At 63.6% G+C, this 55,271-nt stretch carries 67 protein-coding genes, 4 tRNA genes and 1 pseudogene (2 of these 72 cut by a window edge); 1 reads left to right on the top strand and 71 read right to left on the bottom strand.

Annotation, left to right across the window (positions count from 1 at the left end):
* The 71 genes and pseudogenes from U1E26_10570 to U1E26_10220 all read right to left on the bottom strand — a co-directional run.
* A protein-coding gene (locus U1E26_10570; protein MDZ4170075.1) for a V-type ATP synthase subunit B crosses the window boundary here: on the bottom strand, positions 1–1,255 show its 5' portion. 188 nt of this gene lie to the left of the window's left edge; 1,255 of the gene's 1,443 nt are visible here — the first part of the coding sequence; its start codon is at positions 1,253–1,255; the stop codon falls past the left edge of the window.
* Positions 1,256–3,013 (bottom strand): V-type ATP synthase subunit A, encoded by a 1,758-nt coding sequence (locus tag U1E26_10565; protein ID MDZ4170074.1) that lies wholly within the window; start codon positions 3,011–3,013, stop codon positions 1,256–1,258.
* On the bottom strand, positions 3,014–3,346 hold the full coding sequence (locus U1E26_10560; protein MDZ4170073.1) for a V-type ATP synthase subunit F: 333 nt from the start codon (positions 3,344–3,346) through the stop codon (positions 3,014–3,016).
* A complete protein-coding gene (locus U1E26_10555) occupies positions 3,339–4,436 on the bottom strand; it encodes a V-type ATPase subunit (protein MDZ4170072.1) in 1,098 nt (365 codons plus the stop codon). The genes U1E26_10560 and U1E26_10555 overlap by 8 nt, the downstream gene beginning before the upstream one ends.
* A complete protein-coding gene (locus U1E26_10550; protein MDZ4170071.1) occupies positions 4,433–5,011 on the bottom strand; it encodes a V-type ATP synthase subunit E in 579 nt (192 codons plus the stop codon). Before U1E26_10550 ends, U1E26_10555 begins: the two co-directional genes overlap by 4 nt.
* Before the next feature lie 50 nt (positions 5,012–5,061).
* A complete protein-coding gene (locus U1E26_10545) occupies positions 5,062–5,391 on the bottom strand; it encodes a hypothetical protein (GenBank protein ID MDZ4170070.1) in 330 nt (109 codons plus the stop codon).
* The gene (locus tag U1E26_10540; GenBank protein ID MDZ4170069.1) at positions 5,388–7,373 is read right to left on the bottom strand and encodes a V-type ATPase 116kDa subunit family protein; all 1,986 of its coding nucleotides are present in this window, start codon (positions 7,371–7,373) and stop codon (positions 5,388–5,390) included. Before U1E26_10540 ends, U1E26_10545 begins: the two co-directional genes overlap by 4 nt.
* 45 nt (positions 7,374–7,418) lie before the next feature.
* Positions 7,419–7,787 (bottom strand): V-type ATPase subunit subunit G family protein, encoded by a 369-nt coding sequence (locus U1E26_10535; GenBank protein MDZ4170068.1) that lies wholly within the window; start codon positions 7,785–7,787, stop codon positions 7,419–7,421.
* A gap of 113 nt (positions 7,788–7,900) precedes the next feature.
* The gene (alr, locus tag U1E26_10530; protein MDZ4170067.1) at positions 7,901–9,019 is read right to left on the bottom strand and encodes an alanine racemase; all 1,119 of its coding nucleotides are present in this window, start codon (positions 9,017–9,019) and stop codon (positions 7,901–7,903) included.
* Positions 9,020–9,487: a CBS domain-containing protein gene (locus U1E26_10525; protein ID MDZ4170066.1), complete on the bottom strand. Its 468-nt coding sequence runs from the start codon at positions 9,485–9,487 to the stop codon at positions 9,020–9,022.
* The gene (locus tag U1E26_10520; protein ID MDZ4170065.1) at positions 9,475–11,055 is read right to left on the bottom strand and encodes an NAD(P)H-hydrate dehydratase; all 1,581 of its coding nucleotides are present in this window, start codon (positions 11,053–11,055) and stop codon (positions 9,475–9,477) included. The genes U1E26_10525 and U1E26_10520 overlap by 13 nt, the downstream gene beginning before the upstream one ends.
* Positions 11,056–11,104: 49 nt before the next feature.
* On the bottom strand, positions 11,105–11,569 hold the full coding sequence (locus U1E26_10515) for a holo-ACP synthase (protein ID MDZ4170064.1): 465 nt from the start codon (positions 11,567–11,569) through the stop codon (positions 11,105–11,107).
* A gap of 7 nt (positions 11,570–11,576) precedes the next feature.
* Entirely contained in the window at positions 11,577–13,400 is a 1,824-nt protein-coding gene (glmS, locus tag U1E26_10510; GenBank protein MDZ4170063.1) for a glutamine--fructose-6-phosphate transaminase (isomerizing), read from the bottom strand.
* Between the two features lie 387 nt (positions 13,401–13,787).
* Positions 13,788–15,233, bottom strand: a complete 1,446-nt coding sequence (locus U1E26_10505) for an aminotransferase class V-fold PLP-dependent enzyme (GenBank protein MDZ4170062.1) — start codon at positions 15,231–15,233, stop codon at positions 13,788–13,790.
* Entirely contained in the window at positions 15,230–16,579 is a 1,350-nt protein-coding gene (gene glmM / locus U1E26_10500; GenBank protein ID MDZ4170061.1) for a phosphoglucosamine mutase, read from the bottom strand. The genes U1E26_10505 and glmM overlap by 4 nt, the downstream gene beginning before the upstream one ends.
* 82 nt (positions 16,580–16,661) lie before the next feature.
* The gene (gene rpsI / locus U1E26_10495) at positions 16,662–17,060 is read right to left on the bottom strand and encodes a 30S ribosomal protein S9 (protein MDZ4170060.1); all 399 of its coding nucleotides are present in this window, start codon (positions 17,058–17,060) and stop codon (positions 16,662–16,664) included.
* Between the two features lie 3 nt (positions 17,061–17,063).
* Positions 17,064–17,498: a 50S ribosomal protein L13 gene (gene rplM, locus U1E26_10490; protein MDZ4170059.1), complete on the bottom strand. Its 435-nt coding sequence runs from the start codon at positions 17,496–17,498 to the stop codon at positions 17,064–17,066.
* 171 nt (positions 17,499–17,669) lie between these two features.
* Entirely contained in the window at positions 17,670–18,464 is a 795-nt protein-coding gene (gene truA, locus U1E26_10485; GenBank protein ID MDZ4170058.1) for a tRNA pseudouridine(38-40) synthase TruA, read from the bottom strand.
* A gap of 13 nt (positions 18,465–18,477) precedes the next feature.
* Positions 18,478–19,269, bottom strand: a complete 792-nt coding sequence (locus U1E26_10480) for an energy-coupling factor transporter transmembrane component T (GenBank protein ID MDZ4170057.1) — start codon at positions 19,267–19,269, stop codon at positions 18,478–18,480.
* Positions 19,266–20,099: an ATP-binding cassette domain-containing protein gene (locus U1E26_10475; GenBank protein ID MDZ4170056.1), complete on the bottom strand. Its 834-nt coding sequence runs from the start codon at positions 20,097–20,099 to the stop codon at positions 19,266–19,268. The genes U1E26_10480 and U1E26_10475 overlap by 4 nt, the downstream gene beginning before the upstream one ends.
* Positions 20,090–20,905, bottom strand: a complete 816-nt coding sequence (locus tag U1E26_10470; GenBank protein MDZ4170055.1) for an ATP-binding cassette domain-containing protein — start codon at positions 20,903–20,905, stop codon at positions 20,090–20,092. The genes U1E26_10475 and U1E26_10470 overlap by 10 nt, the downstream gene beginning before the upstream one ends.
* A gap of 104 nt (positions 20,906–21,009) precedes the next feature.
* Positions 21,010–21,354: pseudogene (gene rplQ / locus U1E26_10465) on the bottom strand (50S ribosomal protein L17).
* A gap of 12 nt (positions 21,355–21,366) precedes the next feature.
* A complete protein-coding gene (locus tag U1E26_10460; GenBank protein MDZ4170054.1) occupies positions 21,367–22,305 on the bottom strand; it encodes a DNA-directed RNA polymerase subunit alpha in 939 nt (312 codons plus the stop codon).
* Between the two features lie 31 nt (positions 22,306–22,336).
* Entirely contained in the window at positions 22,337–22,963 is a 627-nt protein-coding gene (rpsD, locus tag U1E26_10455; protein MDZ4170053.1) for a 30S ribosomal protein S4, read from the bottom strand.
* 26 nt (positions 22,964–22,989) lie between these two features.
* Positions 22,990–23,391 (bottom strand): 30S ribosomal protein S11, encoded by a 402-nt coding sequence (rpsK, locus tag U1E26_10450; GenBank protein ID MDZ4170052.1) that lies wholly within the window; start codon positions 23,389–23,391, stop codon positions 22,990–22,992.
* Between the two features lie 4 nt (positions 23,392–23,395).
* Positions 23,396–23,770 carry a 30S ribosomal protein S13 gene (rpsM, locus tag U1E26_10445; protein MDZ4170051.1) on the bottom strand — a complete coding sequence of 125 codons (375 nt, stop codon included), beginning with the start codon at positions 23,768–23,770 and terminating at the stop codon, positions 23,396–23,398.
* 12 nt (positions 23,771–23,782) lie between these two features.
* Positions 23,783–23,896: a 50S ribosomal protein L36 gene (gene rpmJ / locus U1E26_10440; protein ID MDZ4170050.1), complete on the bottom strand. Its 114-nt coding sequence runs from the start codon at positions 23,894–23,896 to the stop codon at positions 23,783–23,785.
* A gap of 108 nt (positions 23,897–24,004) precedes the next feature.
* On the bottom strand, positions 24,005–24,226 hold the full coding sequence (gene infA / locus U1E26_10435; GenBank protein MDZ4170049.1) for a translation initiation factor IF-1: 222 nt from the start codon (positions 24,224–24,226) through the stop codon (positions 24,005–24,007).
* 93 nt (positions 24,227–24,319) lie between these two features.
* The gene (gene map / locus U1E26_10430; protein MDZ4170048.1) at positions 24,320–25,069 is read right to left on the bottom strand and encodes a type I methionyl aminopeptidase; all 750 of its coding nucleotides are present in this window, start codon (positions 25,067–25,069) and stop codon (positions 24,320–24,322) included.
* An 8-nt stretch (positions 25,070–25,077) separates the two neighbouring features.
* Positions 25,078–25,707: an adenylate kinase gene (locus U1E26_10425; protein ID MDZ4170047.1), complete on the bottom strand. Its 630-nt coding sequence runs from the start codon at positions 25,705–25,707 to the stop codon at positions 25,078–25,080.
* A gap of 22 nt (positions 25,708–25,729) precedes the next feature.
* Positions 25,730–26,995, bottom strand: a complete 1,266-nt coding sequence (gene secY / locus U1E26_10420; protein MDZ4170046.1) for a preprotein translocase subunit SecY — start codon at positions 26,993–26,995, stop codon at positions 25,730–25,732.
* Entirely contained in the window at positions 26,989–27,438 is a 450-nt protein-coding gene (gene rplO / locus U1E26_10415) for a 50S ribosomal protein L15 (GenBank protein ID MDZ4170045.1), read from the bottom strand. Before rplO ends, secY begins: the two co-directional genes overlap by 7 nt.
* A 141-nt stretch (positions 27,439–27,579) precedes the next feature.
* Positions 27,580–27,786, bottom strand: coding sequence for a 50S ribosomal protein L30 (rpmD, locus tag U1E26_10410; GenBank protein ID MDZ4170044.1), 207 nt, complete (start codon positions 27,784–27,786; stop codon positions 27,580–27,582).
* Positions 27,786–28,301, bottom strand: coding sequence for a 30S ribosomal protein S5 (gene rpsE / locus U1E26_10405; protein MDZ4170043.1), 516 nt, complete (start codon positions 28,299–28,301; stop codon positions 27,786–27,788). The genes rpmD and rpsE overlap by 1 nt, the downstream gene beginning before the upstream one ends.
* Positions 28,302–28,314: 13 nt before the next feature.
* The gene (rplR, locus tag U1E26_10400) at positions 28,315–28,683 is read right to left on the bottom strand and encodes a 50S ribosomal protein L18 (protein ID MDZ4170042.1); all 369 of its coding nucleotides are present in this window, start codon (positions 28,681–28,683) and stop codon (positions 28,315–28,317) included.
* Between the two features lie 59 nt (positions 28,684–28,742).
* Complete coding sequence (rplF, locus tag U1E26_10395; protein MDZ4170041.1) at positions 28,743–29,279, bottom strand: 50S ribosomal protein L6; 537 nt, start codon at positions 29,277–29,279, stop codon at positions 28,743–28,745.
* 33 nt (positions 29,280–29,312) lie between these two features.
* On the bottom strand, positions 29,313–29,711 hold the full coding sequence (gene rpsH / locus U1E26_10390) for a 30S ribosomal protein S8 (protein ID MDZ4170040.1): 399 nt from the start codon (positions 29,709–29,711) through the stop codon (positions 29,313–29,315).
* 106 nt (positions 29,712–29,817) lie between these two features.
* Complete coding sequence (locus tag U1E26_10385; GenBank protein MDZ4170039.1) at positions 29,818–30,003, bottom strand: type Z 30S ribosomal protein S14; 186 nt, start codon at positions 30,001–30,003, stop codon at positions 29,818–29,820.
* A gap of 69 nt (positions 30,004–30,072) precedes the next feature.
* Positions 30,073–30,633, bottom strand: a complete 561-nt coding sequence (gene rplE, locus U1E26_10380) for a 50S ribosomal protein L5 (GenBank protein MDZ4170038.1) — start codon at positions 30,631–30,633, stop codon at positions 30,073–30,075.
* 76 nt (positions 30,634–30,709) lie between these two features.
* Entirely contained in the window at positions 30,710–31,030 is a 321-nt protein-coding gene (rplX, locus tag U1E26_10375) for a 50S ribosomal protein L24 (GenBank protein ID MDZ4170037.1), read from the bottom strand.
* Positions 31,031–31,047: 17 nt separating this feature from the next.
* Complete coding sequence (gene rplN, locus U1E26_10370; GenBank protein MDZ4170036.1) at positions 31,048–31,416, bottom strand: 50S ribosomal protein L14; 369 nt, start codon at positions 31,414–31,416, stop codon at positions 31,048–31,050.
* Between the two features lie 81 nt (positions 31,417–31,497).
* Positions 31,498–31,758 carry a 30S ribosomal protein S17 gene (rpsQ, locus tag U1E26_10365; protein ID MDZ4170035.1) on the bottom strand — a complete coding sequence of 87 codons (261 nt, stop codon included), beginning with the start codon at positions 31,756–31,758 and terminating at the stop codon, positions 31,498–31,500.
* A gap of 18 nt (positions 31,759–31,776) precedes the next feature.
* Positions 31,777–31,992: a 50S ribosomal protein L29 gene (gene rpmC, locus U1E26_10360; protein ID MDZ4170034.1), complete on the bottom strand. Its 216-nt coding sequence runs from the start codon at positions 31,990–31,992 to the stop codon at positions 31,777–31,779.
* Positions 31,993–32,418 carry a 50S ribosomal protein L16 gene (gene rplP, locus U1E26_10355; protein ID MDZ4170033.1) on the bottom strand — a complete coding sequence of 142 codons (426 nt, stop codon included), beginning with the start codon at positions 32,416–32,418 and terminating at the stop codon, positions 31,993–31,995.
* Positions 32,419–33,144, bottom strand: a complete 726-nt coding sequence (rpsC, locus tag U1E26_10350) for a 30S ribosomal protein S3 (protein MDZ4170032.1) — start codon at positions 33,142–33,144, stop codon at positions 32,419–32,421.
* A gap of 6 nt (positions 33,145–33,150) precedes the next feature.
* The gene (gene rplV / locus U1E26_10345; GenBank protein MDZ4170031.1) at positions 33,151–33,492 is read right to left on the bottom strand and encodes a 50S ribosomal protein L22; all 342 of its coding nucleotides are present in this window, start codon (positions 33,490–33,492) and stop codon (positions 33,151–33,153) included.
* 3 nt (positions 33,493–33,495) lie between these two features.
* Positions 33,496–33,774, bottom strand: a complete 279-nt coding sequence (gene rpsS / locus U1E26_10340) for a 30S ribosomal protein S19 (protein MDZ4170030.1) — start codon at positions 33,772–33,774, stop codon at positions 33,496–33,498.
* 18 nt (positions 33,775–33,792) lie between these two features.
* Positions 33,793–34,623: a 50S ribosomal protein L2 gene (gene rplB / locus U1E26_10335; GenBank protein ID MDZ4170029.1), complete on the bottom strand. Its 831-nt coding sequence runs from the start codon at positions 34,621–34,623 to the stop codon at positions 33,793–33,795.
* A 139-nt stretch (positions 34,624–34,762) separates the two neighbouring features.
* Complete coding sequence (rplW, locus tag U1E26_10330) at positions 34,763–35,050, bottom strand: 50S ribosomal protein L23 (GenBank protein MDZ4170028.1); 288 nt, start codon at positions 35,048–35,050, stop codon at positions 34,763–34,765.
* Complete coding sequence (gene rplD, locus U1E26_10325) at positions 35,050–35,673, bottom strand: 50S ribosomal protein L4 (protein ID MDZ4170027.1); 624 nt, start codon at positions 35,671–35,673, stop codon at positions 35,050–35,052. The genes rplW and rplD overlap by 1 nt, the downstream gene beginning before the upstream one ends.
* A gap of 38 nt (positions 35,674–35,711) precedes the next feature.
* Positions 35,712–36,332 carry a 50S ribosomal protein L3 gene (rplC, locus tag U1E26_10320; protein ID MDZ4170026.1) on the bottom strand — a complete coding sequence of 207 codons (621 nt, stop codon included), beginning with the start codon at positions 36,330–36,332 and terminating at the stop codon, positions 35,712–35,714.
* Between the two features lie 119 nt (positions 36,333–36,451).
* Positions 36,452–36,760, bottom strand: a complete 309-nt coding sequence (rpsJ, locus tag U1E26_10315; protein MDZ4170025.1) for a 30S ribosomal protein S10 — start codon at positions 36,758–36,760, stop codon at positions 36,452–36,454.
* A gap of 69 nt (positions 36,761–36,829) precedes the next feature.
* Positions 36,830–38,920, bottom strand: coding sequence for an elongation factor G (gene fusA / locus U1E26_10310; protein MDZ4170024.1), 2,091 nt, complete (start codon positions 38,918–38,920; stop codon positions 36,830–36,832).
* Between the two features lie 44 nt (positions 38,921–38,964).
* Positions 38,965–39,435, bottom strand: a complete 471-nt coding sequence (rpsG, locus tag U1E26_10305) for a 30S ribosomal protein S7 (GenBank protein ID MDZ4170023.1) — start codon at positions 39,433–39,435, stop codon at positions 38,965–38,967.
* A gap of 66 nt (positions 39,436–39,501) precedes the next feature.
* On the bottom strand, positions 39,502–39,873 hold the full coding sequence (rpsL, locus tag U1E26_10300) for a 30S ribosomal protein S12 (protein MDZ4170022.1): 372 nt from the start codon (positions 39,871–39,873) through the stop codon (positions 39,502–39,504).
* Positions 39,874–40,094: 221 nt separating this feature from the next.
* Positions 40,095–44,384: a DNA-directed RNA polymerase subunit beta' gene (locus U1E26_10295; protein ID MDZ4170021.1), complete on the bottom strand. Its 4,290-nt coding sequence runs from the start codon at positions 44,382–44,384 to the stop codon at positions 40,095–40,097.
* A 1-nt stretch (position 44,385) separates the two neighbouring features.
* Positions 44,386–47,898, bottom strand: a complete 3,513-nt coding sequence (locus U1E26_10290) for a DNA-directed RNA polymerase subunit beta (GenBank protein ID MDZ4170020.1) — start codon at positions 47,896–47,898, stop codon at positions 44,386–44,388.
* A gap of 205 nt (positions 47,899–48,103) precedes the next feature.
* Positions 48,104–48,487 carry a 50S ribosomal protein L7/L12 gene (gene rplL / locus U1E26_10285; GenBank protein ID MDZ4170019.1) on the bottom strand — a complete coding sequence of 128 codons (384 nt, stop codon included), beginning with the start codon at positions 48,485–48,487 and terminating at the stop codon, positions 48,104–48,106.
* 72 nt (positions 48,488–48,559) lie between these two features.
* On the bottom strand, positions 48,560–49,078 hold the full coding sequence (rplJ, locus tag U1E26_10280; protein ID MDZ4170018.1) for a 50S ribosomal protein L10: 519 nt from the start codon (positions 49,076–49,078) through the stop codon (positions 48,560–48,562).
* 341 nt (positions 49,079–49,419) lie between these two features.
* Positions 49,420–50,127: a 50S ribosomal protein L1 gene (rplA, locus tag U1E26_10275; GenBank protein ID MDZ4170017.1), complete on the bottom strand. Its 708-nt coding sequence runs from the start codon at positions 50,125–50,127 to the stop codon at positions 49,420–49,422.
* Between the two features lie 93 nt (positions 50,128–50,220).
* On the bottom strand, positions 50,221–50,646 hold the full coding sequence (rplK, locus tag U1E26_10270; GenBank protein MDZ4170016.1) for a 50S ribosomal protein L11: 426 nt from the start codon (positions 50,644–50,646) through the stop codon (positions 50,221–50,223).
* 137 nt (positions 50,647–50,783) lie between these two features.
* Positions 50,784–51,314, bottom strand: coding sequence for a transcription termination/antitermination protein NusG (nusG, locus tag U1E26_10265; GenBank protein MDZ4170015.1), 531 nt, complete (start codon positions 51,312–51,314; stop codon positions 50,784–50,786).
* 5 nt (positions 51,315–51,319) lie between these two features.
* Positions 51,320–51,598, bottom strand: a complete 279-nt coding sequence (gene secE, locus U1E26_10260; protein MDZ4170014.1) for a preprotein translocase subunit SecE — start codon at positions 51,596–51,598, stop codon at positions 51,320–51,322.
* Between the two features lie 88 nt (positions 51,599–51,686).
* Positions 51,687–51,763: transfer RNA gene (locus U1E26_10255), tRNA-Trp, on the bottom strand.
* Positions 51,764–51,784: 21 nt separating this feature from the next.
* The gene (rpmG, locus tag U1E26_10250) at positions 51,785–51,934 is read right to left on the bottom strand and encodes a 50S ribosomal protein L33 (protein MDZ4170013.1); all 150 of its coding nucleotides are present in this window, start codon (positions 51,932–51,934) and stop codon (positions 51,785–51,787) included.
* A 166-nt stretch (positions 51,935–52,100) separates the two neighbouring features.
* Complete coding sequence (tuf, locus tag U1E26_10245; GenBank protein MDZ4170012.1) at positions 52,101–53,288, bottom strand: elongation factor Tu; 1,188 nt, start codon at positions 53,286–53,288, stop codon at positions 52,101–52,103.
* A gap of 145 nt (positions 53,289–53,433) precedes the next feature.
* Positions 53,434–53,511 (bottom strand) — tRNA-Met (locus U1E26_10240).
* 44 nt (positions 53,512–53,555) lie between these two features.
* Positions 53,556–53,631, bottom strand: a tRNA-Thr gene (locus tag U1E26_10235).
* A 50-nt stretch (positions 53,632–53,681) separates the two neighbouring features.
* Positions 53,682–53,766, bottom strand: a tRNA-Tyr gene (locus tag U1E26_10230).
* Between the two features lie 180 nt (positions 53,767–53,946).
* A complete protein-coding gene (locus U1E26_10225; protein ID MDZ4170011.1) occupies positions 53,947–54,561 on the bottom strand; it encodes a hypothetical protein in 615 nt (204 codons plus the stop codon).
* A gap of 34 nt (positions 54,562–54,595) precedes the next feature.
* Complete coding sequence (locus U1E26_10220; protein ID MDZ4170010.1) at positions 54,596–55,009, bottom strand: cyclic nucleotide-binding domain-containing protein; 414 nt, start codon at positions 55,007–55,009, stop codon at positions 54,596–54,598.
* A gap of 137 nt (positions 55,010–55,146) precedes the next feature.
* Between U1E26_10220 and U1E26_10215 the strand changes: the two genes are divergently transcribed.
* Positions 55,147–55,271, top strand: partial view of an adenylate/guanylate cyclase domain-containing protein gene (locus tag U1E26_10215; protein MDZ4170009.1) — the beginning only. The gene runs 1,408 nt beyond the window's last position; the window shows 125 of its 1,533 coding nt (coding positions 1–125); the start codon lies at positions 55,147–55,149; the stop codon falls past the right edge of the window.

The raw sequence follows: 55,271 nt of genomic DNA, 5'->3' as shown, positions 1-55,271 counted from the left end.
CGTCAGCGAAGCGCAGGTGGCTGCGGTCGATGTCCGACAGCGCCTCTTCACCGACGATCGCAACGAGTTTGCGCAGGTCGCGGCCCTGGGCGTACGCGGCGTAGAGCTGGTTGGCCACCGCGCGGTGGTCCTCCCGTGTCTTGCCCTCCCCGATGCCAAGGTTCATGAGCCGACTCAGGCACGGGAGCGTGTCGATCGGAGGGTAGACTCCCCGGCGATGCAGCTGGCGCGAGAGCACGATCTGGCCCTCGGTGATGTAGCCCGTCAGGTCGGGGATCGGGTGCGTGATGTCATCGTCAGGCATGGACAGGATCGGAAGCTGCGTGACCGAGCCCTTGCGGCCCTTGATGCGGCCGGCACGCTCGTAGATGGTGGAGAGGTCCGTGTACATGTAGCCCGGATAGCCTCGGCGTCCCGGCACTTCCTCGCGCGCGGTGGAGACTTCGCGCAGCGCCTCGCAGTAGTTCGTCATGTCAGACAGAACGACGAGCACCTGAAGGTCCTTCTCGAAGGCCAGATACTCGGCGACCGTCAGCGCGCAGCGCGGAGTCAGCAGGCGCTCGACGGTCGGGTCATCGGCCAGGTTCAGGAAGAAGACAACGCGTTCCAGCGCGCCCGTCTCCTCGAACTGGCTCATGAAGTAACTCGCCTCGCGGTGGGTGATGCCCATCGCACCGAAGACGATGGCGAACTCCTCGCCCGACTTGACCCGCGCTTGACGAATGATCTGCGCAGCAAGCTCGTTCGCCGGAAGACCGGAGCCCGAGAAGATCGGAAGCTTCTGCCCGCGTACGAGGGTGTTGAGACCATCAATGGCGCTGATGCCGGTCTCGATGAAGTCCGCCGGCTGCTCGCGCGTGTACGGGTTGATGGGTGCGCCGGTGATGTCGAGACGCTTCTCGGGGATGATGGGCGCGCCGCCGTCGATAGGCTTGCCCGTGCCGTTCAGTACGCGACCGAGCAGCTCGGATGAGACGTCGATCTTGGCCACTTCCTCCATGAAGCGGACCTCTGTCTTGGCGATGTCGATTCCCTGCGTGCCCTCGAACACCTGGATGACGGCGGTCGAACCGGAAACCTCCAGCACCTGACCGCTGCGCCGCGCGCCGTCGGGCATGTGGACGGCAACCATCTCGTTGTATGCGACGCCGTGGACATCCTCGACGAAGATCAGCGGGCCCGTGACGTAGTTGAGCGTCCGGTAGTCGACGGAAAGCAGTGACTGCTTCGCAGCGCCAGTTTCAAGCTCGGCCATCTAATACACCTCGATTCCGGCGAAGCGGTCCGTGACCTCAGCGCACATCTCTTGCATGCGCTCGATCGCGGCCTCATGCGGGGTTGTCTTCAATACTGCGATCTCATCGCGCATAGGCAGTTCGAGCAACTGATGGAGAGCCACCCCTTGGTTCAGGGCGGTGGACGCAGCGTCGTGGAAGCTCAGGATCGTCTTGAGCAGCCAGTATGCCTTCGACGGTGGGCAGTAGGCATCCACTTCATCGAACGCGAACTGCTGGAGGAAGTCCTCGCGCAACATACGCGCGATCTCAAGGATGAGCTTCTCAGACTCGGGCAAGGCATCCGGCCCGACAAGCTGCACGATCTCTTGCAGCTCCGTCTCCTTCTGAAGCACCGACATCGCCCGCTCGCGGTACTCACTCCAGTCGGGCGCGACGTTGTCGTAGTACCAACCACTCACCTGACCGAGGAACAGCGTGTAGCTCTTCGTCCAACTGATGGCCGGGAAGTGCCGCCTATGGGCAAGCGAGGTATCGAGCGCCCAGAAGGCACCCGTCACTCGCAAGGAGTTCTGCGTCATGGGCTCGGACATGTCTCCGCCGGCAGGCGAGACCGCGCCGACCATCGTGACGGATCCGACCCGATCGTCACCCTCGGATCCAAGCGGCTTGACCCGCCCACTACGCTCGTAGAACGCTGCGAGCCGCGTGGCCAGATAGGCGGGATAGCCTTCCTCGCCGGGCATCTCTTCGAGCCGACCCGACACCTCACGGAGTGCCTCACCCCACCGGCTTGTGGAGTCGGCCATCATCGCGACGTTGTAGCCCATATCGCGGTAGTACTCGGCAAGAGTGGCTCCCACGTAGATCGACGCCTCGCGAGCGGCCACCGGCATGTTGGATGTGTTAGCCACAAGCACGGTTCGGTCCATCAGCGGCGCGTCGTTGCGAGGGTCATCCAGGTGCGGGAACTCAGTGAGCACCTCGGTCATCTCGTTGCCGCGCTCTCCACACCCGATGTAGACGATGATGTCGACGTCGGCCCACTTCGCAAGCGACTGCTGCGTTACGGTCTTACCCGTACCGAAGCCTCCCGGGATGATCGCGTTTCCGCCTAGAGCGATCGGGAAGAACGTGTCGAGGATCCGCATGCCCGTCGTGAACGGGGTCGTCGGGTCGAGCTTGCGCAGATACGGGCGTCCGCGCCGTACCGGCCACTTCTGTGCGAGCTTGATCTCGGTGCCGTCATCGAGCACCGCGATGACGTCTGTGATCGTGTACTCACCCGCCGGCGCGATGGTCTTGACCTTTGCCGGTCTGCGCTCAGGCGGAATCATCACCTTGTGAACGATGGTCTTGCCCTCAGGCACCGTCCCGACGACCGCCCCGGCCGCGACCTCATCGCCCACCGCGATGGCGGGGGTGAAGCTCCACCGCTTGTCCGGATCGAGAGCGGCAGCCACGGTGCCTCGCTCGATGAAGTCCCCGCCCTCGGCGATGACCGGCAGTGGACGCTGGACGCCGTCGTAGATCGACGTCAGCAGCCCGGGGCCGAGTTCAACGGTGAGCGGTCCGTCGGTTGACTCGACGCGCTCTCCGACCATCAGGCCCGAGGTGTCCTCGTAGACCTGGATGGTCGCCGTATCGCCCTCGAGACGGATGACCTCACCCATGAGGCCTTCACCGCCGACCCTGACGATGTCATACATTCGCGCACCGACCATGCCTTCGCCAACGACGACAGGTCCTGTGATCTTGGATATGGTTCCGGCAATCATCTAATCCCGCCTCAGTGTGATGTCGAATCCGATCGCGCGACGAATCAGACGCGCGAGATACGCCCTGTGGTCCTCTCCGAACGCGAGCTTCTCGCGAATCGGAAGGGAGATTACAAGTGGTCGGTAGATCGAGTCGATCCGCCGTTGAGTGCGCTCGTCCACCGCCGCCATCATCTGCTCGTTCACGGCGATGATTCCCGCGTCCTCGTCGTCGAGCAGATGGTTCAGTCGCTCGCGCACGCCATCGTGGCTGTCGACCACAACGACGTCCACGCCCGCGAGGCGAAACCCATCAGCGTTGTCAGCGTCAGTGAGGACGATGAGCTTATACAAGGATGAGCTCCCTCCTCATGCGCTCGACCGGCACGCCCATCGCGATACCCTTGGCGATGATGCGTACGTTGGTGACCTCGTTCAGCTTGCTCCAGAGGTAGGCAAGCGGGATACCCACCCCCAGTGGATCGGTTCCACCCATCGCGATGACCTTGCGCATCAGGTAGTCCTCCAGCGCCCGCTCAAACGTCGCGATCGAGAGCGTTTCGAGGTAGTTGGTGGCCACCTCTTCAAGCACGGTCCCGAAGCGCGTACCTCTCAAACCATCGAGGATCTCGTCGATGTCGGAGCAGGCCGACAAGCGCTGATACGTTTCGAGAGTCAGATCGGCGCCTCCCGGAAGGAAGTAGCGAACCGCCTGCTCCGCGCCGAGGTTCGCCCGCGCCACACGGAACACCATGAGCAGGTTCTGGATATCCACCTGCATCCCCAAGATACGCTGGGCCATCTGGTAGTTGCGGTTGCGCTTTCCAAGCTCGCGTTTCGCGCGCTCGGCGAAATGGCGGTCTAGTTCGAGTTCGAAGTCCGCCATATCCCCGGACCGCTGGAACTCGACGAACCCTGCTCTCAGGGCGGTCGCCTCAGGCAATCCCCAGGTAGTCGCCGTGTTCACCACTGCGCGAATATCAGGCTGCCTCAAGAGCCCGTCGAGGTCCGACTGGCTGAGCGCACCGACGGGCAACAGGCCCGCCGCGATCTCATCGTTCGGGAGATGAGCTTGCTTTCCACGCAGGATCGTCTTCATGTTGAAGACGTCCCATCTCCCCAAGACGATGCTGCATATGTCGGCAGCTTCGCCATTCAGAAACCCGAACACCTTGCGGTAGGTGCGCACAAGGTTGAGTCGCAGCGCTTCGCCGACCTCAGCCGCACCGCGCCCCTGCAGGAGTGCCTCCTCAAGGTCCGGAGCGTACTCGGTCTGCAACAGCTCCTGGATCAGCTGGTGAAGATCGGTGTACTCGGCGAACTGCTCGAGGCGGTCGCGACGCAGAAGTCGCGAGCGCATCCCACGCAGTCTCGCGTTGGGGTACCCGTACTCCTTCTTCGCGATGCCGGGTTCGGCGCTCTTCGGAGCGGCTGTCGGGCTCATGCGAACAGAATCTCAGCAACGCTAGCCTGAGCGACGCCCGCGAACTTATCGAGGCGGTCTTCGAGCGTGTTGCGGCGCAGAACGCGTCCCCCCTCGAGCTCGACCACTACGCCGCCGGCGCAGTGCATCTCGCCGCGCACCTCGGCGACGATTCCGAACTCATCAAGAGCGCCGCGTGCACGCTCCACGTCGGCGGAATCGACGAGTACCGCTCCACCGTCTCCGACGCCCTCCACGGCCTCGCGAAGCAGTCCGCGGAACAGCGTGTCGTAGTCGTCACGCGTCCGCACATCAGCCAGAGCCTCGCGAGCATCCGCGAAGGCGGCGACAACGGCCCGATCCTTCACTGACGCGACCTCTTTGCGAGCTTCGAGCCGAGCGGTGTTCACCGTCTGCCGTCCACGCGCTTGCGAGAGTCGCTCAGCCTCCTCAACACGTGACCGCTTGAGCGTGTCGGCCTCACGTTCGGCCTCATCGAGAATCGCGGCGGCGTGCTCCCGTGCCTCCGCGGTCACCGCGACAATATCCCGATCAGCCTGTTCCTCGAGTGCTTTGAAGATATCTTCGAGTGCCACGCCTTTGGCTCCTTCCGCCCCGCTGCATCATATGACGTGCGAGCTGCGGACTAACCGCTGATGAGAATCGCGGAGACGAAGCCCAGAAGCACGATGACCTCCGGAAGCGCCTGAAGCGTGATGATCCAGATCGAGACCTCAGGCCGTTCCGCCAGGGTTCCAGCGCCTGCCGAGCCGATCTTGGCCTGTGCGTAGCCAGCAGCTAGCGCTGACAACCCCATCGCCAAACCTGCCGATATCGACCTGGCCACGGGCACTTGCCACGCCTCAGGCGCAGTACCAGCGCCTGCCGCCTCTTCAGCGAGTGCCACCATCGGCACCAGAACTGACAGCACGAACGTACTGCCACACACCCATTTTGCGAGCCGCTTCCTACTCATGCGATCCACTCACCTCCGGTCTTCGTGAACGGGCTGTACTTCAAACCACCTGACTCGTAGAACCCCCTGAAGAACTCCAGGAAGTTCAGACGTGCTGCATGGATGGCAGGGCTGAAGGTTGCAATGATGAAGTTGAGTGTGTGAAGGACGACACCGATGATGATCGCCACCACTATCATCGCCGGGTTCGTGGCCATATCAGCCACAATCTCGTTTATCGCGTCGGCGAAGATGGCGCCAGCGAGGCCCACTGCCATGATTCGGATGTAGCTCGCCATCCCGGTGAACACCTCGAGCGTCTCGATGACACCCATGATTCCGCCACCGCGTACGGCGAAGATGAAGCCGCCGAACGCAACCAGCGCAAACAGAACCTGTCCCCAGATCGCCCATGACCCGTAGTTCTGGGCCACGACCGCCAGAAGAACCACGACACCGATCGCGAGTACGAACGTCAGAATCCCGCCCTTCTCCCACAGGTGGTGCCGATTCTTGGTGCGAACCGCGTTGACGATGCCCAGGATGAGACTCAAGATCACGTGAACGACCCCGACGGCCACCGCGACGATCATGAATGTCTCGACTGCGTGGACACGATCGAAGGGCAACGCTACGGGGCCAACCTGGATGGTCTGGATCCAGTCAAGGTACCTGGTTCCCAGCACGTTGCCGAAGAACTCTCCGTACAGGAATCCGAACACAATCACCATGGTGGCTGCGGGACCCAGGATCGCCGTAGCCCCCTGGACGAGCTGGTTCTCCTTGAACTTCATCCGAAGCCAGAGCACTATGCTGAGATTGATCATGCCGTAGGCGATGTCACCGACGATCATGCCGAAGAACAGCGGGAAGAAGATGAACAGGAAGATCGTCGGATCGAGCGTGCCATAACGCGGCATGCCGTACGCGCCGATCATCGCCTGGAACGGTGCGACCTGGGGGCGGTTCTTGAAGGCGACCGGCGTATCAGCATAGTCGCGCTCGCACATCTCAAGCTGCGACACGATGATGTCGTCTTTCCACCGCGCTGAGACATCCTTCTCGAACGCCGACACGTCGCTGCACGGCATCCAGCCGTTGATGACGAACGCGTACTCAGTGCGGCCGAACTTGGGAATGGCCTCTATCTCCGCCGAGCGGTCGATCAGTACATCACGAATCGCGCCCAGCCTCGACGCCCACGCTGCCGACATCTTCTCGAGCTCCGCGCGGGTGGCCTCTATCTCCCCGGGCATGGCTGCGCGGCGCGCACGCACTTCGGTGTAGGCGCTATCGAAGGGCATCCCCTCGAACGCGTCCGGCAGCCGAATCTGATTGACGTTCTCCATGGTGAGGAACTTGTGGACGGCATCCGAATGCTGACGCCCGAACACCAGAATGGCCGCTGTGGTGTCCTCGTCGACATCGGTCGACACGATTTCGTACTGCTTCTGGGTGATGCGATCCAGCTCCTCCTTCAGCGCGTCGAGGGCCCCCTTGTAGCGACGCTCGAACAACAGCGCGACGGAGTCGTACTGACCGGTGGTGACGATCTGGCTGGCCAGCGGCTGGATCTTCTGGAGGATGGGCTCGTAGCGCGCGAGCAGAGACATCTCCGACTCGAGTTCGGCGTGCTCTGCCGCCAGAGAGGCTGTGCGGTCCTCGACCTCGGCTATCACCAGACTCACTTCACCCGAGAGTTCGGCGGGATCCAGATCGTAGAGGCGATCGTAGTCGGCCTTGCTCGACACATGCGTTGTGTTCGATCCGCGGTCGAGCGCCTTGAGGATGGAGCGGACCCGTATGAGCAGGTCCTCCATCTCCTCGCGCTCCTTGAGAACGCCTGGCTGCAACTCCATGCGGTTCAGGGGCACATCGCCCCTGTTGATCTTGTTGGAGAGGTCCTCGATGTGCAGTCGCCCCTGCTCGTGCACAAGGCTCAGCACGTCAGAGAACAGACCACGCGGTCCGATGATCTCAATCTTCGCCATCGGGATGAGCATGCCGCACCCCCCTCACTCCCCATCGTCGTGCCGGGCACGACGACATCACACCTTCAGTACGGACTCCAGAATAAAGGCGACCGCCGCTTCGCGGCGCCCTGCCAAGGCCTGCTCGAGTTCCGCCATCTCGGCGGCGGCGGAGGCTCCGACATCGGCGACCTCGCGATTGGTCACCTCGCTGATCTTCCTGTCTTGATCTTCGGCGAGTCTTGCAGCATCGCCTTGCGCTTCCACGACGACCTCGGTCGCACGCTTGCGCGCGTCTGAAACGACGGAGTCAGCCGCGCGCTTCGCAGTCAGGATGCGCGCCGAAATCTCAATCTCCTTCTCACGAATGAGATGGAGCGGCGATGAGCCGTCCTTGTTCATCGTCTCTCGATGGAACTCGAGTTCCTGAACATCGTGATCTTCCACGCCGACCCCCTCAACACGTGAAGCGAAACAAGGTGCGATTCAAACCCTCGTCTTCCCTATTCGTCATCGCGAGGGGGGCTCCTGCACGTCTTCGTGAGAAGTAGCGGGCAGACCTAGAGATAGAGGCGCGGCAGCCTCATGCCGAAGGAGCAAGCCATCTCGTAGTTGATGGTGCCTGCGAGGTCCGCGAGATCATCCATACTCTGGACCTCATCCGCGTGTTGGCCGACAAGCACCACCTGGTCTCCGCGCGAGAACACCGCGCCGCGGGGGACTTCCACCATGAACTGATCCATGCAGATGCGTCCCACCTGCTGCAGGCGCGCACCGCCCCCAAGCACGCTCATCTTGTTCGAGAGCACGCGGTGCACGCCGTCCGCGTAGCCCAGCGGCAACGTCGCGATGGTCGTCGGCGAGCCGGCGTGCCAGGTAAGGCCGTAGCTCACGCCCTCGCCCATCCCGATCCGCTTAACGAGCGTGGCTCGCGCCCGCACTGACATTGCGGGTCGTAGAGGCACGACGCCTCTGGTCTGCGGAGACGGGGCCAGTCCGTAGATCGCTATCCCACACCGGACCATGTCGAAGTGCGACTCATCTGACAGTATCGTCGCGGGGCTGTTCGCGGCATGCACGATTCCGGGCGAGACCCCCTCAGCCCGCATCGCCTCGAGCACGGACGAGAAGCGCGCAAGCTGGCGTCCGAACTCCCAGTCGCCGGGTACATCGGCCGTTGCGAAATGCGTGAAGGTCCCCTCGTGCATGAGCCCGGGGAACTCAGCGAGCATCGCAGCGAACACCGGGGCTTCATCGATGGGAACGCCAATGCGGTTCATCCCCGTGTCCACTTTGAGGTGGAAGCGCGCCTCGGTGCCCCGAGCGATGGCTGCTCTTCCCAAAGCCCCGGCAAACTCCCGCGTCGTGACCGTCGGGATCAGCTCATGATCCAAGACGGCGTCCGCGCCGTCTGCCGGAGGCTCGGACAGCAGCTGCACGGGTGCAGTGATCCCGGCAGCACGGAGTTCGGCGCCTTCGGCGATCGTGGCAACGCCCAGCCGATCCGCTCCTGCGTCGAGTGCGGCCCGCGCGACTTCGACTGCGCCGTGCCCGTAGCCGTCCGCCTTCACGACAGCCATGAACAGGGTCCCCTGAGACGTCAGCCCCTTGAGCGTCGAGACGTTGTGCCGGACCGCGTCGAGATCGACCTCGACCCACGCCCAGCGCTGCCCGGTCATCTAGCTCAGGCCTCCGGCTATGGCCTTCACGATGTCTCTCTTGCTCACGATTCCCACGAGGCGTCCGCCGTCGAGAACCGGGAGACGCGAAACGCGTTCATCGGCCAGAAGCGTTGCGACGTCCTCGATGGAGGTATCGACCGTCACGGTGATCGGGTCTTCCGACATCACGTCCTTGACCGTGGCGGCGACGGCCTTCTTGAGTTCATGCTCGAACCGCGCGTGCGCGGGGGGATACATGATGAACCCGTCGAGCAGTTGGATATAGGTGGGGTACTCCAACTTCACGTCTTGCATGATGAGGTCGCCTTCGGTGACGAGCCCGATCAGTCGACCTGCCGCATCAATCACCGGCAGCGCCCCGACCGACCTGTCAGTCATCAGGCGAGCTGCCTCGGTGACGCCTGCCTCCGGAGCGATAGTCACCGGATCGGGAGTCATGATGTCGCGTGCCGTCACATCTGCCATCTCGCACCATCCTCATTCGCATCGGCGCCACGCGCCGCATCTCGATACATCACCCGCCGCATGGCCACCGGCACGTATCCCGGCAGATCCTCGGCTGTCACGCCGAGCGGCGTGAGCTCGGCCGCCGCCGCCTCGCCTGCGAGACCATGCAGATACGCGCCAAGTGCTCCGGCCTCCAAAGGCGACATCCCCCGGGCAAGCAGCGCACCGAGCATGCCCGCGAGCACATCTCCCGTCCCTGCAGTCGCGAGTGCCGGCGTACCCGACGTGTTGATCACCCAGCGGCCCTCGCCGTGCACGACGGTGCCAGCTCCCTTGAGCACAACCGCCCTGCCAGGTCCGGCAAGCCTTGCGGATGAGGATACCCTATCCGATTGCACCGACGAGACCGTCGTGTCGAGCAGACGGGCGAGCTCCCCGGGGTGCGGCGAGAGCAGGGTCGGGTCGGTGCGTCGCGTGATGAACTCCTCCGCATCGACGAGTGCGTTGAGGGCATCGGCATCGATGACGAGTGGGCCGCTGATACGCGCGACGATCGCCCTCACCGCCGCCACGGCACCGTCGGCCAAGGTCAATCCCGGTCCCAAGACGACCGCGTCAAAGTCGCGCGCCAGATCGATCACTACCGTGCCGGCACCCGAGGACAAGGCCTTCGTTCGGCTGCTGGGTAGCCCGATGACCGGGGCGGCTGTGAGGTGGCACTGCGCCACTCCCACGATCGGCTCCGGGACGGCAAGCGTCACGTACCCCGCCCCCGCTCGCATGGCACCGCGCGCCGCGAGTACCGCCGCCCCCGGATAGCGGCCACTTCCCGCAACCACCAGAACGCGCCCCCGTGAGTTCTTGTGAGCATCTGACGGCGGAGCCACGAGAAGCGACGAGTACTCGCCCTCGTCCCAGACCTCCGGCGCGCCCTCGACCTCACGGAGCGCGTCGGGCACCGCGAGCGTGTCGAGCACCACGTCACCACACGCATCGGCAGCGGGGTAGATGACGTGTCCGCGCTTGAACGCCAGCAGTGCGACGGTCAGGTCGGCCCGAATGGCATCATCGCTCGTGGCACCCGTGTCGGTTTCCACCCCGGTGGGGATGTCCGCGCTCACGACGTACGCTCCGCTCCGGTTGATGCTGCGACACCACAAGGGGAACGGATCGCGTAGGGGAAGCGACGACCCCGTACCGAGCAACGCGTCCACGACGCAGGCAGCCCCCGTGAAAGCTCCCTCAGTCAGACTCCCCTCGGGCTCGACAACGACCTCGACCCCGGCCGCGAGCGCCGCCTTCGCAGCTGAGGCGGCCGGCTCTGGCAGTCGGGCCGGATCGCGCATCGCCACCACACGCACCCGACGTCCCGCCTGCAGAAGCAGGTGAGCTGCTACCCACCCATCGCCACCGTTGTTGCCCGGGCCACAAGCCACGGCAATGTCGCCATCTGCCACGTGAGCCACGACCTCGGCCGCGATGGCCTCGCCCGCGCGCCGCATGAGGGTATCCAGAGAGGCCACACCCTCGGCGACCACGCGTTGCTCGATGGCCTTGGTCTGGTCGGACGTGAGGACCCGCTCCATCAGCCACCTTCCCATCAGCGTCGGGCAATCACCCTCGGGCCAGCACCTCTCACTCGTCGAGCAGCGCCCGGGCGTCCTTGAACGATCTGGCGAGTTCCGCCATCGGATCGGCCTTCTCTTCCTTGCGAGGACGGGCGTCCTCGGTGATCGCCACGGCTGACGCCACCGCCGTCGTGTGCGTGAACGACAACGATAGGTGCATCTCCACGATACCCAACTCGGCCGCGCGAGCCGCGGCGGCACCGTGCAGAATCGGTATCGGACGGCCCGTGGCATCCCGGGCCACCTCGACATCGCGGAACCTCATGCCCGAAAAGCCGGTCCCGAGCGCCTTGAGCACCGCCTCCTTGGCGGCGAACCGCAGCGCGTAGTGAACCTCGGGCCGGGAACGTTTGTCGCAATAGTGCCGCTCGTCCTCGGAGAAGAGCCTCTCCTTCAGGCGCGGCCTGCGCTCCAGCGCCGCTGCCATCCGCTCGATCTCGACGATATCCACGCCCAACCCGAGGATGCTCATGTGAGGCTCACTCCACCGTCACGGACTTGGCGAGATTGCGGGGCTGATCGACGTTGCAGCCCCGCTTCTTCGCGATGTGGTAGCTGAGTAGCTGCAGGGGGATCGTCGCCGGAATCGCCGACAAAGCCTCGCTCGTGCGCGGAACCGACAGAACGTGCTCGGCGTGCTGGCGGATGTCGTCGTCACCAGCTGTGGAAACGGCGATGACCTGTGCCCCGCGGGCTCGGACCTCCTGGATGTTGGAGACGACCTTCTCATAGGTGTGGCCCTGAGTGGCAACCACCACAACCGGAACCTCTTCGGTGATCAACGCGATCGGCCCGTGCTTCATCTCGCCCGCAGCATACGCCTCAGCGTGGATGTAGCTGATCTCCTTGAGCTTGAGCGCACCCTCCATGGCGACCGGGACACCGATGCCGCGGCCCAAGAACAGCGAACTGGCCGCAGTCGTGTACTCGTCGGCGCACTCCTCAAGGTCACCGGTGTTGGCCAGGATGGCCTCGACCACGTCGGGGACGGTCGCCAACTCCATCCAGATGCGCTCGATCTCCTCAGTACCCAACGTGCCTTTGGCCTGGGCGAGCTTGAGTGCCAGCACGTTGAGGGCGGCGATCTGGGCGGTGAACGTCTTCGTCGCGGCCACACCGATCTCAGGACCGGCGTGGGTGTAGATGACCCCGTCAGACTCTCGGGTCACGCGGCTGCCGACGACGTTGGTGATGGCGATGACCTTCGCTCCCCGATCCCGGGCCTCGCGCACACCCGCCAGCGTGTCAGCCGTCTCTCCGGACTGGGTGATCGCCACGACGAGCGTCTCGTCGTCCACGATCGGGTCGTTGTAGCGGAACTCGCTCGACACCTGCACCTCGACCGGAATCCTCGCCCACCTCTCGATGAGGTGCTTGGCGATGAGTCCCGCATGGTACGACGTGCCGCACGCGATGATGAACACGCGGTCGATCGACGATACCTGCTCCGGCGTCATCTTGAGCTCTGAGAGCTGGATCTCGCCATCGATGAAGCGTCCGCGCAGCGTCTCACGCAGCGCGGTGGGCTGCTCGTGGATCTCCTTGAGCATGAAGTCCTCGTAGCCGCCCTTCTCGGCGGCATCCAAGTCCCATTCCACGTGCATCCTCTCGGGCTCGACTTCCACAAGCTCTCCGTCAAGCACCCGCACCGAATCCGATGTGACCACGGCGATCTGCTCGTCGTGGAGCACCACGACCTCGCGGGTGTACTCGAGGACGGCGGGGATATCGCTCGCGACGATGTTCTCCTCCGGCGCCGTGCCGATGATCAACGGAGAGTCACGGCGGGCGGCGACGATGGTGTCCGGGTGATCGAGATGGACCACGGCGAGCGCGTAGCTGCCGTGAAGGCGCTTGATGGTCTTGGCGAGCGCGGCGACCAGATCCCCTTCGTAGTAGCTCTCCACGAGGTGAGCGATCGCCTCGGTGTCGGTCTCCGAGCGCAGAATGTGACCCGCGGCGGCGAGCTCCTCGCGAAGCTCAAGGTAGTTCTCGATGATGCCGTTGTGGACCAAGGCGACGCGGTGGTCGCAGTCGACGTGGGGGTGGGCGTTCTCCTCGCTTGGACGCCCGTGGGTCGCCCAACGCGTATGGCCCACGCCAACTCCACCTTCGACCGGCTCGGCTTCAAGAGCCGACGTGAGGTTGACCAGCTTGCCCACACGCCGAACGACGCTGAGCTCGTCGCCCTGGATGCACGCGACGCCCGCAGAGTCGTATCCGCGGTACTCGAGACGCGCGAGTCCCTTCAGAAGCACTTCACTCGCGCTCCGATGTCCTGCATAACCGACGATTCCACACATGGGCGAGCACCGACCTTTCGGTGAGGGTGTAGGTTGATCGGTCCGCGGGCACGTCAGCTGAACGTGTGGCGTGCGCTCCGCCGGACCTCGTTGAACCGGTCACCGTCGCCGCTTTGTCCCCGCAGTCGCCTGCAGGCTTTGTCGGCAACGTCACGACCACCGGTTGGGCCGGAGGGCCATCCGCCGAATCCTTCGATCGGCCCTCTCCTCGTCGACTGGTATGCGGGCTTTCGCCCTCGACACCGTTGCGGCGGCGTCTCGCCAGTCCTGGCGCTTGTCAGTGCTGATCAGATGACGCGGCCCACTCCCCTTCCCGTGCGGTCACTGCACGACCATTGTACCGCTTGGGACACAACTCGCCGATGACGAACGGGTGACGTCGCCTAGCTAGCGGACGGGACGCGGGCCTACCGGCCTATCGAGATACCCTTCGGCGAAGCGAGCGAACCTCCAGACGTCACCGAAGTCACTCGCGATGCCCAGCGACGCCCTGATCGTGTTGGGCACCTTGCCGCTTGCGTCCTCGATGAGCCTCTGGCACTGCTGGAGGGTCACGGGCTGGGTGGGCTCGGTCTGCGGGTGGTCGAAGCATGCTTCCATGTCAGACGCGGTGATGTTGTGCGCGATCTCGCCATCGCCGGGATTGCAGAAGCAGCCCGTGCGAACAGAGATGCCCTCCTCGCCGGCGCGCGCCTCGATGGCATCGACATCGTGGACATCACCTTCCGGGTCGAGCAGGTAGAACGCTATCGTGGAGCCGCGCGCATCTGTCGTCGACGGACCGAAGACACGCACCAACGGAGCGCCGTTCGCATGGGTGGTATCGCGCATCCACCGCAGCAGCCACGACGCGAGCGCCATCACGCGGTCTTGGATGGAGTCCATGCCGACCGCTGCGAGGTGCGCAAGTCCGAGTGTGACCGCGGGAAGCCCTAGGTAGTCGACCGTGCCGTCCTCGAACCCGGTGTGACCGGGGGCCAGCTGGTGCTGCCCGCTCTGCACGGAGGCCAGCGTGATGGTTCCTCCGGCGAACCACGGGCGACACAGCTTGGCAAGCGCTTCGTGTCGCGCGACCAGCGCCCCGACCCCGGTGGGATAGCCGAACATCTTGTAGAAGGACAGCGGCACGTAGTCAGGTTTCACCACTGAGAGGTCCAGCCGGTTCGTGGGCGCGAACGCGGCGCAGTCCAGCAGCACGTCCCACCCGCGCCGGCGGGCCAGATCGACCCAGTCGAGCGAGTGCTTGACACCGCTGAAGTTGGACTGGGCAGGATAGGCGAAGAGCCGATTCCCGCACGCCGGGCGCGTGATCTCGCGGGCGACCACCACGTCATCGAGTCGCAGCTCGGGCTTGTGCACCGAAAGATAGGAGACCATCGCGCCGGCCCGGTGAGCATACTCACGAATGCCGTTGACGGAGTTGTGGTTGTCGAAGCTGATCATGTAGCAGGAGTCATCTGAGAACGGATACGCTTCGCCGACCAGTTTGAGCGCGCCGCTCGCGTTCTGCGTGAACACCACGTCGTACTCGGCGGAATCGGCGTTGAGGTGGCGCAGAACCGCATCGCGAGCCGCTTCGACGAGCGCCGTGGACGCGAGCGAAGTGGGGTTATTGGAGTGCGGGTTTCCGAACACACCGTTGGCAAGGATGGCTGCGTGCTTCTCAACCTGTGATGCGGCGTAGAGCCCGCCGCCCGTGTAATCGAGGTAGGTCTGACCACGAGCGTCCAGCCGGGCGTACTCTCCGGCCCGCAGGAGCGCGACGGCTGCCGCATCGTAGGCAGGATGCGCGGACTCGAACGCAGCCCTCTCCTGTTCGAGGGACCCGATCATCTGCGCTCGGCGCCCAGCTCAGAGACGACCACGTCAACGATGCCGTCGACGACCTCGCGCGCGGCGGCTGCGTCCGCGGCCTCCGCCATCACGCGCACGACCGGTTCGGTACCCGAAGCGCGCACCAGCACCCGGCCTTCATCACCGAGTCTCAGCTCAGCCGCATGAACGGACTGCGAGATTGCCGCGCTCGTGGCCAGGCGAGACTTGTCCGCGACTCTCACGTTGACCAGAACCTGCGGGTAGCGCTTCATGACCTGTGCGAGCACTGACAGCGGGACGCCACTGTCACGCACCGCGGCAGCAAGCTGCAACGCGGTGACGAGGCCATCGCCGGTGGTGTTGTGCTCGAGGAAGATGATGTGCCCCGACTGCTCGCCGCCCAGAACCGCACCCATGGCCTGCATCTGCTCGAGCACGTAGCGATCGCCGACCTTGGTCTTGACCACCGCGATGCCGTGCTCACGCATGGCGACCTCGAATCCGAGGTTGCACATCACCGTCGAGATGACCGTGTCACCCACAAGCTCGCCGGCGTCGTGAAGCTTCACCGCTGTGACCGCCATGATCTGGTCGCCGTCGACCTCGGCCCCCAACTCATCAACGGCCAAGACGCGGTCCGCGTCCCCGTCGTGAGCGACGCCCAGATGGAAGTCGCCGCCCGAGACGAGCCGGGCCAGTTGTCCCAGGTGGGTCGACCCGCACCCGACGTTGATGTCGGTGCCGTCGAAATCCGCGTTGATCTCTGTCACGTGGGCCCCGAGGCGCTCGAAGGCCGCCCGTGATGCAACGGCGGCGGCCCCGTGACCACAATCGATAGCCACACGGATGCCATCCAAGTCGCCCTTCACCGTAGTGCAGGCATGCGCGACGTAGCGCTCGACGGCATCGGGGATGCGCTCGCAGCGACCGATGTCGGCGCCCGTCGGCCGCTCCCAGTCGCGCTCCGACAGACAGAACGTCTCGATCTCATCCTCGAGCTCGTCGGGGAGCTTCAGGCCCTCCCGGCTGAATAGCTTGATGCCGTTGTACTCGGGAGCATTGTGGCTTGCCGAGATGACCACGCCCCCGTCGGCGGAGAGCTCGCGCACGAGCAGCGCCACCGCAGGAGTCGGGACGATCCCCGCAAGGAGCGCGTCGCCCCCGCCTGCGGTGATCCCCGCGACCAGTGCGGCCTCGAGCATCTCGCCGCTGCGGCGCGTGTCGCGCCCCACCACGATGCGCCCGGCGCCGTGATCACCGAGGAAGTGACCCGCGGCCTCGCCCAACCGGAAAGTCAGTTCAGGCGTCAGCTCGGCGTTGGCCACGCCGCGCACACCGTCGGTGCCGAAGAGTCGCGTGCTCATGAGTGCTCCCCTCGTAACAAGGAACGAAGGCCCGCCGCATGTCGGCGAGCCTTCGTCTCGATTCCGTGTCTGCGGCCGCGTACTAGCGCTTGGAGAACTGCGGACGCTTGCGAGCCTTCTTGAGGCCGTACTTCTTGCGCTCGACCATACGCGGGTCGCGGCGCAGCAGGCCGGCCTTCTTGAGCTCGGCGCGATACTCGTCGCCCGCCTCAAGTAGCGCGCGAGCGATTCCGTGGCGAAGGGCCCCGGCCTGGCCGGAAACACCGCCGCCGTGCAGGGTGGCGATCACGTCGAAGCGATCGACGGTCTCGGTCACGCGGAACGGCGTCGACGCGAAGGCGACAAGCGCCTCGCGGCCGAAGTACTCCGACGCCGGCTTCTTGTTGCAGGTGATGACGCCGGTACCCGGCATCAAGCGCACTCGGGCGACCGCGTTCTTGCGACGACCGGTACCGAGATAGACGGCCTTGTTCTCAGCCATGCGCTATGCCTCCAGCGTGATCTGACGCGGCTTCTGAGCCTCGTGGGGGTGCTCGGTTCCCGCGTACACCTTGAGCTTCTTGCCCATGGTGCGACCGAGCGAGTTCTTCGGGAGCATGCCCCGAACGGCCTTCTCGATGATGCGCTCGGGGTGCTTCGCCAGCATGCGCTGGAACGAAACCTCCTTGAGGCCACCGGGGTAGCCCGAGTGCGAGTAGTAGTTCTTGGTGTTCGCCTTGTTGCCGGTCAAACGGATCTTCTCGGCATTGATGACGACGACGAAGTCACCAGTGTCGACGTGGGGTGTGTAGACCGGCTTGCGCTTACCCTTGAGAATCTGGGCAATCTCGCTTGCGAGCCGGCCGAGCACCATGTCCGTAGCGTCGACGAGCAACCACTCGCGCTCGACTTCGCCGGGCTTGGCATGGTAGGTCTTCAACGGGTCCTCCAACTGTGCGTGGATAGCATTTGTTCGCGTCACGGGGCTGGCGGAAACGAACCCTGCCATTCTATCCGCGCCAGCTGAGGGCGTCAAACAATACACGCGCCCGGGCGTATCCACCCTCCGGTTCTGCCCCGTCGCTGCCCTCTGTCACCTGCGCGTGCGCCTTCACAGCCAGACGGAGTCGGGGTAGCTGACCGCGTGAAGCACGAGTCCGAACGCCGGCGCCGTGGGTCCGGCAGCCGAACGCTCCCGGGCCGCCAGCGCCGCCTCGAGCCACTCCGGGTCCCGTCGACCGACCCCTATCTCGACGAGCGATCCGACGATCACCCGAACCATCGAATGGAGGAACGCGTTGCCCACCACGCGGATCATCAGGCACTCCTCGCCGAGCTGCGTCTCGCGCGTCAGCTGGAGAGCCTCGATGCGACGCATCGTCGTCTTCCCCTCGACCGAGTCGGAAACGGTGAAGGAGCGAAAGTCATGCTCGCCGATCAAGATCGCCGCCGATGCGGCCATGGCCTCCACATCGAGCGTCGACGGGACGTGCCAAGCGAAGCGGTCGAGGAAGAGCGGCTCGACCGGCCCGGAGACGATGCGGTACCGGTACTCGCGAGCGAGCGCGTCGAAGCGCGCCGAGAATCCGGGTCGAGCCGCACGCACACCACGTATCGCGATGCCTTCGCCCGACAGCGCCTCAAGCGAGCGTCGCATACTGGTCATGTTCGGCTCGTCGCCCCGCGCATCGAAACTGACTACCTGCCCGAGTGCGTGCACCCCGGCATCGGTCCTGCCGGCACCGGTCGTGACAACTTCCCGGCGAAGGATCGTCGCGAGCGCCGACTCGAGGCGTCCCTGCACCGTATCGAGCCCCGGCTGCCGCGCGAAGCCGCTGAACGGCGCGCCGTCGTAGGCGACCTCGACCGCGATGGCAAGCAGTGAGTCTGTCCTCGATTCGCTCATCTGTCTCGCCTTCTCACAGATACACCGCCGCACCAATCGCGAGAATGATGCTGACAACCAGCACTGTCCAGTCGGTCAACCGGATCCGCGACTCCCTGAGCCTCGTGCGTCCCACGCCCGTGTAGCAGCGTGACTCCATCGCGATGGCCAGATCATCCGCCCGGCGAAACAGCCGGACAAACAGGGGGACGAGGACCGGGACCCAGGCTCGCGCCCTCGTGATCGGCCCTCCCTTGTCGAAACTGGCTCCACGAGCGGTCTGCGCGATGATGATGCGCTCACCCTCCTCCGCGGTCGTGGGGATGAAGCGCAGGGCGAGCGAAAGCATCATCGCGGCATCGTCGGCGGGAAACCGCACCACCCGCAGGGGTCGCATGAGCCGCGCGAGCGCGTCCGTGAGGTCGACCGGCGAGGTGGTCAGGGTCACAAGCGACGTGCCCGCGACCAGCACGAGGATCCGCCCGGCGAAGAAGAGACCGCGCAGCAACCCCTCCAGCTCGATGCTCAACGGCCCCAGCGTCACCAGCGCGCCCTCGGCCTCGAGCACCACGGCGTTGGCCACGACCGTGAACACCAGCAGCCATGCGACCGGGACGAGGCCGCGCACCACGAGGCGTGGCGCAACACCCGACAGCGCCACAGCCCCGACGACGACGAGCGTGGCAGCCAAGAGCCCCGCCCAGGTGTCGAAGGCGAACAGAGCGACGGTGAACGCCGCCGTCACGCCGATCTTCACGCGCGGCTCGAGGCGGTGGACCGGCGAGTCACCGCCGACGTACTGCCCGAAAGGGACCGGGGCACTCACGGACACCGCCTCCGCCCGGAAGCGAGCGAACGGGCCGCCGCCACCGGGTCGAGGGTGAACGCATCCCGACCGCCGGTGATCTCTCGCATTCTCGCCTGGATGTCGAGAATCGGAGGCGGCTTGAGGCCGGCATGTGTCAAGGGCGTCGGATCATCGATGAGTTCAGTCGCCCGACCCCACCACTCCACACCTCCGTCGCGCAGGATGAGCACCCTATCGGCATCGGCCAGAAACTCGTCGGCGGAGTGGCTCACGACCATCACGCCACCTCGCGAACGGGAATCGAGCAAGAGCGAACGTATGCTGCTGCGACCCCCTGCATCGAGCCCGGCCGTAGGCTCATCAGCAAGCAGGTAGCGCGGCCGCATGGCGATCACCCCGGCGATGGCGGCGCGGCGCGCCTCCCCGCCCGATAGCGAGAACGGCGACCGTCCGCCGAACTCATCCGGTTCCAGGCCGACTGAGCGAAGCGCCTCGCGTGCGCGGTCGTGAGCAGCGCTCTTCGACAGGCCCTTGTTCGATGGCCCGAACGCGACGTCTTCGAGGATGGTGTCCGCGAAGAGCTGTGCCTCCGCGTCTTGGAAGACAAGGCCTACCTCGCCTCCCACGTCGGTGCGGTCCAGGGGCCTCTCATCGATGAGCACCGTACCTGCGGTAGGGCTCAGAAGCCCACCTGCGACGCGCAGCAGGGTGGACTTGCCCGAGCCGGTGGTTCCCAACACGAGCACCAGCTCACCGGAGCCGACTTCGACATCCGCACAGGAAAGCGCCGCGACCGCCGGCTGCACGCGGTCGTACGTGTATGACACGCCGGTCAGGTTCAGCGGCATAGCGCCTCGATCACGCCCGGGACGGTCGTCTGACCCTCTCCGACGGGCACGCCGGCATCTCTGAGCTCATTGACGAGGCGAATCAGTGATGGTACCTCGATGCCGACAGCATCCGCATCGATGCTCTCGTAGAGCTCGCTCGGGGCCCCCGAGAAGGCAACGGCCCCACGCGCCATGACGACGACGCGGTCCGCACGATACGCCTCAGCCAGGTCATGGGTGACAAGGAGAATGCCATGCCCCGACTCTCTGAGGTCGTCCACGATGCTCAGTACGTCATCGCGACCCTGCGGGTCGATCATCGAGGTCGGCTCATCGAGGATGAGGTAGCGTGGACCGAGGGCCAGTGCCCCCGCCAGTGCCAGACGCTGCTTCTGGCCGCCGGACAAGAGGTGCGGCTCACGCTGCTCAAGCCCTGTCAGGCCAACAGTCGCCAACGCCTGATCGACGCGAGCACGGATCTCCTCTCGCGGCAGACAAAGGTTCTCCGGACCGAACGCCACGTCGTCCTCAACAGAGGTCGACACGATCTGGTCGTCCGGACTCTGGAAGACGATCCCGACCCTTGTGTGGAGCTCGCGCGCCCGACTTCGCTCGCGCGTGTCGATGCCATCGACCTTCACCGATCCCTCGGTGGGAAGAAGGATGCCGTTCCCCAGCCGGGCGAGCGTCGACTTGCCTGAGCCATTGGCCCCGACCAACGCGACCAGCTCGCCCTCGTCCACCGTGAGCGAGACGTCGTCGACCGCACGGCGATCCACCGACCCCTGAGCATACGTGTAGCTAACGCCGTCGAACCGGATCACGCCACTCCCCTGACCATCAAAGGACACGACAACGCAGTGAGGGCCTCCGCGAAAGAGGCCCTCACATGGTACCGCTCGTTACGCGAACCGCGACGCTTCTAGTCGACAAGCTCCATGATGACCATGGGAGCGGCGTCGCCCTTGCGCGGGCCGAGCTTCAGAATGCGGGTGTAGCCGCCTTCGCGACCTTCGAACCGATCCTTCTCGGCGAAGATCTTGGTGACGACCTCTTTGTTGCTGAGCGCCGCCATGGCGAGGCGACGCGAGTGCACGTCACCCTTCTTCGCCCAGGTGATCGTCTTCTCGACGAGAGGACGAACCTCCTTGGCGCGGGTCTCAGTCGTCTTGATACGGTCATTGGCGAGCACCGCGATCGCTAGGCTCTTGAGCATCGCCTTGGTGTGCGACGCGTCGGTGCCGAGCTTGCGGCCCTTCTTGAGGTGTCTCATCTGGCGCTTCTCCTACGGCTTCAAGCCCAGGCCCATGCCCTGGAGCTTGTCCTTGACTTCTTCGATGGACTTGGCGCCGAAGTTTCGAATGTTGAGCAGATCCTGCTCGGAACACTCCGTCAACTGGCCGATCGTGTTGACACCCTGGCGCTTCAAGCAGTTGTACGAGCGGACGGAAAGGTCCAGCTCTTCGATCGGCGTGTCGAGCATGCCTTCGTCGTTGTCGTCGGGCGCGAGGAAGATGCCCTCTTCGGGCATGACGCCCGATGCCTGGTCGACGAACAACATCATGTGCTCATCGATGATGTGCCCGGCGCGAGCTACGGCTTCGCCGGGGTCGATGGCTCCGTTCGTCTCAACCTCGAGGGTCAGACGATCGTAGTCGGTGCGCTGACCGACTCGGGTGTTCTCCACAACGTAGGTGCAGCGGTTGACCGGCGAGAACAACGAGTCGATGTTGATGACCCCGATCGGGTCTTCAGCACGCTTGTTGCGATCAGCCGACACGTAGCCGCGTCCAACACCGATGCGGATGCTCATCTCGAGCTTGCCCTTGTCGTTCAGGTTCGCGATCACGTGCTCCGGGTTCACCAGTTCGAACTCGGTGGGAACCTTCAGGTCGGCACCGGTGATCGTTGCCGGACCCGCGACATTGAGCGTGGCGACCGCGTCGCCGGCACCTACGCCGGAGTCACGGAAGACAAGGCCCTTCACATTGAGCACGACGTCGGTGACGTCCTCGCGGACGCCCTCGATCGACGCGAACTCGTGCTGTATTCCCTCGACCCGGATTGAGGTCGCGGCCGCACCCTGCAGAGACGACAGCAGAACGCGTCGCATGCAGTTGCCCAGCGTGTAGCCAAAGCCACGCTCCAGCGGCTCCACGATGTAGCGAGCAACCCGGTCATCGACCTGGTCGACCGTGACCTGGGGCCTCATGAACTCTGTCATCAAGCAGCCTCCCTGGCTAACAGTACGGTCACTACTTCGAGTAAAGCTCGACGATAAGCTGCTCGCGAACCGGTGCGTCGATCATCTCGCGCGTCGGCAGCGACAGTATCTTGCCCTGCAGCTTCTCGATATCAACCTCGAGCCAACCCGGAACCGAGATCTTCTCGGACACGATGAGTGCCGTCTTGATCACGAGCATGTCCCTGGCCTTCGGCCCCACGGCGATGATCTCGCCCGGACGAACGCGGTACGACGGGATATCCACCCGGCGACCGTTCACGGTGATGTGACCGTGACGCACGACCTGACGCGCCTCATCACGCGACTTGGCGAAGCCAAGACGGTAGACGACGTTGTCCAGACGGCTCTCAAGCAGGCGAAGAAGGTTCTCGCCCGTGATGCCGGACTGGCGGCTCGCGGTCTCATAGTACGAACGGAACTGCTTCTCGAGCAGGCCGTAGATGCGCTTGGTGCGCTGCTTCTCGCGCAACTGAACGCGGTACTCACTGTCGCGCGGCCGCTTCTTCCCCGCCATACCCGGCGGATAGGGGCGACGCTCGATGGCGCACTTATCGCCATAGCAGCGGTCACCCTTGAGGAAGAGCTTGATACCTTCGCGGCGGCACAGACGACAGTCTGCCCCGGTATAACGTGCCATCTTCTTCGGATCCCTTCAGGTATCGGCTAGACGCGACGGCGCTTGCGCGGCCGGCAGCCGTTGTGCGGAACAGGGGTGCAGTCCTGGATGCTCGCGATCTCGAGCCCAGCGGCCTGCAGTGAGCGAATCGCGGTCTCGCGGCCCGAACCCGGACCCTTGACGAAGACCGTGACCTTCTTGAGACCGTGCTCCTGGGCCATCTTTGCGCAGGCTTCGGCGGCAAGCTGGGCGGCGAACGGGGTCGACTTACGCGAACCCTTGAAGCCCACAGTACCGGCCGACTGCCACGCGATGACGTTGCCCGAGGGGTCGGTGATGCTCACGATGGTGTTGTTGAACGTGCTCTTGATGTGCGCCTGGCCCACAGCGATATTCTTGCGCTCGCTGCGCTTGAGACGAGTGCGCACATTCTTCTTCTTGGCGGCCATGCGGTTACTTGCCCTTCTTCTTGGCGCCGATCTGGCGTCGCGGACCCTTGCGGGTGCGAGCGTTCGTATGGGTCCGCTGTCCGCGAACGGGCAGGCCCTTACGGTGGCGCAGGCCGCGGTAGCAGCCGATCTCCATGAGGCGCTTGATGTTCTGCGCCGTCTCGCGACGGAGGTCACCCTCGATCTTGAGATTCTTGTCGATGAACTCACGGAGGCGGACGACTTCCTCCTCAGTGAGGTCGCGGACGCGCGTGTCCGGGTTGACCCCGGTCTCACGCACGATGAGCTGGCTGGTCGTAAGACCGATGCCGAATATGTAGGTCAGGCCGATCTCAACGCGCTTCTCGCGCGGAAGGTCGACACCTGCGATACGGGCCACGCGTGCTCCCTCCTAGCCCTGGCGCTGCTTGTGGCGCGGGTTCTCGCAGATCACGAGGACCCGACCATGGCGCCGGATGACCTTGCACTTGTCACACATCTTCTTGACTGAAGGACGTACCTTCATGGTTCTCGGTCCTTTCGGTGATGCCGATCTATCTGCACGCCCAGCCGCAGGCGAAATGTTGTCATCGAGCGGTCTTCACACGCTTCCGGGAGTATCCATTACCCTCGGTCACTTGTACCGGTACGTGATGCGCCCTCGGGACAAGTCGTACGGGGAGAGCTCCACGACGACCTTGTCTCCGGGCAGGATACGGATGTAGTGCATTCGCATCTTTCCGGAGATATGAGCGAGGACTTTGTGGCCGTTCTCGAGCTCTACACGAAACATCGCGTTGGGCAGCGGCTCAACCACCGTGCCCTCAAGCTCTATGGCATCGTCCTTCTTTACCACTAAGCGGCAGCTCCTCGTCGTGGGTCATCAATCCGCAAGTGAACATGGTAACTCAGCAGTACCCCACAGTCCACAACTATTAATCGGGGCCCTTCACTCGAGCGTAAGAACCATCGGTCCGTCGTCGGTTATCGCCACGGTATGCTCGAAGTGGGCCGACAACGAGCCGTCCCGTGTCACGACCGTCCAGCCATCAGAGAGCGCGTCCACGGGGAATCCGCCAGCGTTGATCATCGGCTCGATGGCGAACACCATACCCGAACGCAGAACCGTTCCCGTGCCGGCCACCCCGTAGTTCGGGACGTTGGGATCTTCGTGCATCGCACTTCCGATTCCGTGCCCGACGTACTCACGCACGACGCCGAATCCAGCGGCTTCTGCGACCCCTTGCACCGCCGCTCCAATGTCGTACAGGTGGCCGCCGACGACGCAGGCGGCGATTCCGGCGTAAAGCGAGCGCTCGGTCGTCTCCAGCAGCCGCGTCGCCTCATCCGAGATGCGACCTACCGCAAACGTGGCTGCGTTGTCGCCGTAGTAGCCATCGAAGATGGCCCCGACGTCGACCGACACGATATCGCCCTCAGTCAATCTGCACGTCTTCGACGGAATCCCGTGGACGACCTGGTTGTTGAGCGACGTGCACAACGTCGCGGGGAACCCATGGTAGCCCTTGAAGGCTGGGGTCGCGCCCGCGTCAACGATGGCCGCCTCCGCGATCTCGTCGAGCTCACGCGTGGTGACACCCGGACGAACGCCCTCTCCTACAAGACGAAGAGCCCGGGCGCTGATGCGCCCGGCCTCTCGCATGATCTCTATCTCAGAAGCCGACTTGCGGACGATCACGTGAGGTCCTACGCCTCCAGCGCCGCACGAACGTCAGCCCACACGACATCTACGGGACGATCGCCGTCGATCTCGCTCAGCACGCCGCGCGAACGGTAGTAGTCGATCAGAGGTGCTGTCGACTTCTCGTAGACGGCGAGCCGATTGCGTACCGTCGCCTCGTTGTCGTCGTCACGCTGGTAGAGTTCGCCGGCGCAGGTGGCGCAGGTGTCGCCCTCAGAGGCGCTCGTGATCCGCCCACACGCACGACACGTGCGCCGAGACGTCAGGCGACCGACGATGACCTCAGGGTCGACGGTGATCGCGATCGCTGCACCAATCTGCTTGTCGAGCGTGTCGAGCTCAACGTCAAGGGCCTCGGCCTGAGCCGTGGTCCGAGGAAAGCCGTCCAAGATGAACCCTGGCTCGGTGTCAGGCTCCTGCAACCGAGTCTTCACGAGCCCGATCACCACGGAGTCGGGAACGAGCTCCCCGGCATCCATGAACCGCTTGGCCTCCAGACCGAGCGGCGTGCCCGCCGCAACGGATGCGCGCAGAATGTCACCGGTCGAGATGTGCGGCACACCGTAAGCCTCGATGATGCTCGCGGCCTGCGTGCCCTTTCCTGCGCCCGGTGCACCGAGCAAGACGATGTTCATCGCTGGCAACCTCCCCTTGTTCCTACTTGAAGAAGCCCTCGTAGTGGCGCATCTTGAGCTGGCTCTCCACCTGCGTCATGGTCTCGAGCGCGACACCCACCATGATGAGGATGGACGTGCCACCGAACTGCTGCACCAGCTGGTTCTGTGTGACGCTGAAGACCATCGACGGGATGACCGCGATCGCTCCCAGGAAGAATGCGCCGGGCAACGTGATGCGGTTCAGGACGTTCTCGATGTAGCGCACCGTCGTCGCGCCAGGACGCACCCCGGGGATGAACCCACCGCTCTTGCGCAGGTTGTCCGAAAGGTCGATGGGGTTGAAGACGAGTGCGGTGTAGAAGTAGGTGAAGAACACGATGAGGACAAACATCGTGATCCAGTTGACCGGCCCGTTCGCGAGTGCATTGGCGCTGGACTGGAGCCACTGCTGATTCGGGAAGAAGTAGACCAGCTGGCTGGGGAAGAACAGCAGCGCCGAGGCGAAGATGATCGGGACCACGTTCGCGCCGTTGATCTTGAGCGGGATATAGGTACCCGATCCGCCGTAGACCTTGCGACCCACGACGCGCTTGGCGTACTGGACCGGGATACGGCGCTGTCCCCGCTCGATCGTGACGATGGCCGCGATCACGAACAGGATGATCACCACCATCGCGACAGTGAACAGACCGCTGCCGAACTGGATCGACTGCACGATCGCGATCGGGAACTGCGCCACGATGCTCGTGAAGATGATCAGCGACATGCCGTTTCCGATGCCCCGCTGAGTGATCAGCTCGCCAAACCACATGATGAGCGCTGTACCCGCGATGAGGGAGATCACGATGACGAGGTTCGTGAACCACAGCGGCACCGAGTTGGCGCCGGAGGCCACGGCGAGAGCAGGGCGGAACACCGTCAGCAGACCGAACGACTGCAGCAAGGCGATACCCAGAGTCAGGTAGCGCGTGATCTGGGTGATCCTGCGCTGACCGGACTCGCCTTCCTTCTGCCACCGCTCAAGCTGCGGGATGACGCCCTGCAGCAGCTGCATGATGATCGACGATGTGATGTAGGGCATGATTCCGAGCGAGAACACCGCGAACTGCTCGAGCGCACCGCCGGAGAAGAGGTTCAGAAGACCGAGAGTCGCTGCGTTCTCAACCTGGCTCTTGATGACGTCGATGTTCACGCCCGGCACCGGGATGAACGAGCCAACCCGGTACAGACCGATGATGGCCAGGGTGAACAGTATCTTACGGCGGAGCTCCGGGACGCGAAATGCATTCGCGATTGCGGTTAGCACAGCGTCTCGACCGTCCCTCCTGCTGCCTCGATCTTGGTCTTCGCCGGGCCGGACACCTTGTCGACCTTGACCGTGAGCTTCTTCGAGAGCTCACCGTCACCGAGCACCTTCACGGGCTCGGAGGCGGACTTGATGACGCCCTTTTGCATGAGCGACTCGCCCGTGACCTCGTCGCCCTCCGCGAACAGGGCGTCGAGCCTCGAAACGTTTACCACGGCATACTCGACGCGGTTGCGGTTCTTGAATCCGGGGAGCTTGGGAAGGCGCATGTGCATCGGGTTCTGGCCACCCTCGAAGCCCGGACCCTTGCCTCCGCCTGCGCGGGAGTTCTGGCCCTTGTCGCCGCGACCGGCCGTACTGCCGTGACCGCTGCCGTTACCGCGGCCGACGCGCTTGCGCGGCTTGCGCGATCCCGGAGCCGGGAAGAGATCGTGAATCTGCATGGTTCTGATCGTCCCTTTCTTGTTCGCTTCACGGCGGATTCCCCGCCGCTGCCGGCCGCTCGCCGCCGGCTGACTTCGATACTCGCCGCCCTGATCGGACGCCGAAGGCCCGGCGCAGATGCCCCGGGCCGACCAGCTGATCTAGTCGATCTCCTCGACATTCACCAGATGCTTCACCTTGAAGATCATCCCGCGAATGGTCGGGTTATCCGCGTGCTCGACCGAGTGGCGGATGCGCTTGAGCCCCAGAGCCTTGATGGTGGCCTTCTGGTCCGCGGGGCAGCTGATGCCGCTCCTGACCTGGGTCACCTTGAGCTTCTTGACCGGGGCGGCCTTTTTCGCCGGCATTAAACCTTCTCCTCCCAGCCGTAGATCTCGGCAACCGTCTTGCCTCGACGGCGGGCAATCTCATCGGCGCTGCTGAGCGACTTGAGGCCCTCCGCTGCCGCCTTGACGATGTTGAGGGCGTTGTCCGTTCCGAGCGACTTGCTCAGCACGTCGGTGATTCCCACCAGCTCGAGCAGTGCGCGAACCGGGCCACCGGCGATGATACCGGTACCGGGAGCGGCCGGCTTGAGCATGACGCGACCGGCGCCGAAGACGCCGTACACCTCGTGCGGGATCGTCCCGTGGACAACCGGAACCTTGAACATGTTCTTCTTCGCGTCCTCGATGCCCTTTTTGATGGCGATGGGCACTTCCTGGGACTTGCCCATGCCCACACCGACATTGCCGGCACCGTCACCGACGACGACAAGCGCGGTCAGCGCGAAGCGCCGTCCACCCTTGACGACCTTCGAGACGCGATTGATGTAAACAACCTTCTCCTGGAGCTCCGAAACCGGGGCTTCTCTGCGCGCCATTCCTCGTCCTCTCTTAGAACTTCAGGCCGGCGCTGCGGGCACCGTCCGCCAGAGCCTTGACCCGACCGTGATAGAGGCGACCGCCGCGGTCGAAGACCACCTCGGTCACGCCCGCCTCGACCGCACGCCGTCCGACAGCCTCGCCGACGGTCTTCGCGGCGTCGCTGTTGGAACCAGACTTCATCGAGCCCTTCAATTCGGCATCGACGCTCGAGGCAGCGGCGATGGTCCGACCGCTTGCATCGTCGATGATCTGCGCGTAGATGTGCGCATTGCTGCGGTTAACACACAGCCGCGGGCGCTCGGCGGTCCCGCTGACCTTACCGCGAACCCGGCGGTGGCGGCGGGCTAGCGCTGCCTGCTTCGCCTTGAGCTTGTCCATGACGTCGATCTCCTCGCTTCAAGCGGTCCGGGGGATTCCCGAACCGATGGTCTCTACGATTACTTCGCGGCCTTACCGAGCTTGCGGCGAACGTGCTCGCCTTCGTAACGGATTCCCTTGCCCTTGTAGGGCTCGGGCTTACGCCACTTGCGGATGTCGGCAGCAACCTGACCCACGCGCTGCTTGTCGATACCGCTTACGGTGATCTTGGTGGGCGCCGGCACCTCGAAGGAGATACCGGGCTCAGGAACCACGACCACCGGATGCGAGAATCCGAGCGCGAGCTCAAGGTCGCTGCCCTTGAGAACCGCACGGTAACCGACCCCGACGATCTCGAGGTTCTTCGAGTAGCCCTCGGACACCCCGACGATCATGTTCGACAGAAGGGTCCGAGACAGCCCGTGAAGCGAACGTGCTTCACGAGTCTCATCGGGCCTCTCGACATACAACACACCTTCATCAAGCTTGATCGACATGATGTCAGGGAACGTACGGGTCAGTTCGCCCTTGGGCCCCTTTACGACAACTGTCGAGCCGTCGATCTTCACATCTATCCCGGACGGTACCGGGATGGGCTGCTTGCCGATACGTGACACGGCTCTTCCGCTCCTTTCCTGGGTCCCGTCCGACTACCAGACGTACGCGACGACTTCGCCGCCGACGCCGGCCTTCTTGGCGTCGCGGTCGGTCATCACGCCGGCTGATGTCGAAATCACAGCGATACCGAGGCCGCCCAGCACACGCGGCAGCTCGTCCTTCTTTGCGTACACGCGCAGGCCGGGCTTGCTGATGCGGCGCAGGCCCGTGATCGTGCGCTCCTTGCGAGCTCCGTACTTAAGCGTGATCTCAAGGGTGTTCTGGGGCTCGCTCTCGACGACGTCGTAGCCAGCGATGTAGCCCTCTTCCTTGAGAACGCGCGCGATCTCAACGAGCTTGGTGCTCGAAGGCATCGTTGTAGCTGCCTTGTGCGCGGAGTTTGCGTTTCGCACACGAGTCAACATGTCTGCAATCGGATCGGTCATGCTCACGATTCATTCCTCCTATGGTCCGGGATGCTCCCATTCCGCGGTTCGCGACGACCCGTGGCCGTCACGCCTGTCCGGAAGGGCCTCTCCTAGCGTGGTTCCGGCTGGCTTACCAGCTAGCCTTACGCACGCCGGGGAGCTCGCCTCGGCTTGCCATCTCGCGCAGGCAGATGCGGCACAGGCCGAAATGGCGGTAGAACCCGCGGGGCCTGCCGCAGCGACTGCAGCGGTTGTGCTGGCGAACACTGAACTTCGGTGCCCGCTTCGCCTTGGCGATCATCGACTTCTTTGCCACGTTCCTTTTCCTCCGTTTCGCGGCGGAACAGCTGACTTCCGCCGAACGATCCTAATTGAGAGACGCGCTCTAATGCTTGAACGGGAAGCCGAAGCCGTCGAGCAGGGCTTTGGCCTCTTCGTCTGTTTTCGCAGTGGTGACGAACGTGATGTCCATGCCCCTGGTGCGATCTATCTTGTCGTAGTCGACCTCGGGGAAGATGAGCTGCTCTGTGACGCCCATGGAGTAGTTGCCACGGCCATCGAAGCTCTTGGCAGACAGGCCACGGAAGTCGCGGATGCGCGGGATAGCGGCCGCAACCAGGCGGTCGAAGAACTCCCACATCCGGTCGCCCCTCAGCGTCACCTTCGCGCCGATGGGCATACCCTGGCGAATCTTGAAGTTGGCGATCGACTTCTTCGCGCGGGTGATGGTGGGCTGCTGACCCGTCACCGTGCGCAGGTCCTCGACCGCGGCGTCGAGCTGCTTGATGTCGGCGACAGCAGCGCCGACGCCCATGTTGACGACGATCTTCTCAAGCCGCGGTACCTGGTTGACGTTGGCGTATCCCAGTTGATCGAGCAGCTGGGGGGCCACTTCCTTCAGGTACTTCTCTTTCAGTCTCGGTGCCATGTGCCTTACTTCCTCCATCTGGGGTTCTCAGTGCAAGATTCCTGACCCTGCACCTCCTCGCCATCGGTAGCGAGGAGCCATCTATGCGCATCGACTACTTGTCGATGTCGTTGCCGCACTTCTTGCACACGCGCACGCGCATGCCGCCCTCACGCTTGCGACCGATGCGCGTCGGCTGCGAACAGCTCGGGCATACCAGCATCAGGTTGCTCACGTGGATCGGCGCCTCGATCTCGAGGATGCCGCCTTTCGGGTTGCGCTTCGTCGGGCGAGCCGCCTTCTTGACCATGTTGATACGCTCGACGACCACGCGCTCCTTGTAAGGCACGGTCGCGAGGACCTTGGCCTCCTTGCCCTTGTCCTTGCCGGCGATGATCTTGACCTTGTCGCCGGTACGAATGCTCAGCTTTGCCATGTTCCCCATGCCTCCTTTCACAGAACCTCGGGCGCGAGCGAGACGATCTTCATGTAGCGGCGGTCGCGAAGTTCGCGAGCCACCGGACCGAAGATACGCGTGCCCCGCGGATTGCCCTGCAAGTCGATGATGACCGCCGCGTTGTCATCGAACCGGATGTAGCTTCCGTCCGGACGGCGGACTTCCTTCTTGGTACGGACGACGACCGCACGAACGACCTCGCCCTTCTTCACCGCGCCATTCGGCGTGGCCTCCTTGACGCTGCAGACGATGACGTCGCCCACGTACGCGTAGCGGCGCTTCGAGCCGCCGAGCACCTTGATGCACGCGACCTTGCGGGCGCCGGAGTTGTCGGCGACCTTGAGTCGAGTCTCTGCCTGGATCATCTCTTCGCTTTCCTTCGTCTCGTCCGATTCGCGAGAGGTGCGTCCCTGCCGGATGCAGACGCACGTGCGCGGTCGGCGTGGTTACTTGGCCCGCTCGACCACTTCGACGAGGCGCCACCGCTTCATCTTGGAGAGCGGACGCGTCTCCATGATGACGACGGTGTCACCGACGCCGCACGTGTTCTCTTCGTCGTGGGCATGAAGCTTGGTGGTCTGGGTGATCATCTTGCCGTACATCGGGTGCTTCTTGCGTTCTTGGATCTGGACCACACAGGTCTTCTCGGCGGCCGTCGATACGACGACACCCTGGCGGACCTTGCGGCGGTTGCGCTCGGTAGTCATTCCGTCTCCTCCACTCACCTACGACACGGCCGCGTCGCGTTGCGCCGCGATCTCGCGGGCACGCATCTCGGTGTGCAGGCGTGCGATATCCTTCTTGACCGCAGGGATGCGGCCCGTATTGTCGAGCTGGCCGGTGGCGAGCTGGAACCGCAGGTTGAACAGTTCCGCACGCGTGGCCTTCAGCTTGTCTGCGAGCTCGGTATCGTTGAGCTGGCTGATCTCAGTCGTATTCACTTATGCCTCCCCGCCGCTGTCAGCACGGGATACGAACTTGCACCGGATCGGAAGCTTGTGTGCAGCGAGCCTCATCGCCTCCTTGGCGACCTCCTCGGACACACCAGCGACCTCGAACATGACTCTGCCAGGCTTGACCACGGCGACCCACTTCTCGGGGTTACCCTTACCGGAACCCATGCGGGTCTCGGCCGGCTTCTGCGTGATGGGCTTGTCCGGGAAGATGTTGATCCAGACCTTACCGCCACGCTTCATGTACCTGGTCATCGCAACACGCGCCGCCTCTATCTGGCGGTTGGTGATCCATGCGCCCTCGAGCGCCTTCAGCCCGTACTCGCCGAAATGGATCTGCGTGCCACCCTTCGCGGCCCCCTTCATGGAGCCGCGCTGCACCTTGCGGTGCTTTACGCGCTTCGGAAGCAGCATCTAACGCCTCCCTGTGCGGTCGCGGTTGTCACGGCCACCCTCGCGGCGCTGGCGCGGGGGACGGCTCGGACCCTCGATGGCCGGGCGCGGAGGCTCCTGGCCGGGAAGGACCTCGCCATGGAAGATCCAGACCTTGACGCCGATGGCGCCCATGGTCGTACGGGCGTCTGCGGTGCCGTAGTCGATCTTGGCGCGCAGGGTGTGCAGAGGCACGCGGCCCTCGCGGTACCACTCACGTCGGCCCATCTCGGCGCCGCCGAGACGACCCGAACACTGGATCCTGATGCCAAGCGCGCCGCTCTTCATTGCCGACGCGACGGCCTTACGCATCGCGCGGCGGAACGCCACGCGACCCTCAAGCTGCTCCGCCACGGACTGGGCGACCAGTACCGCATCGATCTCGGGGCGCTTGATCTCGACGATGTCGACCTGCACGGGGCCGCCGGTGACACGCTCGAGCTCCTTGCGGAGCACGTCGACCTCGGAGCCCTTCTTGCCGATGACGATGCCCGGACGCGCCGTCCACAGCTCCACCTTGGTGCGATCACCCTTGCGCTCGATCTCGATGCGCGACAGGGCCGCACGCTTGAGCTTGGCCTGCAAGTACCGGCGAATCTCGATGTCATTGGCGAGCGTCTTGGCGTAGTCCTTGTCGGCGTACCAGCGGCTACGCCAGTTCTCGACGATGCCGAGCCGGAAACCGATCGGCTGTACCTTCTGTCCCATGTGCGCCTACGCCCCCTCTCGCTGCTTGACGATGACCGTGATATGACTCGTGCGCTTGTTGATGCGAAACGCCCTGCCCATCGCGCGCGGCTGGATGCGCTTCATGGTCGGGCCCTCATCCACGAAGGTGGAGCCCACGAACAGATCCTCGGCCTTGATGTGGAGATTGCGCTCCGCATTGGCGACCGCGCTGTTGAGGGTCTTCTCCACGATCTCCGCGGCGGCGCGAGGCGAGAACTGCAGTATGGTCCGGGCCTCTCCCACGGACTTGCCGCGGATGAGGTCGACGACGAGACGAGCCTTGCGGGGGCTCACTCGCTGGAACCGTGCGATTGCCTTGGCTTCCATCGCTTACCTCTTGCCCTTCTTATCGGAGGCCTTGTGGCCACGGAAGGTCCGCGTCGGCGAGAACTCGCCGAGCTTGTGGCCGACCATCGACTCGGTGACGTAGACCGGAACGTGCTTGCGGCCGTCGTGCACCGCGATCGTGTGACCCACCATCTCCGGGAAGATAGTGGATGACCGCGACCAGGTCTTGATTACCTTCTTCTCGCCAACCTCGTTCATCGCGTGGATGCGCTCGAGGAGGCGAGGCTGAACGAACGGCCCTTTCTTGAGGCTGCGGCTCATGTGGCTTGACTCCTCTCGCTACTTCTTGCGCCGACGGATGATGAGACGGCTGGATGCCTTCTTCTTGCTACGCGTACGGTGACCCTTGGTGGGTACACCCCACGGGGTGACCGGGTGACGACCGGCGGACTTGTTCTTGCCCTCGCCGCCGCCGTGCGGGTGGTCGACCGGGTTCATCGCGGTACCACGCACCGTCGGGCGCTTGCCCAAGTGGCGGTTGCGACCGGCCTTACCGATGGAGAGGTTGCCGTGCTCGGAGTTGCCTACTTCGCCCACGGTTGCGCGGCAGGTGGCGAGCACCCGACGCATCTCGGAGCTCGGCATGCGCAAGATCGCGTAGCCGGCTTCCTTACCCATGAGCTGGATCGACGTGCCTGCCGAGCGCGCAAGCGCGGCACCCTTGCCGGGCTGCAGCTCGACCGCGTGCACGACGGTACCGACGGGGATGTCGGACAGCGGCAGCGAGTTGCCGGGCTTGATGTCAGAGCCCGGACCGCTCGAAATGGCGTCCCCGACCTTCAGCCCCTTCGGCGCGATGATGTAGCGCTTCTCGCCGTCGGCGTAGTGAAGCAAGGCGATGCGCGCAGACCGGTTCGGGTCGTACTCGATCGTCGCGACCTTGGCCGGCACGCCGTCCTTCTTGCGCTTGAAATCGATCACGCGGTACTGACGCTTGTGGCCTCCACCCTGGTGACGGGTGGTGATACGTCCGTTGTTGTTGCGTCCGCCCTTCTTCGGCAGCGGTTCGCACAACGACTTCTCGGGCGTGGTTCGCGTGATCTCGGCAAAGTCCGAGACCGACTGGAACCGGCGACCCGGCGACGTAGGCTTGTACTTCTTCAGTCCCATCCGTACTCCTTCCGTCCGATTGCCGGCCTGCGCGAGGGACGTACGCGCTCCGACTCCGGACTACCACGGTGCCGGGCGGCTCCATCTTGCGCCGCACTAAGCACCCTACCCGACAGGGCTCACACGCCCCGCCGGCTGACTACATACTCGGGAAGATATCTATCGTGTCACCGCTCTTGAGGGTGACAACGGCCTTCTTCCAATCGCGGGTCTTGCCTTTCGCAAGGCGAAGACGACGCGGCTTACCCGTGACATTCATGGTGTTCACGTTGGTGACAGTCACCTTGAAGACATCCGAGACCGCCTGAGCGATCTGGGTCTTGTTTGCCGACTTGGCCACTTCGAAAGTGTACCGATTCTGCTCGATCAGATCGTAGGACTTCTCCGAGATGATCGGGCGCAGGATGACATCGCGAGGATCATACATTAGGACAGCACCCCCTCGAGCCAGGTCAGGGCCGGCTGGGTAAAGAGCACCGCGGTGTTGTCGACGAGGTCGTAGGTGTTAGCCTCCGACGCCGTGAGCACACGGGCCTTGGGGATATTGCGGAACGACAGCAGCGCGTTGATGTCATCGTTGGCCACGATGACGGTGACGCGACCGGTGATACCCAGAGCGGCGAGCACCTGGACGGCACTCTTCGTTGAAGGGACCGCGAAGTCGAAACCGTCGACGACGTAGATGACCTCATCGGCCAGCTTGGCTGAGAGCGCCGAGCGCATCGCCAGCTTCACGACCTTGTTCGGAACCTTGAACGCGTAGCTGCGCGGATGCGGTCCGAAGACCACGCCGCCGCCTGCCCACTGGGGGGCCCGAATCGTACCCTGCCGAGCCCGACCGGTGCCTTTCTGCCGCCACGGCTTCCTGCCGCCGCCGCGAACCAGGCCGCGGGTCTTGGTGTCGTGCGTGCCGGACCTGCGCGCGGCCATCTGGCTGCGCACGACCTGGTGAACCACGAATGTGTTCGGCTCGATGCCGAAGACGCCGTCGGTTAGATCGGCGGTACCGACCTTGCCGCCCTTGGCGTCCTTGATCTCGATGCTAGCCATGTCTCTTTACTCTCCTCGTGTCTTACGGTAGGGCGCGCTTACGCCATACGGATGGTCAGCAGCGCACCCTTTGCGCCGGGGACGGCGCCCTTGACGAGAAGCAGGTTCTGCTCCGCGTCGATGCGCACGACGTCCAGATTGCGAACGGTCACGGTCTCCGAGCCCATGTGTCCCGGCATCTTCTTGCCTCGGAACACCCGAGACGGGGTAGCGCACTGGCCCACGGAGCCCGGGATACGGTGCGAGTGCGAACCGTGGCCACCAGGGCCGCCCTTGAAGTTGTGGCGCTTCATGACACCGGCGAAACCCTTGCCCTTGCTCACGCCGCTTACGTGCACGGACTTCGCATCGGCGAGGGACTCTACGGTGATGGCATCTCCGAGCTTGACCGACTCGGATCCATCGAGGCGAACCTCCATCAGGTGACGTTTCGCCTCAACGCCGGCCTTGCTGAAGTGACCGGCCATCGGCTTGTTCACCTTACGCTCGGCGATGTCGCCAAAGCCGATCTGGACCGCGTTGTAGCCGTCGGCCTTGTCGGTCTTGATCTGAGTGATCACGCAGGGACCTGCCTCGATGACGGTTACGGGCAGGAGCCTGTCATCCTCGCTCCATACCTGCGTCATCCCCAGCTTCCTGCCAAGGATCGTGGTGACCATACGTCCATCCTTACTTCCGTGCGGTCATGGGACTTATCGGTGCCCTCGTGACACCGTCCCCAGCGGACCGCGACTCCACACCGCTCCCTGCGCATGCACGAAGCGGCGATGATACCAGACTAGAGCTTGATCTCGATGTCGACGCCCGCCGGAAGATCGAGGCGCATCAGCGAGTCGACCACCTTCGGGTTCGGCTCGAGGATGTCGATAAGCCGCTTGTGGGTCTTCATCTCGAACTGCTCGCGGCTGTCCTTGTTCACGTGCGGCGAGCGGATCACACAGTACAGATTGCGCTCGGTAGGCAGCGGGATGGGACCCGACACCTTTGCGCCGTTCTTCTGGGCGGTCTCGACGATGAGCTTCGTCGACTGATCGACGATCTCATGGTCGTAGCCCTTGAGGCGGATCCTGATCTTCTGGTTCGCCAACTCTTTCACCCTCCGTCGATCCGGCGCCCGGTACTACCGAGCTCACAGGCCGGCTTGAATCTTCCTCGGTTAGGCGTTGCCGCCGACCTTGCTGACGATCTCTTCGGCCACGGACTTCGGAACCTGCTCGTAGGCCTTGAACTGCATCGTGTAAGCTGCGCGACCCTGGGTCTTGGACCGCAGGTCGGTCGCGTAGCCGAACATCTCGGACAGCGGCACCTTCGCGGTGACGACGTGCGCGTTGCCGCGCGGCTCCATCTTGTCGATGTGGCCGCGGCGACGGTTCAGGTCACCGATGACATCGCCCATGAAATCCTCGGGCGTATTGACCTCGACGGCCATCATCGGCTCGAGAAGGATGGGGCCGGCCTTGCGCAGGCCCTCCTTGATCGCCATAGAGCCCGCGATCTTGAATGCCATCTCCGAGGAGTCAACCTCGTGGTACGAGCCGTCGATAAGCTCTACCTTGACGTCGACGACCGGGAAGCCGGCCAGCACACCGGAGCCAAGCGCCTCCTGGATGCCCTTGTCGACCGACGGCACATACTCCTTGGGAATCGATCCACCGACGATCTTGGAGTCGAAGACGTAGCCCTCGCCCGGCTTCTGCGGCACAACGTTGATGACGACGTGCCCGTACTGGCCGCGGCCGCCGGTCTGGCGAGAGAACTTCATGTCGACACGATCAGCCCGCTTGCCCGCGGTCTCGCGGTAGGCGACCTGCGGCTTGCCGACGTTCGCCTCGACCTTGAACTCGCGAAGGAGGCGGTCGACGATCACTTCGAGGTGCAGCTCGCCCATACCGGCGATGATGGTCTGGCCGGTCTCTGAGTCCGTGCGGACACGGAACGTCGGATCCTCTTCGGCGAGCTTGGCAAGTCCCTGACCGAGCTTGTCCTGCTCAGCCTTGGTCTTGGGCTCGATGGCGATGTCGATGACCGGGTCCGGGAACACCATGGACTCGAGCAGCACGGGGGCATCCTCGGCACACAGCGTGTCACCGGTCGTGGTGTTCTTCAGGCCCACCGCAGCGACGATATCGCCAGCAGACGCGACGTCGATATCCTCGCGGTGATTGGCGTGCATCTGAAGCAGACGACCGATGCGCTCCTTGTTGCCCTTGGTGGAGTTCAAGACATAGGACCCGGAGCTGAGGCTGCCGGAGTACACACGGAAGTAGGTCAACTTGCCGACGAACGGATCGGTCATGACCTTGAAGGCGAGGGCCGCGAACGGGGCCTTGGCATCCGCCGGACGCTCGACCTCCTCATCGGTCTTCAAGTCGATGCCCTTGATCGCCGCGATATCGAGCGGCGAGGGCAGAAAGTCGATGACGGCGTCGAGGAGCGGCTGAACGCCCTTGTTCTTGAAGGAGGCGCCACACACCACGGGGGTGATCGCGTTGGCGATGCACGCCTTGCGCATGGCGGCCTTGATCTCGTCGACCGTGATGTCCTCATCCTCGAGGAACTTCATCATGAGGTCGTCGTCGTGCTCGGCCGCAGCCTCGATCATGTCATGGCGATACATCTCTGCATCGTCCTTGAGCTCGGCCGGAATCTCCCCGGTCGTGGGGTTGATGCCGTTGTCATCCTCGTTGAAGAAGACGGCGTTCATCTCCATGAGGTCGACAAGCCCGATGAACTCGGTCTCGGCCCCGATGGGAAGCTGGATCGGCACCGGACGCGCACCGAGTCGGTCGCGCATCATCTGGAGGACGTTGTAGAAGTCCGCGCCCGAGCGGTCCATCTTGTTGATGTAGGCCATGCGGGGAACACCGTACGTGTCCGCCTGGCGCCACACCGTCTCAGACTGTGGCTCGACGCCACCCACGGCACAGAACACCGCGCACGCGCCGTCGAGGACGCGGAGCGAACGCTCTACCTCGACCGTGAAGTCCACGTGCCCGGGCGTGTCGATAATCTGGATACGACAGTCCTTCCAGAACGACGTGGTCGCGGCGGACGTGATCGTGATGCCGCGCTCCTGCTCCTGGACCATCCAGTCCATGGTTGCAGCACCGTCGTGCACTTCACCGATCTTGTGTGTCTTACCTGTGTAGAACAGGATGCGCTCGGTCGTCGTCGTCTTACCGGCATCGATGTGAGCCATGATGCCGATATTGCGAGTCATCTCGAGCGAATACGTCTTCTGGGCCATGGAAGTGGTGACCTCTGTCGTCTCTCGTCAGCGGAGCGGCTCGACTACCAGCGGTAGTGCGAGAACGCGCGGTTCGATTCTGCCATCTTGTACAGGTCCTCGCGCTTCTTGACCGCGGAACCGGTTCCGTTTGCGGCATCCATGATCTCGCCGGCAAGGCGCTCGGTCATCGTCTTCTCGCGACGCTTGCGCGAGAACCCGACGATCCAGCGGATCGCAAGCGTAGTGGAGCGGCGGGCGTTGACCTCGACCGGTACCTGGTAGGTCGCGCCACCGACACGCTTCGGACGGACTTCGAGCGCAGGGCGCACGTTGTCCATCGCCTTCTTGAAGACCGACAGCGGATCGGTGCTTGTGCGCTGCTCGATCATGTCGAACGCGCCGTACACGATGCGCTCGGCGGTCGACTTCTTGCCGTCAAGCAGCACCTTGTTGATGAGCTGCGTGACGAGACGGTTGTTGTATACGGCGTCCGCCATGACTTCACGCCGGACTGCTGCTGCGCGCCTGGGCATTAGACCTCGTCCCTCCGAAACGGTCGACCCGCGACGTGTCGCGCGGGTCGGACTACTACGTCGCTGTTACTTGGGCTTCTTGGCGCCGTAGCGCGAGCGAGCCTGGTTACGGTTGTTCACTGCCGAGCAGTCGAGCGCCGCACGGATCACCTTGTAGCGGACACCCGGCAGGTCCTTCACACGACCGCCACGCACCAGCACGATCGAGTGCTCCTGCAGGTTGTGGCCGATGCCCGGAATGTAGGCGGTGACCTCCATCTGGTTCACCAAGCGAACACGGCACACCTTACGCAGCGCCGAGTTCGGCTTCTTCGGGGTGGTGGTGTACACACGCGTGCACACTCCCCGCTTCTGCGGATTGCCCTTGAGTGCCGGCGTCTTGCTCTTGTCGACGGACTGCTTGCGGCCCTTGCGGACCAGCTGGTTGATAGTAGGCAACGCACTCTCCTTCGGTTCGTTTCACTAACCTGCCCGGGTGCATGCTATTCGCACGGCCCCGAGCATGAAGTCGCAAAGAGGAACTCTAACAAGCGTTGAGGGCGGTGTCAAACGCCACGCACCCGGGCGTATCTACCCGGCCCTCTCCCTGTCACCCTCGCATGAAGCGGCGTCCGGACAAGAGAGCCCGGACGCCGCGTTCACACAGAGAGTCAAACGGGCTACGCCATCACGCTCAGGCCGTTCATCTCAAGGCCCGCACGAACCTCATCGACAGCCGTCTGTCCGATTCCGGGCAGCTCGAGCAGGTCCAGGTCCGTCTTGCCCTTGAGGTCCGCGACACAGGTGACGCCGGCCTCGGCGAACTTGTTCACCCAACGCGTCGCAACTCCGATGTCGCCGAGCGTGATCTCCTCGAACGAGCCGGCCAGAACACTCTCTGACCCCGCCGCCTCGATCTGCTCGATGATGATCTCATCTCCGGAGCCGCCTATCTCGGCGTTAGGGTCGAACGTCATGCCGGTGAACGCCGACACATCGATGTCCCCAGCGTCATCCAAGTCGAAGTCCCCGAACACGCCGTCGAGGTCGACGTCAGCGAGCGGGTTGGCCTCGGGCCGCACCGGGAGGAGCGCTTCGATCTCTTTGAGCTCCTCGGGCGCCCACTCGGGCAGGAGTCCTTCGACGGTGGACTCCGCCGAGATATTCTGGCCCTTGTAGGTGAGCTGGACCGAGCGGTACCGCTTCATGCCGGTAGCCGCCGGAATCAGCTTGCCGATGATGACGTTCTCCTTCAGGCCAAGCAGCTCGTCCTCTTTGCCGGCGATAGCCGCGTCGGTGAGGACTCGGGTGGTCTCCTGGAAGGAGGCCGCCGAGAGGAACGAGTCGGTTGCAAGCGAGGCCTTCGTGATTCCGAGCAACACCGGGTGTCCGTTGGCCGATTCGCCACCCAGGGCGATGGCTGCGTTGTTCGCGCTCGCGAACTCGAGTCGGTCCACGAACTGTCCCGGGAGGAAGACCGTGTCCCCGGGCTCGGTCACGCTGACCTTTCGCAGCATCTGGCGCGAGATGACCTCGATGTGCTTGTCGTTGATGTCTACACCCTGGCTGCGGTAGACCTCCTGCACCTGTGCCACCGTGTAGCGCAGCGTCTCGCTCGGGCCTTTCAGCGCCAGCAGGTCATGCGGGTTCACCGATCCCTCGGTGAGCTGCTGACCAAGCTCGACGGTGATGCCGTCCGCCACGCCCGGCCGCAGACGCGCTCGGCGAGACACCGTGTACTCGACGAATGCGAGCTCCTCGCCGGCGACCGGGGCCGTGTCTGCCGTGATGGTGAACTTGCGGCTCTTGTCGACGTCCTCAATCGTGAGAACTCCGGCAAGCTCGGCGATGACGGCCTGGCCCTTCGGCTTGCGGGCCTCGAAGAGCTCGGTGACACGCGGCAAACCGTGCGTGATGTCCTCGCCCGCGACTCCACCCGTGTGGAACGTTCGCATCGTGAGCTGCGTTCCGGGCTCACCGATCGACTGTGCGGCGATGATACCGACGGCAGTACCGATGTCGACGGGACGGCTGCTCGCCAGATCCCAGCCATAGCATGCCTGGCAGATACCATGCTTTGCGTGGCAGGTCATCACGGTCCGGGCGACCAAGCGGGTCACACCGTCCGCGGCAGCAGCTTCGAGATCCTCGTCGTTCTTGAAGTAGTACCCCGCCTCGCGGACGATCTCGCCCGTCTCGGCGTTCACCGCCGGATCGAGCAGGCAGCGTCCGACGAGGTTGTGGTCGACCCGACCATCCTCGCGCATCAGCGGGAATTCGACTGCCTCATCGGTGCCACAGTCACTCTCGCGCACGATGACGTCCTGAGCGACGTCGACCAGACGACGGGTCAGATAACCCGAGTCGGCCGTACGAAGCGCGGTGTCGGCTAGACCCTTGCGGGCTCCGTGCGTTGAGATGAAGTACTCGAGAACCGTCAGACCCTCACGGAAGTTCGCCTTGATCGGGCGGTCGATGATGTCACCCTTCGGGTTCGCCATCAGGCCTCGCATGCCGGCCAGCTGACGAATCTGCTTGATGTTACCTCGTGCTCCCGAGGAGGCCATCATGTAGATCGGGTTGAACTTGTCGAACGCCTCAGCCATCGCATCACCCACGTCGTCGGTGGCGCGAGTCCATACCTCGACGATCTGACGATGGCGCTCGTCGCGCGTGATGAGACCACGGTCCCACTGCGCCTCGATCCTGGCGACCTCACCGTCGGCCGCTTCCAGAATCACGCCCTTGTTCGTCGGAATCATGGCGTCGAATACCGAGACGGTCAGTCCGGCGCGCGTCGCATAGTGGAAGCCCAGGCGCTTGACCTCGTCAAGAATCTGGCCCATCTGGGTGGTCGAGTACGCGACGGTGCACTCCTCGACGATGCGGCCGATGCCCTTCTTGTCCAGCGTGTGATTGATGAACGCGTGACCGTCGGGCAGCGAGCGGTTGAACACGATGCGACCGACGGTCGTCTCGATGCGGTCGCCTGCCTGCTTCTCCACGATCTCGCCGGGCTTGGTCTGGACCCGCGTATCTTCAGAGATCCGAACGGATATTCGAGCCTGCAGATCGAGGTCGGCGCGATTGTCGTAGGCCAACACGGCCTCGCTCGCACTCATGAACGCACGGCCCTCGCCCGGCATACCGTCGCGATCGGCCGTCAGGTAGTACAGACCGATGACCATGTCCTGCGTCGGCGTGGTGAGCGGACGACCATGCGCCGGGCTCTTGATGTTGTTCGTCGACAGCATGAGGATGCGCGCTTCGGCCTGCGCCTCGGCTGACAGGGGAAGGTGCACCGCCATCTGGTCACCGTCGAAGTCCGCGTTGAATGCGGTGCAGACGAGCGGGTGGATGCGGATGGCCTTACCCTCGACGAGGATGGGCTCGAACGCCTGGATACCCAGTCTGTGCAGGGTAGGCGCGCGGTTGAGCATCACCGGATGCTCGGTGATGACCTCTTCGAGCACGTCCCACACTACGCCCTTGCCGCGATCCACGAGGCGCTTGGCAGCCTTGATGTTCTGGGCATAGTCGAGATCGACGAGCCGCTTCATGACGAACGGCTTGAACAGCTCGAGCGCCATGACCTTCGGCAGACCGCACTGGTGCAGCTTGAGCTCGGGACCGACCACGATGACGGAACGACCGGAGTAGTCCACGCGCTTGCCGAGCAGGTTCTGACGGAAGCGGCCCTGCTTGCCCTTGAGCATGTCGGAGATCGACTTGAGCGGGCGGTTGCCGGGGCCCGTGACGGGGCGGCCGCGACGACCGTTGTCGAACAGCGCGTCGACGGCCTCCTGAAGCATGCGCTTCTCATTGTTCACGATGATCTCAGGCGCACCGAGATCGAGCAGCCGCTTAAGGCGGTTGTTGCGGTTGATCACTCGACGGTACAAGTCGTTCAGGTCCGAGGTGGCGAAGCGACCTCCGTCAAGCTGCACCATCGGGCGCAGATCGGGCGGGATCACGGGCACCGCGTCGAGAATCATCCACTGGGGCTTGTTGTTGGACTTCTTGAAGGAGTCGACGACCTTGAGGCGCTTGATCGCCTTCAGGCGCTTCTGGCCCTTGCCGTCGCGAATCTGTACGCGCAGCTCCTCGCCGAGTTCATCGAGATTTAGTTGGGCGAGCAGGTCCTTGACCGCCTCGGCACCCATGCCGCCCCGGAAGTACGTCCCGTAGCGGATCTTGAGTTCGCGGTACAGGGTCTCATCGTTGATGAGGGCCTTCACCGACAGCTTCACGAAGGCATCGTACGCCTCCTGGAGCAGCGACTTGCGCTCGGTGAACTCCTCTTCGATGTCCTTGAGGTCGCGGTCGGACTCCTTGTTGAGCTTCTTGATCCGATCGGCGACAGGAGATTCGTCGTCGACATCGTCGTGCTCTTCGGGCTCGGCTTCGCCCTTGGCGACGGCGATGAGGCGGTCGCGCTCGGTCTCGATCTCCGTGAGCTCTTCGCGCATCTCGGCTTCAAGCTGCTCGAGGTCGGCCGCGAGCTCGTCCTTGAGCATCTCAAGGTCGGCTTCACGGTCCTCAGCATTCACGCTCGTGATGATCGAGCTTGCGAAGTAGAGCACCTTCTCAAGATCCTTGGGAGCGATATCGAGGAGGTAGCCCATGCGCGAGGGCACACCCTTGAAGTACCAGATGTGGCTCACGGGAGCGGCGAGCTCGATGTGGCCCATGCGCTCACGGCGCACCTTGGCCCGAGTCACCTCAACGCCGCAGCGCTCACACACGATGCCCTTGAACCGGACACGCTTGTACTTGCCGCAGTAGCACTCCCAGTCCTTCACCGGACCGAAGATCTTCTCGCAGAACAGACCGTCCTTCTCCGGCTTGAGCGTGCGGTAGTTGATCGTTTCAGGCTTCTTGACTTCGCCCTTCGACCACTGCCTGATCTGCTCCGAGGAGGCCAGGCCGATCCTCAAGCGATCGAAGCTATTCACATCGACGTCGAGCAACTTACTCCTCCTCCCCCGCGGCACTATCGCCGGTGTCGGGCGACTCATCCAACGCGGAGATGTCGGCTTCGAGCAGCTGCTCGAGAGCGTCCACCGAGTCGACTTCCGACCCCACGCTCTCTTCGCTGCCCAGGTCCAGTCCGAGTTCCTCGGCTGTCTTGAAGATATCCTCTTCGTCTTCCTTGAATTCGATGTGCTCGCCCGACTCGCTCATGATCTCGACGTCGAGACACAGCGACTGCATCTCCTTGACAAGAACCTTGAACGACTCCGGAATACCCGGCTCGGGGATGTTCTCGCCCTTGACGATGGCCTCGTACGCCTTGACGCGGCCGAGGATGTCGTCGGACTTGACCGTGAGGATCTCCTGGAGAACGTAGGCGGCGCCGTATGCGTACAGAGCCCAGACTTCCATCTCACCGAAACGCTGACCTCCGAACTGCGCCTTACCACCCAGCGGCTGCTGGGTGATGAGCGAGTACGGACCGGTCGAACGTGCGTGAATCTTGTCATCGACGAGGTGCAGCAGTTTGAGGATGTAGATCTGCCCGACGGTGACCGGCTCGCGGAACGGCTCGCCCGTGCGCCCGTCGAACAGCTGCGTCTTGCCCTTGTCGTTGCACACCGGCACAAGCGACGTGAGCGCTTTCTTACCGAACCGCTCCTGATTCTTGATCTGGAGGTTGCGGTTCGCGGCCTCGATAACGGCGGATATCTCCTCTTCGCGCGCACCGTCAAACACGGGTGTGGCGACGTGGATCGGGCCATCTACCGAGGTCTTGGCCTTGGGATCGTCACTCCAGCCGACGTGAGCCGCCCAACCGAGGTGCGTCTCGAGCAGCTGTCCGATGTTCATTCGTGACGGTACACCGAGCGGGTTCAGGATGATGTCGACGGTGCTCCCGTCGGCAAGGAACGGCATGTCCTCGATGGGGAGGATCTTGGCGATGACGCCCTTGTTCCCGTGGCGCCCGGCGAGCTTGTCGCCCTCCTGGATCTTACGCTTCTGCGCCACGTACACGCGGACGAGTTCATTCACGCCCGGCGACAGGTCGTCACCAGCATCGCGGCTGAACTGCCGCACGCCGATGACGCGTCCGTACTCGCCGTGCTTGACCTTGAGGCTCGTGTCGCGAACCTCACGGGCCTTCTCACCGAAGATCGCGCGCAGGAGACGCTCCTCCGCGGTGAGCTCAGTCTCGCCCTTCGGCGTGACCTTGCCCACGAGCACGTCGCCCGGGAACACCTCGGCACCGACGCGAATCACGCCGTCTTCGTCGAGGTTGAGCAGCACGTCCTCGCCCACGTTCGGAATCTCACGAGTGATCTCCTCGGGGCCGAGCTTGGTGTCGCGCGCTTCAACCTCGTACTCCTCGATGTGAATCGAGGTGAGTATGTCTTCCTTGACGACGCGCTCAGAGATGATGATCGCGTCTTCGTAGTTGTAGCCCTCCCACGGCATGAACGCACACATGAGGTTCTGGCCGAGGGCGAGTTCGCCATACTCGGTGGACGGACCGTCCGCGAGGACCTGGCCGACCTCCACCTTCTCGCCTTCTACGACGATCGGGCGGTGGTTGATGCAGGTGCCCTGGTTGGAGCGCTGGAACTTCGGCAGGAAGTACTCGTCGAGTGTCCCGTCCTCGGTGGCACGCACGATGATGAGCTGGCTGTCCACCACTTCGACGCTGCCCGATCGGCGAGCGAGGATGATCTCGCCGGTGTCCTTGGCGGCACGGTGCTCGAGCCCAGTCCCCACGAGCGGGGACGATGCACGCATAAGCGGCACCGCCTGACGCTGCATGTTCGAGCCCATCAGGGCTCGGTTCGCGTCGTCGTGCTCGAGGAAGGGAATCAGCGCCGTGGCAACCGAAACCATCTGCCGAGGACTGACATCCATGAAGTCGACCTCGGTGGGGATGCGCTCTTCCGGCTCGCCGAACTGCCCGGTCGGTCCTTGGCCCTTGACCCGGCACAGCACCTTGGCCGCGGAGTACTTGCCCGTCTTCGCGTCGAACGGCTCGTTCGCCTGCGCGATGACGTTCTTCTCCTCCTCGTCGGCCGTGAGGTACTCAATCTCGCTCGTTACCTTGCCCTTGACCACTCTGCGGTACGGCGTCTCGATGAAGCCGTACGGGTTGATGCGAGCGAACGTGGCCAAAGAGCCGATGAGGCCGATGTTGGGGCCTTCCGGCGTCTCGATCGGGCACATGCGCCCGTAGTGGCTGGGGTGCACGTCGCGCACCTCGAAGCCGGCGCGCTCACGTGACAGACCGCCGGGACCCAGCGCGGAGAGGCGACGCTTGTGCGTCAGGCCGGCGACGGGGTTCGTCTGGTCCATGAACTGCGATAGCTGGCTCGAACCGAAGAACTCCTTGATGGAGGCCACGATCGGGCGGATGTTGATCAGGGACTGCGGGGTGATCTCGTCCACGTCCTGCGTGGTCATGCGCTCACGGACCACGCGCTCCATGCGAGCAAGACCGATGCGGAACTGGTTCTGAATGAGCTCGCCCACGCTGCGGATCCGGCGGTTGCCGAAGTGGTCGATGTCGTCGATCTGGAATCCGTCGCGACCCTCCCACAGGTTCACGAGGTAGCCGATGGCTGCCTTGATATCCTCGGCGGTGAGGGTCGACTGCTCGTCCGGCAGCGCAAGTGAGAGCTTCTTGTTGACCTTGTAGCGGCCAACCTTGGCAAGATCGTAGCGCTGCGGGTTGAAGAACAGACCGTCGAGCAGCGCGCGGGCCGACTCGACCGTGGGCGGCTCACCGGGACGCAAGCGCTTGTAGATCTCGATGAGCGCCTCTTCGCGGTTCTCGGTGAAGTCGCGCTCGAGCGTGCGCTCGATGGCCTCGGAGTTCCCGAACAGCTCAAGGATCTCCTCGCGCGTCTCGGCGATACCGAGCGCCTTGATGAGCACCGTCGCCGGCTGCTTACGCTTGCGGTCGACACGAACGCTCACCACATCGCGCCGGTCGGTCTCGAGCTCGAGCCAAGCGCCTCGTGCCGGGATGACCTTCGCGGTGTAGATGATCTTGTCGCTCGTCTTATCGAGCTCCTCGGCGTAGTACACGCCGGGCGAACGGACAAGCTGTGAGACGACGACGCGCTCAGTACCGTTGATCACGAAGGTACCGCGGTCGGTCATGAGCGGGAAGTCGCCCATGAACACCGACTGCTCTTTGATCTCGCCCGTTTCCTTGTTCACGAAACGGACCTCGACAAAGAGCGGTGCCTGATAGGACGTGTCCTTCTCTTTGCACTCCTCTACGGAGTACTTGGGCTCACCGAACTCGTGGCCGCCGAACTCGACGGCCATCGTTCCGGTGAAGTCTTCGATCGGTGAGATGTCACGAAACGTCTCGCGTAGTCCATCGCTCAGAAACCATGCAAACGAGTCCCGCTGAATCGCAATCAGGTTCGGGACTTCGAGTACTTCAGGGATCTTGGCGAAGCTACGGCGTTCGCGCCGGTCGGCGCTGAGAACAGGGGAACCTTCTCCGCGGGGCACCAGGCGATTCCTCCTTCAAGGGATGAAGCTACCGACAATAGTCGCAAAATAGTAGGCTAGTCAATGCCGGGCTTCGCGTCAAGAACTTTCGCTTTGGTGGACCCACAATCGACTAGACGCGGAAGGCCGGGACCCGTCACAGGGTCCCGGCCGTCCGTTCTCGGCCGACCGCGCAATGGCTGCGCGGTCCGACCGTTCAGCACGATTACTTGAGGCTGACGGCTGCGCCGGCATCCTCGAGCTTGGTCTTGGCCTCTTCGGCCTTATCCTTCGCAGCACCCTCGACCACGGCCTTCGGCGCACCCTCGACGAGGTCCTTGGCCTCCTTCAGGCCCAGGCTGGTGAGCTCACGCACGACCTTGATGACGGCGATCTTGTTGTCTCCGAAGCCCTCGAGGACCACGTCGAACGAGTCCTTCTCTTCCTCGACAGCGGCCTCGCCACCGGCGGCGGGCATCGCGCCACCCATCATGACGGGAGCGGCGGCGGACACGCCGAAGATCTCCTCAAGCTCCTTCACGAGCTCGGACAGTTCGAGAGCGGGCATCTCCTTCAGAGCTTCGATGATCTCATCCTTGCTTACAGCCATTTCATACTCCTTCTTCGTTTCACGCGGCGCTCGCACGATGCTGCGCCACCAGGGTTACCAGGCGCCCGTTCGTCAGGCGGCCTTCTGCTTGGCGATGGCGTCCAAGACGGTCGCAAACGCCCGTGCTGGTCCGGAAAGCACCGTGACGGTGCCGCGGACCGGGTTCTGCATCGTACCCAGAAGCTTGGCGATGAGCTCTTCGCGGGACGGGAGCAGCGCAATCGCCTTGACGTCAGCGGCGCTGACGACCCGACCAGCGACCAGACCTCCCTTGAGCTCGAGAGCCTGATGCGCCTTCGCGAACACGCTCAGCGCCTTGGCGGGCGCAACCGGATCAGCGCCGATGAACACGAATGCCGTCGGTCCGTCGAGGTACTCGTCCATGTTCGGCAGAGCCAGCTCACGGATGGCGATCTCGGTGAGCGAGTTCTTGTAGACCTTGATCTCGCCGCCGGCGGCCCTGGTCTTGCGACGCAGGTCCTCGAGTTCCTGTACAGAAAGACCGCGGTAGTCGATCAGGATGACCGCCTCTGCGCTGTCGAAGCGATCCTTGATCTCGACGACGCGAGCTTCCTTGTTTGCAGTGGGCATACACACACCTCCCTTCCATGAGCGCGACACCCGGCCGACAAGCGCCGCGGTTGCGGGCGCTCTTTCGGTCGGGCCGCGCTGTTTTCGGCATGTCGAGCCGAAAACAAAACGCGGCCCCCGAGCCGTGAAGGCATCGGAGGCCGCGAGCGATAGCTACATCATGCTCGTGTGCGACCACCTCGGCAGGCGGGGTCGAATACCCCTTTGAGCCCGAACGATGATTCTTCGGGCACCGGCTGTCTTCGGCAGCGGGATGGAAACGCTCTTCGATTCTCAACGCGAGGCGCCATTTTGGCGTGCTCGCCTGCCGCTGTCAAGCGACCGCACACGCTCAGGGGCGTCTAGCCCTCGAGCAGGTTGCGCTGGATGGTGCCGTCGACCTTCACGCCGGGCCCCATCGTGGAGGCTACGGTGATCGACTTGAGGTACTTGCCCTTCGACGAGGAAGGCTTCACGCGCACCAACTCCTCGAGCAGTGCGCCGTAGTTCTCGACAAGCTTCGCCTCGTCGAAGGAGGCCTTGCCCACCGGCACGTGCGCGATGCCGAACTTGTCAGCGCGATACTCGACACGCCCCGCCTTGAGCTCGCCGATTATCTGACCGACGTTCATGGTAACGGTGCCAAGCTTCGGGTTGGGCATGAGACCCCGGGGGCCAAGCGCCTTACCCAGCTTACCGACCTTGCCCATCATGTCCGGCGTGGCCACGGCGGCATCGAAATCGAAAAAGCCGCCCTCGATCTTGGCCACGAGGTCGTCGCTGCCGACGATGTCGGCGCCGGCGGCCTCAGCCTCACGGGCTTTGTCGCCTTCGGCGAACACGGCAACCCTGACATCCTTGCCGGTACCGTGCGGCAAAGAGATGCTGCCACGGACCTGCTGATCGGCCTGCCGCGTATCGACACCGAGACGGAAATGGACTTCCACGCTCTCGTCGAAGTTGGCTTTCGCGCTCTCCTTGACAAGGCGCATGGCCTCGAGCGGCGTATAGATGCGGTGCTTCTCGATCCGTGCGATCGAATCGCGATACTTCTTTCCTGCCTTAGCCATTACCTGACCTCCTGTGGTCGTAGCGGGCAACTCGCGGTTGCCCTCCCACGGCACGACCATCGTGGTCGCACCTTCATATCGAGCTTGCCGAGGCTAGCCGGCGATCTCGATGCCCATCGAGCGAGCGGTGCCGGCGATGACCTTCATGGCCGCCTCGACATCGTTCGCGTTCAGGTCGTCCATCTTGGTCTCAGCGATCTCGCGGAGCTGATCGCTTGTGATGGTAGCCACTTTGGTGCGGTTCGGCGTACCCGAGCCGCTCTCGATGCCCGCAGCCATCTTCAACAGAACCGCCGCGGGCGGCTTCTTGATGATGTACGTGATGCTACGGTCCTCGTAGACCGTGATCTCAACGGGCAACACGATGCCCTGACGGTCCTGCGTGTCCGCGTTGAACGCTTGGCAGAACTGCATGATGTTGACCTGATGCTGACCGAGCGCAGGGCCAACCGGAGGTGCCGGGTTTGCCTGACCGCCCGGGATCTGGAGCTTGATGTAGCCTGCAACCTTCTTGGCCATCTTTGGCTGACACATCCCTGTCGTCTCACGCGGCTTTCGGGCCGCTGGTCCGTTTCGTTCCTCGTATCGTCACGGTCCGCCGTGAGAAGCCCCGGTTCACCCCGGCACGGCTGTATGAAGACCGATCGTTTCCTCTATCAGTGCCGGGCGACCTGCCCGAACTCGAGCTCCACGGGCGTCTCGCGCCCGAAGATCGTGACCATGACCTTGAGGGTGGAGCGATCGAGATTGACCTCGGCGATGGTTCCATCGAACTCGGCGAAGGGGCCAGACGTCACCTTGACGTTCATTCCCTCGGTGAACTCGGTGGTCGTCTTGGCTTTCGGACCCGCTTGGGTCCGCTTCATGATCCGGTTGAACTCATCCCGGTTGAGCGGCACCGGCTTGCCCTGGCTGCCGACGAAACCGGTGACTCCGGGCGTGTTGCGCACGACGTACCAGGACTCGTCGTCCAACTCCATCTGCACCAGGATGTAGCCGGGAAACACCTTCTTCTCGGAAGTGACCCGCCGGCCGTCCTCCTTGAGGTCGGTGACGGTCTCCGTCGGGATCTTCACATCGAAGATCTTCTCCTGCATGCCCATGGACTCGATGCGGTGGAGCAGGTTCGTGCGAACCTTGTTCTCGTACCCGGAGTACGTGTGGATGACGTACCAGCGCTTTGCCATCTGCGTCAGCCGCCGATGTTCGAGATCACGTCGAGCACCTGCACCACGATGCTGTCGAGGATGAAGGTGAACGCGACGAAGAACAGCAGCGTCACGACCACGACGAGGCTTGAGTTGATGACCTCGGGACGATCGGGCCACACGACGCGCTTCATCTCGGAGCGCACGTCGCGCAGGTACTGCGCCAGTCGCGCGAACAGGTTCGGCTTGTCGGCCTTAGGGGACTTAGCCTTCGCCGGCTTGCCCGGCTTGGTCTTCAGTTCGGCATCGATCGTCTTCGCCATGTCCTCATCAATCCGTTCAGGGTGACGGCACGAGCTCGTGCTTCACGCAGCAAACGTCGCGGCAAGCGGCCGCGACGCGGAAGTGGTCTGGCAGGCCAGGAGGGACTCGAACCCCCAACATCCGGTTTTGGAGACCGGCGCTCTACCAATTGGAGCTACTGGCCTTCGTCAACGTGCCACAAACGACTAGCGGGTCTCCTTGTGCACCGTGTGGGTCTTACACCACTTGCAGTACTTCTTGAACTCGATGCGCTCGGGGTTATTCTGCTTGTTCTTGTTGGTCGTGTAGTTCCGGCGCTTGCACTCGGTGCACGCCAGGGTGACCAGCGTTCGCATGGGTCCTCCTCAGGGGACCGCGCTCCCGCCGTCAGGGCGCAGGCGCGGTAGGGTACTGTAGCACCCGTTTTTCAGCAGTGTCAAACATGACCACCGCCCACAAGCGGCGGCGAAACGGGGCCCGACCGCATGGCCGGACCCCGCCGAATTCGCAAGCGTGCAGGCTCTACTTGAGGATCTCGATGACTCGACCCGAACCGACGGTGCGGCCGCCCTCACGAATAGCGAAGCGGAGGCCGTCCTCCATGGCGATCGGGTTGATGAGCTCGCCGCGCACCACGACGTTGTCGCCGGGCATGACCATCTCGGTGCCCTCGGGAAGGTGGGCGACGCCGGTCACGTCGGTGGTCCGGAAGTAGAACTGCGGGCGGTAGCCGTCGAAGAACGGGGTGTGACGGCCGCCCTCCTCCTTGGTGAGGATGTAGACCTGGCCCATGAACTCGGTGTGCGGCGTGACCGAGCCCGGCTTGCACAGGACCTGACCGCGCTCGATCTCGGTGCGGGCGATGCCGCGGAGCAGAACGCCGATGTTGTCGCCGGCCTGCGCCTCGTCGAGCAGCTTGCGGAACATCTCGACACCGGTGACGACCGTCTTCTTGGTCTCGTCGTGAATGCCGACGATCTCGATCTCGTCGCCCACATGCACGACGCCGCGCTCGACACGACCGGTGGCCACGGTACCGCGACCGGTGATGGTGAAGACGTCCTCGATGGCCATGAGGAACGGCTTGTCGATCTCACGAACCGGCATCGGGATGTAGGAGTCGACTGCGGCCATGAGCTCGTCGATTCCGCCGACCCATGCCTCATCGCCCTCAAGCGACTTGAGAGCCGAACCCTGGATGATCGGGGTGTCGTCGCCCGGGAACTCGTACTCGCTGAGAAGCTCACGGACTTCCATCTCGACGAGCTCGATGAGCTCGGGATCGTCGACCATGTCGCACTTGTTGAGGTAGACGACGATGTAGGGAACGCCGACCTGGCGGGCGAGCAGGATGTGCTCACGGGTCTGCGCCATGGGGCCGTCGGTGGCGGCGATGACGAGGATGGCGCCGTCCATCTGCGCTGCACCCGTGATCATGTTCTTGACGTAGTCCGCGTGACCCGGGCAGTCAACGTGGGCGTAGTGACGATTCTCGGTCTGGTACTCGACGTGCGCGATGGCGATCGTGATGCCGCGCTCGCGCTCTTCGGGGGCCTTGTCGATCTGATCGAACGGCGTGAAGTCCGCGAAGCCCTTCTCGGCCTGGCGCTTCGTGATTGCCGCGGTCAGCGTGGTCTTGCCGTGGTCAACGTGACCGATGGTACCGATGTTGACATGCGGCTTAGTGCGCTCGAACTTCTGCTTCGCCATGAGTCTCCTCCTTCGGGGACCTCATCGTGCGACCGCGCGGCGCGCGGCCTGACTGATGATTCCTGCTCGTACGTGCGGGCGTGTCTTCTCCACGTCCCTGTGCTTCGAACCTGTGAACAGCGCCAGAGTACGGCGCGCGGTGCCTTGGTAGCGGTGGCTGGACTCGAACCAGCGACTCCACGGGTATGAACCGTGTGCTCTAAACCAGCTGAGCTACACCGCCTTGTTCAAGATGTCCGCGAATCGTCTCGACGGACATCGAGTCTGTGGAGCCCACAACCGGACTTGAACCGGTGACCTCTTCCTTACCAAGGAAGTGCTCTGCCGACTGAGCTATGTGGGCGGGTAGCGCGGCCGATCGTCGCAATCGGACTCCGGCGCGCGTCAAGCGCATGGTGGGGGCGGATGGATTCGAACCATCGTAGGCGTAGCCAACGGGTTTACAGCCCGTCCCCTTTAGCCACTCGGGCACACCCCCATGTTGAGCATGAGTAGAACCTGTGTACGCTTTTCAAGTTGCACGCCGAGAATGAGCCCCCCGGCAGGGCAAGAGCAGAGGGAATGCTACTCCATCGCCGAAACCCGTGTCAACGCCTAACACGGTGCCGGGCGTGTCCATTGGCCCACACGAAAGCGACGGCGTCGACAGCCCTGCACCCTAGCGCATCAGCCGCGCGAACACCGGTCCAACGTTGCGAATCCCGGGGACAGCCCGCTCGATTTCGACGCGAGGCACGAGCCGGTACCACGCTGACACCCCGGTACTCATCACCGGTCGTGGGGTGTACTGCTCGTAGTTCGTTTCGAACCATCTGCGCGTCTCTTTGACGGGCAGGATGACCAGCTCATCGCGCTCCACAGCCAGCTCGGCAAAGAACACCTCGTCCGGCTCGTTCAAGAGAGCCGCGACTTCTTCCTCGGGCTGATTGATCGCGAGATAGTGGTAGTAGATCTCGTTGGCCGTGGTCTCGAACATCCAGCCCGGTTCGCGGGTGGCCGCGTTGGCCACCGCCTCGAAGGCGAACGCCGATGCGTCGCCGCGGTAGAAGGTGAGCCCGCGATCAGCGATCTTGCGAGCGTCGGTGCCGAAGTACGGGTCTGCCTTGACCTTGATCCGCTGCTGCCCGCCCTGCCAGGCGTAGGTCAGGTCGACCGCTCGTCCACCGAGCGATTCCAGTCCGCCCGTCAAGTGAACATCGAGTCGGCCTTGGCTCGTAAGCCAACGAACCAGCACTCGCTCCGAGACGCGCTGCAGCAGTTGGGCACCGTTCATTCGGGACCGGTCCTTTCGATTAGGGAGGCTCGCATCAGCGACCGAGACGTTCGTCAGCGACTCTCAACCGACGACTGAGCACCTCAAGGAGCTTGATCGCGATGGACGGGTACTTCTCGAGAAGCGCCTTGAAATCCCAACTCGACAGCATGAGGCACTGGGTTTCCTCGATCGCCCTGATGGTAGCGGAACGAGGCGCCTGGTCCAGCAACGACATCTCGCCGAAGAAATCGCCTTGGCTGAAGGCGCCCAAGGACTTGCCATCCCGCAGAATCTCCACGCGTCCCGACAAAATGAGATAGAACGCCTGCCCGGGAGTCCCCTGAGTGACGATGATCTGTCCGGGAGAGAAGTAGCTGTCCTGAGCCACCGCCGTGATGGCGCCGATCTCAGTAGCCGTGCAGTTGCCGAAGATCGGAACGCGTGCCAAGAACTCCTCGTGCCCCATGGCGGGCCCCCTCATACTCATCGATCGAACGTGGAACACGTAGCAACAACGTTGAGTTTAGCGCAGACGCGCGGCCTGCGGATGCGTCAGAATGGTCAACGGTGACGATTGGATGTCACTATCGATGGGGAGGCGCTGTGGCACAGAGGGTTGCGCGTAAGAACAGTCGATTCCTGCGATGGGCGGCCGCCTTCGGTTTGGCGGGCGCGACGCTCGCGGCACTGCTTGGCACGCAGTTCCAGCCCCTGTGGGGTGTGGTCGC

Source organism: Coriobacteriia bacterium, assembly GCA_034370385.1.
Lineage (GTDB): Bacteria > Actinomycetota > Coriobacteriia > Anaerosomatales > PHET01 > JAXMKZ01.
Note: the sequence above shows the minus strand (reverse complement) of the source record. Positions and strands in the feature narration are given on the sequence as shown.

Excerpts from the sequence above, each read along its gene's own strand:
- rplA (MDZ4170017.1), bottom strand. The coding sequence starts at position 50,127 with ATGGCTAAGGCAGGAAAGAAGTATCGCGATTCGATCGCACGGATCGAG.
- rplC (MDZ4170026.1), bottom strand. The coding sequence starts at position 36,332 with ATGGTCACCACGATCCTTGGCAGGAAGCTGGGGATGACGCAGGTATGG.
- U1E26_10505 (MDZ4170062.1), bottom strand. The coding sequence starts at position 15,233 with ATGATCGGGTCCCTCGAACAGGAGAGGGCTGCGTTCGAGTCCGCGCAT.
- glmM (MDZ4170061.1), bottom strand. The coding sequence starts at position 16,579 with ATGAGCACGCGACTCTTCGGCACCGACGGTGTGCGCGGCGTGGCCAAC.
- U1E26_10475 (MDZ4170056.1), bottom strand. The coding sequence starts at position 20,099 with ATGCCGCTGAACCTGACCGGCGTGTCATACACGTACGACCGCGTGCAG.
- U1E26_10545 (MDZ4170070.1), bottom strand. The coding sequence starts at position 5,391 with ATGAGTAGGAAGCGGCTCGCAAAATGGGTGTGTGGCAGTACGTTCGTG.
- U1E26_10220 (MDZ4170010.1), bottom strand. The coding sequence starts at position 55,009 with ATGGGGCACGAGGAGTTCTTGGCACGCGTTCCGATCTTCGGCAACTGC.
- rpmG (MDZ4170013.1), bottom strand. The coding sequence starts at position 51,934 with ATGCGAACGCTGGTCACCCTGGCGTGCACCGAGTGCAAGCGCCGGAAC.
- rpsI (MDZ4170060.1), bottom strand. The coding sequence starts at position 17,060 with ATGGCTGAGAACAAGGCCGTCTATCTCGGTACCGGTCGTCGCAAGAAC.
- U1E26_10565 (MDZ4170074.1), bottom strand. The coding sequence starts at position 3,013 with ATGATTGCCGGAACCATATCCAAGATCACAGGACCTGTCGTCGTTGGC.
- rpsQ (MDZ4170035.1), bottom strand. The coding sequence starts at position 31,758 with ATGACTACCGAGCGCAACCGCCGCAAGGTCCGCCAGGGTGTCGTCGTA.
- rpmJ (MDZ4170050.1), bottom strand. The coding sequence starts at position 23,896 with ATGAAGGTACGTCCTTCAGTCAAGAAGATGTGTGACAAGTGCAAGGTC.
- U1E26_10425 (MDZ4170047.1), bottom strand. The coding sequence starts at position 25,707 with ATGAACATCGTCTTGCTCGGTGCACCGGGCGCAGGAAAGGGCACGCAG.
- rplK (MDZ4170016.1), bottom strand. The coding sequence starts at position 50,646 with ATGGCCAAGAAGGTTGCAGGCTACATCAAGCTCCAGATCCCGGGCGGT.
- rplB (MDZ4170029.1), bottom strand. The coding sequence starts at position 34,623 with ATGGGACTGAAGAAGTACAAGCCTACGTCGCCGGGTCGCCGGTTCCAG.
- rplV (MDZ4170031.1), bottom strand. The coding sequence starts at position 33,492 with ATGGAAGCCAAGGCAATCGCACGGTTCCAGCGAGTGAGCCCCCGCAAG.
- rpsS (MDZ4170030.1), bottom strand. The coding sequence starts at position 33,774 with ATGAGCCGCAGCCTCAAGAAAGGGCCGTTCGTTCAGCCTCGCCTCCTC.
- fusA (MDZ4170024.1), bottom strand. The coding sequence starts at position 38,920 with ATGGCCCAGAAGACGTATTCGCTCGAGATGACTCGCAATATCGGCATC.
- rplO (MDZ4170045.1), bottom strand. The coding sequence starts at position 27,438 with ATGCAGATTCACGATCTCTTCCCGGCTCCGGGATCGCGCAAGCCGCGC.
- rplR (MDZ4170042.1), bottom strand. The coding sequence starts at position 28,683 with ATGGACAAGCTCAAGGCGAAGCAGGCAGCGCTAGCCCGCCGCCACCGC.
- alr (MDZ4170067.1), bottom strand. The coding sequence starts at position 9,019 with ATGACCGGGCAGCGCTGGGCGTGGGTCGAGGTCGATCTCGACGCGGTC.
- rplW (MDZ4170028.1), bottom strand. The coding sequence starts at position 35,050 with ATGTATGATCCTCGCGATGTCATCCTGCGCCCGATCATCTCGGAGAAG.
- rpsE (MDZ4170043.1), bottom strand. The coding sequence starts at position 28,301 with ATGGCGCGCAGAGAAGCCCCGGTTTCGGAGCTCCAGGAGAAGGTTGTT.
- tuf (MDZ4170012.1), bottom strand. The coding sequence starts at position 53,288 with ATGGCGAAGCAGAAGTTCGAGCGCACTAAGCCGCATGTCAACATCGGT.
- rplP (MDZ4170033.1), bottom strand. The coding sequence starts at position 32,418 with ATGCTGCTTCCGAAGCGCGTAAAGCACCGCAAGGTGCAGCGCGGCTCC.
- U1E26_10460 (MDZ4170054.1), bottom strand. The coding sequence starts at position 22,305 with ATGACAGAGTTCATGAGGCCCCAGGTCACGGTCGACCAGGTCGATGAC.
- U1E26_10520 (MDZ4170065.1), bottom strand. The coding sequence starts at position 11,055 with ATGGAGCGGGTCCTCACGTCCGACCAGACCAAGGCCATCGAGCAACGC.
- rpsC (MDZ4170032.1), bottom strand. The coding sequence starts at position 33,144 with ATGGGACAGAAGGTACAGCCGATCGGTTTCCGGCTCGGCATCGTCGAG.
- rpmD (MDZ4170044.1), bottom strand. The coding sequence starts at position 27,786 with ATGCCGGCGAAAAAGGCCGCCCCGGTCAAGAAGCTCAAGGTGACCCAG.
- rpsK (MDZ4170052.1), bottom strand. The coding sequence starts at position 23,391 with ATGGCCGCCAAGAAGAAGAATGTGCGCACTCGTCTCAAGCGCAGCGAG.
- rplX (MDZ4170037.1), bottom strand. The coding sequence starts at position 31,030 with ATGGCAAAGCTGAGCATTCGTACCGGCGACAAGGTCAAGATCATCGCC.
- rpsG (MDZ4170023.1), bottom strand. The coding sequence starts at position 39,435 with ATGCCCAGGCGCGCAGCAGCAGTCCGGCGTGAAGTCATGGCGGACGCC.
- U1E26_10525 (MDZ4170066.1), bottom strand. The coding sequence starts at position 9,487 with ATGGCAGATGTGACGGCACGCGACATCATGACTCCCGATCCGGTGACT.
- rplD (MDZ4170027.1), bottom strand. The coding sequence starts at position 35,673 with ATGGCTAGCATCGAGATCAAGGACGCCAAGGGCGGCAAGGTCGGTACC.
- rplJ (MDZ4170018.1), bottom strand. The coding sequence starts at position 49,078 with ATGCCCACTGCAAACAAGGAAGCTCGCGTCGTCGAGATCAAGGATCGC.
- U1E26_10225 (MDZ4170011.1), bottom strand. The coding sequence starts at position 54,561 with ATGAACGGTGCCCAACTGCTGCAGCGCGTCTCGGAGCGAGTGCTGGTT.
- glmS (MDZ4170063.1), bottom strand. The coding sequence starts at position 13,400 with ATGTGTGGAATCGTCGGTTATGCAGGACATCGGAGCGCGAGTGAAGTG.
- secE (MDZ4170014.1), bottom strand. The coding sequence starts at position 51,598 with ATGGCGAAGACGATCGATGCCGAACTGAAGACCAAGCCGGGCAAGCCG.
- U1E26_10555 (MDZ4170072.1), bottom strand. The coding sequence starts at position 4,436 with ATGAGCCCGACAGCCGCTCCGAAGAGCGCCGAACCCGGCATCGCGAAG.
- U1E26_10515 (MDZ4170064.1), bottom strand. The coding sequence starts at position 11,569 with ATGAGCATCCTCGGGTTGGGCGTGGATATCGTCGAGATCGAGCGGATG.
- truA (MDZ4170058.1), bottom strand. The coding sequence starts at position 18,464 with ATGAGCGAATCGAGGACAGACTCACTGCTTGCCATCGCGGTCGAGGTC.
- U1E26_10540 (MDZ4170069.1), bottom strand. The coding sequence starts at position 7,373 with ATGCTCATCCCGATGGCGAAGATTGAGATCATCGGACCGCGTGGTCTG.
- rplN (MDZ4170036.1), bottom strand. The coding sequence starts at position 31,416 with ATGATCCAGGCAGAGACTCGACTCAAGGTCGCCGACAACTCCGGCGCC.
- rplE (MDZ4170038.1), bottom strand. The coding sequence starts at position 30,633 with ATGGAGGAAGTAAGGCACATGGCACCGAGACTGAAAGAGAAGTACCTG.
- nusG (MDZ4170015.1), bottom strand. The coding sequence starts at position 51,314 with ATGGCAAAGCGCTGGTACGTCATCCACACGTACTCCGGGTACGAGAAC.
- rplL (MDZ4170019.1), bottom strand. The coding sequence starts at position 48,487 with ATGGCTGTAAGCAAGGATGAGATCATCGAAGCTCTGAAGGAGATGCCC.
- rpsD (MDZ4170053.1), bottom strand. The coding sequence starts at position 22,963 with ATGGCACGTTATACCGGGGCAGACTGTCGTCTGTGCCGCCGCGAAGGT.